Genomic DNA, 57,671 nt, shown 5'->3' with positions numbered 1-57,671 from the left:
TGACGAAAGAAATACAAATGAAACTGCAGCTCCAAGAAAAGGTGATATTGCTTACTTTAATATGGAAGTAAAAGACATAAAAGGCAATGTCATTTATTCTGAATCTGATCTTGGTCATCAAACTTACTATGTAGACAAACAAGACATTATGATGGGGCTTCGCGACGGAATAAAAAGAATGCATAAAAACGAAACGGTTACGTTTTTATTTCCATCGCATATGGCTTACGGATATCACGGAGATAATAAAAAAATTGGAACAAACGAATCTCTAATCGTTACAGTAACGCTTAGAAATTTTGTTCCAGATCCTACGGCACCAATAGCAAAACCTGCTGCTCAGCCATCAGCCGTAACGCCAAAACCTGCAGTTGTAAAACCTTCTGCACCAGCTAAACAAGATACATTACACTAACTCAATAAAAACAACATCTTAAAATGAAAAAGAGTATTTTATTATTACTAATAGCCGTAGGCTCATTTTATTCTTGTAAAGATGACCACAGTAATCTTCCTGATGGTTTATATGCCGATATCGAAACAAACAAAGGTCACATCATTGTAGAGCTTGATTACAAAAAAGCCCCTATTACAGTGGCTAACTTTGTGACTTTGGCTGAAGGTAAAAACGAGTTTGTAACACACGAACAATTAAAAAAGAAACCTTTTTTTGACGGTTTAAAATTTCACCGAGTAATTGAAAGTTTCATGATTCAAAGCGGTGATCCATTAGGAACTGGTTCTGGAGATACTGGATATAAATTTAAAGACGAATTTTCAGATTTGAAATTTGACAAAGCTGGAGTTTTAGCAATGGCAAATAACGGAACTGGAACAAACAGCAGCCAATTTTTTATCACTCACGTAGAAACTCCTTGGTTAGATAACCTACACACTATTTTTGGTCATGTGGTAAGCGCAAAAGATCAAGAAGTCGTAAACAAAGTTGTTCAGGGAGACAATATCGTTGCTGTAACTATTATTAGAAATGGTGAAGCGGCGAAAAAATTTGATGCTGTAAAAGTATTCCACGACTATTTTGCTGACATCGCAAAAGAACAACAAAAATACGCGGGAGCTCAAAAAGAAAAAGTAGATTATTATGCTACTCTAAAACCAAAAGCAACTAAAACTACGAGCGGTTTAGAATATGTAATTACAGAAAAAGGAAGCGGTAAGAAACCTGCTATTGGAAGTCAAATTTACATTCACTATGCTGGTTTCCTTGAAAACGGAACTTTATTTGACACTAGCATTGAAGAAGTGGCAAAACAATTCGGAAAATTTGATCCTGCAAGAGCACAAGCACAAGCCTACAAACCAATTGAATTTAAAGCAGGTCGTAAAGACGGTTTAATTCCTGGTTTTATTGAAGGAGTTGAGCAATTGTCTTATGGAGACAAAGCAGTTCTTTTCATTCCATCTCACTTAGCTTATGGAGCAACTGGTGCTGGAGGTGTAATTCCGCCAAACGCTAATATCATTTTCGAAATCCAAATTTCAGACAAACAGTAATTCAATTAAAGACTTAAAATTTAAAAGCAATGAAATTTAAATTTCTATTTTTATTTTGCTTAGCAATAGTAAATATACAAGCTCAAACTAAAAAGCCTGCGGCGAAACCAGCAGCGAAACCTACAACTACAGCAGCTGCTGTGGCAAATCCTGGCGACGGGATTTTCGCTACAATTTCGACTACAAAAGGAGACATTGTTCTTTCTTTAGAGTATGTAAAAGCTCCTGTTACAGTAGCAAACTTTATTACTTTGGCAGAAGGTACAAATCCTAATGTTAAAGCATCTCTTAAAGGAAAACCGTTTTACAACGGATTAAAATTCCATAGAGTAATTAACGATTTCATGATTCAGGGTGGTGATCCAGAAGGAAATGGTTCTGGAGGCCCAGGATATTCTTTTAAAGATGAATTTGTAGACGATTTAAAGTTCGAAAAAGGCGGTGTTCTTGCTATGGCAAATTCTGGTCCTGCAACAAACGGAAGCCAGTTTTTCATTACACACAAAGATACTCCTTGGTTAAACGGAAAACACACTATTTTTGGCCACGTAGTGTCTGGAATGGATAATGTAAATAAAATTGTTCAAGACGATGTAATGACAAAAATTGTTATTACACGCAAAGGTGCTGCTGCAAAGAAATTTGATGCTCTAAAAGTTTTAAGTGACGATGTAAAAAAAGAAGCGGCTAAAAAAGAAGAAGCAAAAAAAGTAATAACTGCAAAAGCAGCTTATTTTAAAGACTTAAAAGCAAAAGCAACTGCAACAGCTTCTGGTTTAAAATATGTAATCACTCAAAAAGGTACTGGCGTTAAAGGTGCTGAAGGTTCTAACATCTATTTTCACTACGCTGGATACTTTGAAGATGGAAACTTATTTGACAGCAGCATGGCTCCAGTAGCAAAAGCATATGGAAAATATGATGCCAATAGAGATGCGCAAGGCGGATACAAAGCGTTTCCTTTCACAGTTGGTAAAAAAGAGGGAATGATTCCTGGTTTTCTTGAAGCTCTGGATATGATGACAGACGGAGAAAAAGCGACTTTCTTTTTACCTTCAAATTTAGCGTATGGCGAAAAAGGTGCTGGCGGAGTTATCCCTCCAAATGCAACTTTGATTTTTGAAATTGAAACGTATCAAAACCAGCCTAAGTAATTAGAAAAGAGGAGATTTATTCTTTATAGATATAAAAAGCCATCAGAATTATTCTTGATGGCTTTTCTATTTTTTGCTGTTTATCTTTTTAAAGAATTCTTATTTTAAGCCTTTAAAAATCAATTCTATTACAATTAAATCACTATTTTCAACATAGTACAAGAGAATCCTAAACAAAATAGCTTACCTTTGCCGGCTTAATTTTTTTAAAACAGATAATTTATGACGTCGCAAAATAATGTATTAAAGGGTGTTTTTCTTGTTGCTTTGGGAGCAACTACTTACGGAATGTTGGCTACTTTTGTAAAAATGGCCTATTCTGAAGGATACACAACTGCAGAAGTAACGACCTCACAGTTTATATACGGAATTCTAGGTATTCTTGCCATCAATCTTTTTCAGCGTATTAAAAACAAAAACAAACCTGCCGTAAAAGCATCTCGTAAAAATGTTTTCAATTTAATGTTAGCTGGAACTTCTTTAGGAATGACAAGCTTATTTTATTATTTGGCGGTAAAATATATTCCTGTTTCTATCGGAATCGTTTTATTGATGCAAACCGTTTGGATGGGTGTTTTGCTTGAAATGATTTTAGAAAAAAAACTGCCTTCAAAACAAAAGGTCATTGCGGTATTAATAGTGCTTTTTGGAACTGTTTTAGCCACTAATATTATCAATAATGATATCGAATTAGACTGGAGAGGTTTAGTTTGGGGAATGCTTGCTGCTGCTTCTTTTACTACAACTATGTTTACTGCCAATAGTGTAGCAACCGAAATTTCATCTGCCCAAAGAAGTCTTTATATGCTTTTAGGAGGTGCTGTTATTGTATTTTCATTTGCTTTTGCGACACAGGTTACGGCCTTTAATATGGAAATCTTCCTAAAATGGGGAATTGTATTATCATTATTTGGTACCATAATTCCACCGCTTTTAATGACAGCAGGTTTTCCGTTAACTGGAATTGGACTAGGAAGTATTGTTTCTGCTCTTGAACTGCCCGTTTCTGTAATGATGGCGTATGTTTTATTAAACGAAAAAGTAATCTTTTCTCAATGGGTCGGCATTGTATTGATTATTCTGGCCATAATTATTATGAATGTAAATTTCAAGTCAAAAAAATAGCCCAAAATACATACTTTCAAAAAAAGAAGTCTTGTAATGCAATAATTGTTAATTTTTTTATAAATTCGTGATAAACAATTAAATATCATGATTTTACCTTGGCATTTATATTTAATGGCTTTCCTTTATATTCTTGCTGGTCTAAATCATTTTAGAAAACCTGGAATGTACATAAAAATCATTCCGCCCGCATTTAAAAACCCCAAATTAATAAATATTTTAAGTGGTGCTTCTGAGATTATTCTAGGCATCTTTCTAATCCTGCCTTTTACAACACAAATTGCCGCCTGGGGAATTATAATGCTATTAATTGCTATTTTTCCTGCCAATTTGTATATGTTTCAAAATAAAAAAGCAGGATTTGGTTTACCATTATGGATTTTATTTGTACGTTTACCCTTACAAATTGTTTTAATTTATTGGGCTTACCAATATACATTCTAATATTAACCATTTAAAATTATTTTATTATGAAAAAATTATTTGCAGAGTTCTTTGGAACTTATTGGCTTGTTTTTGGTGGATGCGGAAGCGCAATTTTTGCAGCGGGAATTCCAAATTTAGGAATCGGATTTGCTGGTGTTGCGCTTGCTTTTGGTTTAACGGTACTTACAATGGCCTATGCTGTTGGCCATATTTCGGGCGGCCATTTTAATCCCGCTGTTTCTTTTGGTTTGTGGGCTGGCGGAAGATTCTCGACAAAAGATCTTATTCCGTACATCATTGCACAATGTGTTGGAGCTGTTGCGGCAGCAGGAACTTTATATACAATAGCTTCTGGAAAAGCTGGTTTTGCAATTGACAGTACAAAAGCTGGAGCCTTTGCATCTAATGGTTTTGGAGCTTTTTCTCCTGATGGCTATTCCTTACAGTCTGCTTTCATTGCAGAATTTGTACTTACATTATTCTTTTTATTAGTGATTTTAGGAGCAACTGATAAATTTGCAAATGGCAGATTTGCAGGAATCGCAATCGGTTTGGCGTTAACTTTAATACACTTAATCAGTATTCCGATTACGAATACTTCTGTAAATCCAGCGAGATCTTTATCTCAAGCCATTTTTGTTGGCGGAGAGCCATTATCTCAGGTTTGGCTGTTTTGGGTTGCCCCTATTCTTGGTGCATTAGCCGCAGGTTTTCTTTATAAAACACTGCTTCAAAATCACGCAGAAGCATAATAACTGAAAAAAGAAATCAAAACATCATCAAAAAAATAAAAATATGGAATTTTTATATTTCTTACTTATAGGTGCCATTTCTGGATGGCTAGCGGGTCAAATCTGGAAAGGTGCCGGATTTGGTTTAATTGGCAATATTATTGTCGGAATCATAGGCGGATTCATCGGAGGATGGATTGCTGGAAAATTTGGCATTGGAGGTGGCGGCCTTCTATGGCAGATTCTGATTGCTGTAGGAGGTGCGTGGGTTTTATTATTTATAATCAGCCTCATCAAAAAATAATATCCTAAATAATAATTTCTAAAGAGAAAATCAGATATATTTATATTTGGTTTTCTCTTTTTTATTGGAGTAAAACCGAAAGAAATCTTTAATTAATTCAAATATTTATGCATCATGAATGACATTATTAATTATTTTTCTACGATTCCTTCTTCGCATAGAAGTTTAATTTTGGTTGGCGGTATTACTATTTTCTGGCTAATTGAAAACAGTTTTCCTTTGTTTAAAATGCAATATAAAAAATGGCCTCATGCAGGTATAAATTTCTTTTTTACCTTCACTACCATTGTTGTCAATTTTATTCTTGCGTTTATTTTAATACGAACTGCTGCTTGGACAATCGAACATAATTTTGGAATTCTGCAATGGCTTCCAGAAATACCTATCTGGCTATATACTATAATTGGCTTACTGCTTCTGGACTTAATTGGAGCTTATTTAGCCCATTTGGTAGAACACAAAGTAAAAATTCTTTGGCAGTTTCATCTGGTGCACCATACCGACACTTGGATCGATACCACAACTGCCAATAGACATCATCCTGGAGAAAGCGTAGTCCGTTTTATTTTTACCACTTTAGGCGTTTTAATTATCGGGACTCCCATGTGGATGGTTTTTCTTTATCAATCATTATCGGTTATTGCTTCACAATTTAACCACGCCAATATTTCGCTGCCAGAAAAATTGGATCTATTCTTAAGTTATTTTATTGTTTCGCCTAATATGCATAAGGTGCATCATCATTATGTGCTGCCATATACAGATAGCAATTATGGCAATATATTTTCTATTTGGGACAGGCTTTTTAAAACCTTTACCTACTTACCTAAAGATCAATTGATATATGGTGTAGACACTCATATGCAGTCTGAAGAAAACAATGAATTGAAGAATCTGTTAAAAATTCCATTTCAAAAATCACGATCCTTCAAAAACAGTTAAAATCATTAAAAAAATTGAACTTTACTGAACCAACTTATTATTTTTTTTTTAATATTGATACAGAAATTGAAAATCAATCTATTAATAATTAACACCCTATTTTGAATTAATTTTCACGAGATGAAAAAGAGTAGCCGCAAAGAATTAACTCCGGAACAAATTGAAAGACTTGTTTCGTTAGCTTTAGAAGAAAGAAATCCATTTGAAATTATAAAGAAAGAATTTGGATTGGCAGAAAAAGAAGTCCTGGACATCATGAAAAAGAAAATGCCTCTTGAAAAATTTGAGATGTGGAAAAAGAAGGCAATTGCAAATAAACCAAAACCAAAACCAGTTAAAATAGATGATTTTGATGAAGATTTGGACGGAAAATATTATATCAAGAATAAATTAGACTAAAATAAAGCTCCTGTTTTTCAGGAGTTTTTTTTTATCTGTAAATATAATGTGATTTTTTAGTAACTTTTCGGTACTTTTTGTGTCAAATACTATAACTAAACATATAAAAATGAAAAAAATACTTTACACCTTAGCTCTAGCGGTAACTTTTTGGAGCTGTAAAACAGGTAGCACTGGAGCCGCGAAAAGCAATATAGTTGAAGTTAATATCAATTTAACCGATGTTAAAGACGATAAGGTCTTGGTAACCGTTACGCCACCAGCCATTAAGACTGATGAAATTACCTACAGTATTCCTAAAACCGTTCCTGGTACTTATTCTACAGATAATTACGGAAAATATTCAGAAGATTTTAAAGCTTTTGATGCTAAAGGAAATGCTCTTACTGTAAAAAGATTAGGTGATAATTCTTGGTCTATCTCGAACGCAAAGACACTAAAAAGAATTACTTATCTGGTAAACGATACTTTCGATACAGAAAAAGGAACTGGATTTGGAAATGACGATATTTTTTCTCCAGCAGGAACAAACATCGATGCAGGAAAAAATTTCATGGTTAACACTCATGGTTTTGTAGGATATTTTCAAGATAAATTAGACGTTCCGTACAAAGTTACGATCACGCATCCTGAAACACTTTGGGGAGCTACTTCTATGACAGATCAAGATGCTAGCAATACTTCTGATGTGTTTACCACTTCTCGTTATGCTATTTTGGTAGAAAATCCAATTATGTATTCTAAACCTGATTACACTACTTTTAATGTAAACGGAATGGACATCTTAATTGCTGTGTACTCTCCTACCGGAAAATATACTGCAGAGAGCATTACTCCAGAGATGAAAACCATGATGACCGCACAGAAAAACTTTTTAGGAAAAGTAAATTCTACTAAAAAATATACTGTTTTGGTATACCTTTCAAGCATGGCTAAAGACGATGCTCACGGTTTTGGAGCTTTAGAACACCCAACTGCTACAACTGTGGTTTTACCAGAATCAATGCCAAAAGAAAAATTGGTAGAAACACTAAAAGATGTAGTTTCTCACGAATTCTTTCACATTGTGACTCCATTGACTATTCACTCAAAAGAAATTCAGTATTTTGATTACAATGCACCAAAAATGTCAGAACATTTATGGATGTACGAAGGGGTAACAGAATATTTTGCTAATCTATTTCAAATTAACCAAGGTTTAATTGATGAAGCTGAATTCTATACGCGTATTGCAGACAAGATTGCACAATCTAAACAGTTAGATGATACAATGTCGTTTACTGTAATGAGTAAAAATGTATTGGATCAGCCTTATAAAGATCAATATTTAAATGTTTACCAAAAAGGCGCTTTAATTGGTATGTGTATTGACATTATCATTAGAGAGAAAAGTAATGGAGAAAGAGGTATTTTGGATTTAATGCATAAATTATCTGATGAATATGGGGTTGAAAAACCTTTTAATGACGATGAATTATTCGCAAAAATCACTTCTTTGACTTATCCTGAAGTTGGTGACTTTTTAAATAAATATGTAGCTGGAACTACTCCAATTCCTTACGATTTTTATCTAGCAAAAGTGGGTGTTACAAAAGCAAGCGAGAAAAAGGCTGGAAATCCGTTCATTAAAGGACAAACTCCTTACATTACTATTGATAAGGCAACAAAAGAAATCGCGGTTCGTCCTGAATCAGAGTCAACTGCATTCTTTAAAAACCTAAACTTAAAAGGTGGCGATAAAATTTTAGCTGTAAACAATAAATCATACAACCTAGATAACATTTATGATTTAATTACAGAAAGTGAAAACTGGAAAGAAAATGATCCTATCACACTTAAAGTAAAACGTGGAACTAAAGAAGAAACCATAAAAGGAACTGTAAAACTGCCATTTGAAGAAACAGAAACTTTTAAAGCTACAGATGCTTCAAAAGAGAAACTTAAAAATGCATGGTTAAAAGGATAATTTCTTTTTAAAGACATAAAAAAACCGACAAGTGATTGTCGGTTTTTTTATGTCTTCTAGGTTTGTCAAACTGAGAGAAGTCGAAGTCACACACTGTGATTCGGCTTGTGTGGCTTCGACTTCGCTCAGCCTGACAAAAATAAGTTTATTTTTTCACTGGAAATTTCCAATCAAACTCATCTTTACTATTGATGATTGCTCCAATTTCAAACTTCACTACCTCATCAAATTCTGTTTGAAGTATAAACCAGTTGTCTTCGTTGAAGTAATTTTCAAAAGTATCAAATGTTTCTTGATTGAATTTTGTGATTCCTTTTGCAGCAAAATCTTTCTTTACGTCAGCAATTTTTCTTCCGATTAATTTGAATCCGAAAACTTCTAGATCATTGCTTGATGCTACTAAATAACCTAATTTCAAGTCTTCTTCCTGATAAAATGTCAATCTGATTTTGTGTGCATTATAAACAAAAATCACATTGTCGTCTTCGTCTTTATAGTTTTTATCAGGTTTTCCTAAAGCTGCTGTTACATCATTCTGCTTCATTCCGAAAAGCAGTTTCTCTATTCCTGATTTTAAATTGATCTTCATATCGATTGTCTTTATTTGAAGTGCAAATTTCGTGAAGTTTTTTGTTGTTTTGCCACGAATTGCACAAATTTTCACGAATTAAATAGTATCATTTGTCAGGCTGAGCGGAGTCGAAGCCCTTTTAAGCTAAAAAGCCCTTCGACTCCGCTCAGAGTGACAGACGTAAAACTAATTTTGATATTGCTTTTTATTTGGCTTGTTACTCATATAAAACGTAATCTTTCCTCCATTCATCACATCGGCATGTTTTAAAAATGGTTTTTCCAATTGTTTTCCGTTAAGGAGAACTTTATTCACAAATACATTTTTATCAGATTGATTTACGGTTTCGACTTCAAAAGTTTTTCCGTTTTCTAAATTTAAAATAGCATTTTTCATCAACGGACTTCCTAGTGCATATTCGTCAGAACCTGGAGCAACTGGATAAAATCCTAAACTGCTAAAAATATACCACGCACTCATTTGTCCAAAATCGTCATTTCCTCCTAAACCGTCAGCGCCATTTCTGTACATTTTTTTCAAGATCATTCTAATTTTATCTTGCGCTTTCCATGGAGAATCTGTCCAATTGTACAAATAAACCACGTGATGAGAAGGCTCGTTACCGTGAACATAATTTCCGATTATTCCGTCTCTTGTAATATCTTCAGTATTTTCAAAATATTTGTCTGGAAGATGCATATTGAACAGAGAATCTAAACGAACTTTAAATTTCTCATTTCCACCCATCAATTTAATCATATCAGCAGGATCTTGCGGAACGTATAAACTGTAATTCCAAGAATTTCCTTCAATAAAACCTTGCCCATGCGTATCTAGCGGATCAAACTCTTTTTTGAATGTTCCGTCATTCAATTTCGGACGCATGAAACCCGTTTTCTCGTCATAAACATTTTTATAGTTTTTCGATCTAGTAATGAATTCATTATAAATATCTGTTTTTCCTAATTTCTTAGCTGCCTGTGCAATTGCCCAATCGTCATAAGCATATTCTAAAGTTTTAGAAACCGAAGCACCGTTTTTATCTTCTGGAACATACCCTTTATTCATGTAAAATTCCAAACCATCGTAATACGGCACTTTTGCAGTATTTACACAAGCTTGAAGCGCTTTTTCGGAATCAAAACTAATATTGCCTTTTACAATAGCATCTGCCACAACCGAAACCGAATGATATCCAATCATACACCAGTTTTCATTGGCATAATGCGACCAAATTGGAAGCATTTTATGAACACTTTGATCTGAATGTGCCAACATAGAACTTACCATATCGGCGTTTCTTTTTGGCTGCACAATATTAAATAACGGATGCAAAGCACGATACGTATCCCAAAGTGAATAACTGGTATAATTGGTAAAATTCTCCGCTTTATGCACATTCATATCTAGCCCCTTATAATTTTTATCTAAATCCATGTATTCTGTTGGTTCCAAAAATGCATGATACATTGCGGTATAAAAATTAACCAAATCTTCTTTTTGAATGGTTTCTACTTGAACTTTATTCAATTCGTTATTCCAAACCTCTTGACTTTGTTTTTTCACTTTTTCGAAATCCCAATCTGGAACTTCTTTTTTCATATTTTCTAATGCACCGGCAGAACTTACAGGAGATAGTGCCATTTTGATTTTAATTTTCTCGCCTTCATTCGTATCAAAATCAAAAAATAATTTTAGGTTCTGACCTGCCATTTCTGGAAAGTTTTTCGTTTGATCGAATCTTCCCCAAAAACCTCTATAAACGCTTTTTTCATGAGCAGCTTGTCCGTAACTTTTAATTGGTTTACTGAAAGACATTGCAAAATAAACCGTTCTAGTTCTCGCCCATCCGTTTGTTTGGCGATATCCCGTTATTAAAGTGTCATTTTCTACACGAACAAATGTCCAAACATTCTTTTTATCGTAGTTGTAAATTCCTGAAGTCAGATCTAAAATGATATGTGCTTCATTAGATTTTGGAAAAGTGTATTGATGCATTCCAACGCGCGTTGTCGCTGTCAATTCTGCTTTTATTTTATGATCTTCCAGAAAAACACTGTAATATGCCGGTTCTGCTTTTTCTGTCGAATGTGAAAATGCAGATCTATAACCAGACAACGGTTTTGATGCTACACCAGGATTCAATTGCAGTTTGCCAGTTGTTGGCATAATTAAGAAATCGCCTAAATCGGAATGTCCCGTTCCGCTGAAATGGGTATGGCTGAAACCTACAATCGTCTTATCTTCATACTGATAGCCAGCGCAGTATTTATAAACTTCTCCGTTGTATTTTCCGTTTAAACTGTAAGCAATAGTATCGGTTTCTGGGCTTAATTGCACGCTCCCAAAAGGAACTGTTGCACCTGGATAAGTATGTCCCATTTTTGCTGTTCCAATCATTGGATCAACATATTGAATTAAATTTCGTTTTTCGGTTGCTTTCTTTTGCCCTGTTATATTATTCGAAAAAGAGAATATTAAAACCGATATTCCTAGAAGAATTTTTTTGGAGTTTCTTATAATCATTTAGAATTGTCTTTTATTGCTTTTTGAATGTAGAAAAATACAACAAAATGTAGTTTTAAAAAAATATATACTTACACTAAAAAAATATTAAAAAAAACAAGATTTTTCTTTCGTTTAATTTCTAAATATCTTTGCATAAAAAAAATGAAATTTAAAGTAAATCTAAACCCTGAAATGTTTGACTTTCAAAATTTGCAAAATGAAAGACAAATAATAGAAAAACGCCTTTTTGAAATAACAAAAAGCTGTAATTTCATCAAAGAATTACCTGATTGGACAATTGAAATTAATATACAATTAGGAAAAGGAATTTGGGCTGGAATTTATAAAAAAGGAATTACAACATCATCAATGTTACTTAGAAGTCATACATTGTTTTTACCTATACCATCTAATAAAGAAACTGAATGGGGCGTTAATGAAAAGAAATATGTAAAACAGCCATCAAGGGATTCTAGTAAATTTAAAACTTCGGATGCCAGTTTTTCTAAATACAATAATGCCAGCGACTATATTATAGAAGAATCTTTTTTATTAATTAATGAGCTTTTAAAAATAGGTATAAAATTGCAAAATATAGATATTAAAATTTAGGCTAATAATTAAAACTAAGTTCTATTAAATATCTTTGATATACTAAAAGTATACCACTAAATATGAAAAAATATATTTTAATTCTTCTTTCCTTTTATTCGACATTTGTTTTTTCTCAAAAAGTAGAAAGCTATAAATTGACCAAACAAGAAATCTCAGAAAGAGAGCTTGAAAACGTCACTGATTTCCCTATTTATAAAGCATTTGAATTTAGTGATAAAGGAGGTGTTTACGAATTGGTTTTAGGCGAAAATCAGAAAATAGTTTCTAAAAAAGACACTTTAAATACCAAAATACAAGCCATTTGCGTAGTTAATGATCACGGCGGATTTCTAGAAAAATGGCGAATTAATGATTTGCTTGAAAATACTATTCCGAAAGAAACAAACATTTGGTTCTGGACAAAATATTGCAGCACAAAAGATATTGATGGCGACGGTTACATTGAACCTATTATTGTTTATGGAACTCGTAATGAAGATGGCTATATAAGACGCGTAAAAATTATTACGGTTTATAAAAATAAAAAATATGTGATTCGCGCGGTTGAATGCGATTTAGATGATTGCAGAAGTTTTGAAAAAGATCAAAATTGGAATACGCTTCCGCAGAAAATAAAAACGTACATCAATCAGTTGACAGAAAAAATCAGAAAAGAACAGGATTTGCTTTTGAAAAATGGATAGGGTTAAGAAATTCCAATTTTTTAAATTCCAAATTCCAAAACTTTGTGGAAAAACTTGAAACCTTAAACTTGAAACTTTAAACAAAAAACTACTCATTCATTTCATCGTAACGTTCTGGAACTTGTGGGTCGTAAAGTGGGCATTTGAATTCTTCCATGATATCTACCAATTTATTCATGGTTTTTCCTTCCGTTCCGTAGCAGTCAATCTTTATGCTTTGGGGTGTAGTAACAACTTGAAACGCACCTTTTCCTTTTGGGTTTTTCCAGCTGTTTTCATCCACTCTTTCCCATTCAGAAAAGACTGAATTTATTCTATTTACGATTACTTCAACTTGAAGTTCAGCCAGACCTTCCACTTCTTGTTTTTCAACAAGAGCTTCATAAACTTCCTGATTGTTCAGGTATATTTCGTCTAGATATTTCCAAAAAAGTAATTCGTACATAGTTAAATATTTTTAAACCATATAAGTGATATAAGAAATTATAAATTCTTTCTGAGTGAAATCGAAAGCTGTCAAATCAATATAGGGCTTCGACTTCGCTCAGCCTGACAATCAAATCTGCCAGTTTAAAATGAACTTATATCACTTATATGGTTAATTTATTTTAATAATTGAATGTTCCGTATTCGCTTGTAATAGTAAGCTTTTTAGCATCTGAAGCTTCTACTCTACCTACAATTTGCGCATCAACATTGAATGATTTCGAAATTTCGATAATATCTTGTGCAATACTTTCTGGAACGTAAAGCTCCATTCTGTGACCGCAGTTAAAAACCTGATACATTTCTTTCCAATCTGTTTTTGATTGTTCTTGAATTAATTTGAACAATGGTGGCACTGGAAATAAATTGTCTTTTATAACGTGTAAATCTTTTACGAAATGTAAAATTTTAGTTTGCGCTCCTCCACTGCAATGCACCATTCCGTGAATATCATTTGGAGTATATTTATCTAAAATTTTCTTGATAATTGGCGCGTATGTTCTAGTTGGAGAAAGCACTAACTGACCCGCATTGATTGGGCTGTTTTCAACTTCATCTGTTAAATTAACCTGTCCAGAATAAATCAATTCTTCTGGAACTGCTGCATCGTAGCTTTCTGGATATTTTTTAGCCAAATATTTTCCAAAAACGTCATGACGTGCAGAAGTTAATCCGTTACTTCCCATTCCGCCATTATAGCTTTTCTCATAAGTTGCTTGTCCAAAAGAAGCCAAACCAACAATTACGTCTCCTGCTTTAATATTTGCGTTGTCTACAACATCGCTGCGTTTCATACGAGCTGTTACGGTAGAGTCTACAATAATAGTACGAACTACATCTCCAACATCGGCTGTTTCTCCTCCTGTTGAATGAATGGTAACTCCGAATGATTTTAACTCGTTGATTAATTCTTCTGTTCCGTTAATGATTGCAGAAATTACCTCAGCTGGAATCAGGTTTTTATTTCTTCCAATAGTTGAAGAAAGTAAAATGTTATCTGTTGCACCAACACACAATAAATCATCAATATTCATGATTAGGGCATCTTGAGCGATTCCTTTCCAAACCGAAAGATCTCCAGTTTCTTTCCAGTACATGTATGCCAAAGATGACTTTGTACCTGCTCCGTCAGCATGCATAATAAGGCAATGCTCATCGTCCTGAGTTAAATAATCAGGAACAATTTTACAGAATGCTTGCGGAAATAAACCTTTGTCAATATTTTTTATAGCGTTATGTACGTCTTCTTTTGATGCCGAAACACCTCTTTGTGCATATCTTTTGCTAGAATCTGAACTCATGAAAATTAGTTTGTGTTGATGTGCAGCAAAGATAATCCCTTTTTTTAATTCTTTGCCTTATTCGATTATTTGATTGATAAAAAAATCGGCAGAATTATATATTCTGCCGATCTCCCGAAATAAAATTGGTTATTAAAGCTTGGTTTATTATTTTTTATTCCCAATCGGGCATGGATGATCCTGTGAATAAGGTAGTTCTTGAATTCGCAACTCCAATGCCGCATTTCACGACATTTTTTACAGAGATGCCATCATTTGAAGTATTTAGAAAAATTAATTCTGCTTCATTCGGAGAGTATCGAACATCTAAATCATTTGTTCCTGCTATTTTTTCTGTAGCCAATTGATATGAATTTCCAAGAATAAAACTGTATTCGAAAATTTTAGAATCCAACTGACGATAATTTGAACTCTCAAATCCTGAAACATCTTTTGTGTAAACTAATTTTAGACCTGAAACAGAAAAATTCAAACCACTAACGGCACCTGGCTCTCCTGCCAACACAGGTGTAACAATTACGCCCGACGGATTTATAACGTAAATTTCCACATTATATCCATTTATATCATTCACTTTTAAGGCTATTTTGCTTCCATCTGCACTCCAGTCGCATTCTGAAATAAATTTACCATTTGGAGTCTGAAAGATTTTTGTTAATCCGCTGCCGTCGCTTTTTATTCGGTATAATTTATCAAAATTTGGATAGATAAATTCGCTTCCTGATGCATTCCAAGAATAACCTAAATAATCGGCATTAAATCCTGCAATAGAAACCGAACTTGTCACCTTTTTAATATCGGTTCCGTCAAAATTCATAGTATAAATATCATTTTGCGAACCGCTTGTTCCTATAAAAGCAATTTTTTGAGCCTGATTATTTCGTCTAGGACGCCAGCTATTTTTTTCTAAACTTGTCAATTGGTATTGTTTGCCAGCATCATCTGCAGTAAAAATTACATTATTACCACTGATACTTTTCACAAATAAATGCCTTGTTGCAGGAAATGCTATTGTAGAAAAGGTGCTGATAGTACTTAATACAGGCGTATTTACTCCATCATTTACTGTAACTTGCCAATAATATTTAGTTCCATAAATCAGATCTGTGACTGTCAACTTTTTATCTTTTATGTCATTAAAAACAGCCTCATCGCTATTTTTATCATTTCTAAGCGTTATAGTATAGGTCATTGCATCATTATCTGGATCTGTAACAGTCCAGGTTAAATCTAAATTTACGAGTTGGTTTATACTATTATCTGCAGGAACTGTTAAGACAGGAACTGTTGGCGGTTTATTATTTGCCGTAGATTTATTTAATTCAAAAACAATTTCTGAGGTATTATTTGCTGTCACGTTGACTGATTCAAATTTTGCTGTAAAGCCATCTTTTTGAGCCTGAAAAGAATATTCACCAACTTTTACATTCGAAACAGTAAACTTTCCTTCGGCATCTGTAAATACTGTACTAGTTGTTGGGCTAGACATTATTTTTACATTTTCCATCGGCACAAAAGTTTCGCTGTTAACGACTTTTCCGGTAACGGTTCCATAATCAGATGATCCAATTTTTTCTTCACTACAGGAAATAAAAACCACTAAAAAAATTGCACTTATTATTTTGTATAAATTCTTCATGATTCGCTTGCTTTAAGATTTAAACGTGTGTATTCTATTTTCGAAATTTCTAACCTATTACTTCTTCTTTTTGCCGAAATAAAACGTTAGTCCTAACCCGAATTTATAATAGTAATCATCACGTGTTCCTGCTACGATATAATCAAGATTGTCACTGAAATTGATATTCTGCTCAGCAAATAATTTTATTCCTATGCGATCTGATGCCATATATTCTAAACCTGCACCGTATTGAAATTTTCCGTACGTATTTTCAAATTTCCTATTCATACCATATCCTCCTCCAGCATATAAATATGGAGTAAAACGATCTTTTGGAAGAATGATCCATTCCATATTCAAATCATAGGTAATGTAGCCGACATCCAATAAATTTTTGTTAGCGAGGTTTACAACATTGGTAGAAGCACTTACTGTAAAACTTGGAGTAAGCATCCATTTTAAAGCTCCACGTCCAAAAGGTCTTAATAGCGGATCTCGATAATCTCCATCCATTAAAGTAGTACCGCCAGAAAGTTCTATGGCAAATTTACTTCTTCTATTTTCAAGCACTCTGTCATATAAACCCGTTACATCGGCAGTTTTAGTTTCTTCTGCGTATGCTTTCAGTAAATTATCGACTTCCCATTTTGGAGCGTCAGCTTCCCACACATTATCCTTTATTCCTTCTAATACTAAAGATTCAACAGCTTTTTCTATAGCTTCTGTAACGGCCATATGCACCGGTTCGTTGGTAGTATATCCCGTTTCTACTTCTAGAAGTCTTTTAAAATTGACATATCTAAAAAGGCTCTCATCGATTGCTTGCGACAAGATCGTTTTTGAAATATAAACAGATTTTAAAATTTTTCCGTTTGAAGTCGAAATCATTCTAAGATAAATCGTTACACGATCTTGACGGTATTTTACAGATGCTCCTGCACCAAAATATCTCGCACCAAATCCGCCCGTAATAATATTAGAATCATAGGAAACAATTCCTCCTTCCAATAAAACTCCCGCATACAATAAAGGAGTTAGTTGCGGTTCATTCGGATCAGCATTTTTTATATATTCTTGACGAGTAGCACGAATAAGATTTCGCTCCTGCAATAGATTTCCAATATTTTCACGCTCAATTGGTATAAACCATTTTGAGTCCTCCAGCGCTTTTATCAAAATAGAAGTGGCTCCCTGGGTCACAGCTGTACTAAAACTGCTTCCATTTTCCTGAGGCTTGTATTGTCCTGTTTGGTCTCTAAATTTATAGACCCCAACAACAACTTGTTCCTTAGGTTTTGGCAAATCTTTTAGTAATGATGTCGCAGGCGTTCCTTCTCCCAAAACAGCTTTTTGAACTCCAGTGGGTTGATTGTAGTAAGCGCCGCAGCCATTAAAAAGAAATCCAAATAATATAAATAGGTAGTGATGTAATCGCATGTTATTGATTTGGGATGATTACTTGTGTTTGCTCTCCTGTATTGGTATCCAAAATATTAAGTGTTAATCCATCTGATGACGGAAAAACATCTACCGAATAACTCCCAAAAGTATAAGAGCCTTCTTTGATACCATCTGTACCAAATTGCTGTTTGTAAAGCTGGCTAGAGATCTGACTTAACAATTGCGAATTTAAATTGGTTTTAAATCGCTCTAAATCAGTTTGTGTTGCAGGAACTGCTGTTTTATCTTTTTGCTTATTCTGTGCTTCTGCACTGCTTAAAAGCCATTGATAATTAAAGGTGTCTCCTCCAAAAGCCGGATTGACTGGTTTATAAACTAGTGCCTGAGCGTTTATAAACGGAGAAATGCAGAGTACTGCTGCGAAGGTTAAAATAAATTTCATAGCGCTAATAATAAAATTAATACTGAGTGAAATATTTGCGTTCTTTTTCTTTTTCTTTCAAATAAGTAAAGGTTGCGTTTACAGCTTCTTCTGCAACCGCATCTAAAAATTCGTCGTCTGGCCTAATTAGAAAATTATAAATAACTTCATTATCTATTACTATAGATATTGCAGTATTTCTGGCAAAACTATATTCTTCACCTATTGTTACTATTTTTTCGGCGTTTATCCCTATTTCATTGTATTTGTAATAATACCTATCGTAAAAATCTTTTCCTGCTTTTGTTTTAGTATCATCGGTGATAATACCTCTTAAAACAAACCCATCAGTAGGAAGGACTATTACATTATCTTTTTTTTTCACCTAATACCACACGATCTTTTGCGACAATTTGTTTGTCTTCATCATAAAACAATAGCAATACAATTACTTCGTCATCTGTGGCCAAATTAATTTGAGAGGTGGATAGTTTCTGAATCTCGTTGGGCTGTAAGGTAAAAACACCAACTTGCTCATTATTAGATTGATTATTACTTTTATCATTATTTTTTATAACAGACAATCGATAAGCGGCACTTCGAATAACATCTGTTAAGTTCTCTGCAGTACCTGTAATTTTTACGCTGTTCTCTACTTTCTCTATTTCAATTTTTGCTTTTATCTTATCCTGCGGAACTTGTCCGTAGGCTAAAACTGCAAAAAGCATTAAAAAGATTGTAATATGTCTGTTTATAAAATGCATATTATTTTAATTATTTATAAGAATAATTGAGGCCCCATTTCCTGTCTGAGTAATTTTCATGTTTTTGGACAGTGAATTGGTTCCAATGTTTTGAATGCTTTGATTATCTCCTTTTTGGATCATTTCCATATTTACATTGTAATTAGTGTGCAATGTAAAATCAGTAATCTTATTATTGTCTCCTTGCTGAACAACACTTTGAGTAATTGTTTTAGCATTTTTATTTAACAATAATGCGTTGCTATCGCCATTTTGATCTATAGCAACTTTTGTATCGTTCGATTTTAAGAACGCATAAACTGTATTAAAATCTCCTATCTGCTGAATTTGCACGCCAGATGGAATTCTAGAATTCAATTCGTTTTTTTCTTTTTTATTCAAATTAGAAACAATACTAAATGCTTTCTCTTTTGAATTAAAAAGCGATGAACTATAATTTTTAAATTCTGAATTATCTGCTTTTTCCTGAGCATAAAACACAGGGCAATAAAAGATCAAAAGTATTATGTATAAAATGAAAGCTTTCATCATTTAATAATTTAGATTAAAAAATGTGATAACCGTTTTACGGCTATCACATTTTGTTTTTACTCTTACATTCCTGATTGAGTAACAGTAATTGTATTCAAGTTACCTTGTGAAAATGCAACACTGCTATGAGCAGCACCAGTTTGAGTTACAGTTGCAGTATTGTTGTTACCAATTTGCAAAGTGCTTTCTTTCAATTTAGTACCATCTTGAGATGTAGTAGCTTTGTTTTCATTACCATATTGATAGTGGTATGATTTGTTACCATCTGCTACAGAAGTTCCAGCTGGAGCTTTTTGTGTCTGCCATGATTTGTTTTTAACCCCTCCTTGAGTAGCATAAGCGTAGTTACCATCTCCGTTTTGAGTTTGAGTAGCTTCGTTAGTGTTATGAGGAGCAAATGGCACACTCACAGCATTAACAGCTGCCAATTGAGCTGCATTGAAAGGAGCTCCAGTTGGTTTTTCGTTTCCTGTTGTACCTTGATCAATAATAGCTTCGTTGTTTTTTCCTGTTTGTGTTTGAGTTGCTTTATCAAATCCACCTAATGCTGATGCTGGAGGAGCGATTTGATCTTGCCAAATTGTTGCTTTATTCCAGTCTCCTGTTTGAGTTTGGTAAGCTTTGTTGTCATGGTTACTTTGAGAAGCAAATGCAGTATTATTATTTCCTTTTTGTTTTACATCAGCTGCATTATTTTTAGCATTATAAACACCTGGCTGAATTCCTTGATAAACTTCAGATTTGTTCGAATCTCCTAATTGGTCGATCTTAGAATCATTCGTTTGACCATTTTGATTTACAATACCTGTGTCAGAATTTCCAACCTGGTTTACTGATGAAGTGTTTCCCTGAGCAATTGCTGCTACACCTACAAACAGCATCGCGGAGATGCTTAAAATTACTTTTTTCATAATAAATATATTTAATTGGTTATTAATACAAATTATTATGTAGGTACTTGCAGGTTTACAATTTGGGGGCAAATTGAAGGGGGCTTCAGAACATCATTTGAAATAGATTTTTAATCTTATTTTCTCAACTTCACGACCAAAATTAGAAAACTTTCTGTAAAATTGGTTCACGTACAAATACCTATTTTACAACATATTAACCTCTTTTCGATGAACTGTAATACTATCTCGATGAACTGCCCAAATGCTTAAAAATTTTCATAGGAAAAAAGATACTTATTACAATTTCTTTACATTTAAGGGGGTATAAGTGGCAAAAAAGTTCTTGGCAAACCATTTTTTTATTATAATCTCAAAAAAAAGCCTGTCTTTTTGAGACAGGCTTTAACAAATTGTTACTATATAATTACTTGGTAAACAATAATTCTCTGTATTTGGTCAATGTCCAGCTTTCGTCATCTACCAATAATTCTAATTTATCACAGTGATTACGAATTTCATCAAAGTAAGGTTTTACGTTATTGCAATACGCTTCTGCCATTTTTTGAGCATCGGTCAATTGATTTGCTTTCTTTCTTTCATTAGTCATCGCCAATACTTTAGAATTGATTCCTTCAATATGACCTGAAATTTCTTTAATTAAAACAATCTGTTCTTTGGCTAAAGCCTCAAACTCTTTTGCAAAAATTTCTTTCAATCCTTTTACATTATCAATTAAAGTATTTTGATAACGAATTGCTGTTGGAATTACATGATTTCTCGCAATATCCCCCAAAACTCTTCCTTCAATTTGGATTTTTTTAGTGTATTCTTCCAATTCGATTTCATAACGAGCTTCAGCTTCTACGTGATTAAAGATTCCTAATTGTTCAAATAATTCTAAAGCTTGTTTAGAAACTTTAGCTTTAATAGCTTCTGGAGTAGTTTTAAAATTGCTCAAGCCTCTTTTAGCCGCTTCTTTTTCCCAAGCTTCACTATAACCGTCTCCTTCAAAAAGGATTTTTTTAGATTGTTTGATGTATTCTCTTAAGACATTAAAGATCGCATCGTCTTTTTTCATGTCTTTATTTTCAATCAAATTCTCTACTTCATTTTTAAAATCAATTAACTGTTTTGCTACAATCGCATTCAGAGTTGTCATGGCATTCGAACAGTTTGAATTGGATCCAACAGCTCTAAACTCAAACTTATTCCCTGTAAAAGCAAAAGGAGAAGTTCTATTTCTGTCTGTATTGTCTAATAATACGTCTGGAATTTTACCAACAACATTCAATTTCAAATCTGTTTTTTCTTCTGGCGAAAGTTTTCCTGTTGTTACGCTTTCTAATTCAGATAAAACCTTAGTTAATTGAGCTCCAATAAATACCGACATAATTGCAGGCGGCGCTTCGTTTGCTCCTAACCTATGGTCGTTACTTGCTGTTGCGATAGACGCTCTTAATAAAGTTTCGTTGTCGTTTACTGCTTTTATCGTATTAATAAAGAAAGTCAAAAACTGTAAATTGCTCATTGGAGTTTTACTCGGACTCAACAAGTTAACTCCGGTATCTGTTGCCAACGACCAGTTATTGTGTTTTCCAGAACCGTTTACTCCTTTAAATGGCTTTTCGTGAAACAATACTTTAAAATCATGACGCTCTGCAACTCTCTGCATCACATCCATTAATAAAGAGTTGTGGTCAACGGCTAAATTCGTTTCTTCAAAAATCGGCGCTAACTCAAACTGATTTGGTGCAACCTCATTATGACGTGTTTTTACCGGAATACCCAATAACATACATTCTTGCTCTAAATCTCTCATATAAGTAAGCGCGCGAGTTGGAATAGATCCGAAATAGTGATCGTCTAACTGCTGGCCTTTTGCAGAAGTATGCCCTAATAAAGTTCTTCCCGTCATCATTAAGTCAGGGCGAGAATTTGCCAGCGCTTTATCAATCAAGAAATATTCCTGCTCCCATCCTAATGTTGCAGTTACCTTTTTTACGTTTTTGTCAAAATATTTACAAACCTCTGTTGCAGCTTCGTCAATTGCAGACAATGCTCTTAATAAAGGTATTTTATTATCTAAAGCTTCACCTGTGTAAGCAATAAATACGGTTGGAATACATAAAGTTGTACCATATATAAAAGCTGGAGAAGTCGGATCCCAAGCAGTATATCCTCTTGCTTCAAAAGTATTTCTAATTCCACCATTCGGGAAACTAGATGCATCTGGCTCTTGCTGCACTAATTGTGCTCCTCCAAATTTTTCTACAGGGTCGCTTCCGTCATAAGAAGTTTCAAAAAAAGCATCGTGTTTTTCTGCTGTTGTTCCAGTAAGAGGCTGAAACCAATGCGTATAATGAGTCACTCCTTTAGAAAGAGCCCATTCTTTCATTCCCATAGCAATATAATCTGCTAGTTTTCTGTCGATTTTAGTTCCGTGCTGGATGGCATCTCTTACTCCTTTAAATGCATCTGAAGTTAAAAATTGCTTCATTGCCTTTTCATTAAACACATTTGCACCAAAAAGATTTGATTTTCGGCCAATTTCTTCAAAATGTACCGGCTTTCTGTTAGAAGCTTGTTGTAAAGCTTGGAAACGTAATGTTGACATGGTTATGTATATTTTAAATTCGTACTAATTTTCATTAAAAAAAGAAGCAACAAATATAAACAATAAATAAGCCTGTTTAGAATATAAATTATAGATTTTTAGTCAATGATTTTTCAACATAAAATGCTTTTTTCAAAGAATAATGAATTCAAATCGTAGAAATATAACAAAACTGTACGGTATTATTGATTAAATAAACATTTTTTCATAATTTCTTAACTCATAAATTCAAAAATGAGCCGTAATTATTACGAATTTATTTTTTTAAGCTTACTAAAATTGCTTTTTTTAAAATATACCCCTCACAAAATTGCGCTTATCCAAAAAATTATACTTCGCAAAACAAAATAGCCCCCTAATTTTTAGGACTAAAAAAATAAATCTATATTTGACCCAACGAAAAAAAACAAAAAAATTAATTTATATTATTATGGCTAAAATTAAGTTAGAGTACATTTGGTTAGATGGATATGAACCAACTCAAAATCTTAGAAGTAAAACTAAAGTTGAAGAACACGAAAACTTCAAAGGAACATTAGAAGAACTTGGAAACTGGTCATTTGATGGTTCGTCAACTAAACAAGCTGAAGGTGGTTCTTCTGACTGTCTTTTAGTTCCTGTTGCAATTTATCCAAATCCAACTCGTATCAATGGATGGTTAGTTATGTCTGAAGTTATGTACGCAGACGGAACTCCACACCCTTCTAACGGTAGAGCTACAATTGATGATGATAATGATGATTTTTGGTTTGGTTTCGAACAAGAGTATTTCATTATGGATACTAAAACCCAACTTCCACTTGGTTTCCCAGTTGGAGGATACCCTGCTCCACAAGGGATGTACTACTGTTCAGTAGGTGGAAAAAACACACACGGAAGAAAATTAGTTGAAGAGCATGCTGATTTATGTATCGCTGCTGGAATCAACTTTGAAGGAATCAACCAAGAGGTTGCTTGCGGACAATGGGAATTCCAATTATTTGCTAAAGGTGCTAAAAAAGCTGGAGATGAAATCTGGGTTGCTCGTTACCTATTAGACCGTTTGACTGAGAAATATGGTTACTATATTGAATATCACCCAAAACCTCTAGGAGATACAGACTGGAATGGTTCTGGAATGCACGCTAACTTCTCTAACGAAGTTTTAAGAACATGTGGAGACCAAGCAACTTACGAAAGAATCTGCGAAGCTTTCCGTCCTGTTACTGCTGAGCACATCGCAGTTTACGGAGCTTACAACGACCAACGTTTAACTGGTAAACACGAAACTGCTTCTATTCACGATTTCTCTTATGGAGTTTCAGACAGAGGATGTTCTATCAGAATTCCTTTAATGACTGTTCAAAAAGGATGGAAAGGTTGGTTGGAAGACAGAAGACCAGCTTCAAACGGAGACCCTTACAAAATTGCTGCTAGAATTATCAAAACTGTTAAATCAGCGCTATAATTTTAAGCTTAAATTATATTCTAAAAATGCCAGCATTATTTGCTGGCATTTTTTTTATACTAAACCCGAGAGCTTTAAATCATAAGTTATCTGCCAACTTTGTCAAAGTTTTAAACTTTGACAAAGTTTCAACATCACCTATTTTCACTCTTAAACCTCATAACTTTATAACACTTAACATTTTACAAATAACAAATATTACTTAATTTTAGGGTTAATTTAATTTTTAAATTAATTAAGTTAAACATCAAAACTTATCTTTGTAAATCATTAAAAAAAATTATTATGATAGTCTGGTCACTCTTTTTACTTGCTGTAGTTTTTATTCTTGCTTTAGATTTAGGTGTCTTCAACAAAACACCCCATATTATTAGCACAAAAGAAGCCAGCAAATCGAACCTTGGTTTGGGTTACTTTATCATTCCTGTTTTCGGGAGTAATTTATTGGCTATACACCACAGACTATATTGATAATCCGGATAATTTGAAGCCAGCCGTTGCTTCAATGAAGTTTATTACGGGTTATTTAATCGAGCTCTCTTTGAGTGTTGACAATATTTTTGTTATTGCTATTATTTTTGCTTCTTTTAAAATTCCACAAAAATATCAGCACCGTGTTTTATTCTGGGGAATCTTAGGCGCTATTGTTTTCCGCGGATTAATGATTTTCTTTGGTGTAATGCTGATCAATAAATTTACTTGGACAACTTATGTCTTTGGAGTTTTCTTAATATTTACCGCGATAAAAATGCTTTTTTCTGGAGAAGAAGAAGATTTTCATCCAAAAGATTCTTTTATCTATAAAGCTTTAGGTAAAGTTATGCCGATTACAGCAGAAACAGATGGTGAGAAGTTTTTCATTTCGACCAAAACGGCAAAAAAAGCAGCCACTCCACTATTTGTAGCTTTAATTGTTATTGAAGTAATGGACGTTTTATTTGCCGTAGACAGTGTCCCTGCAATTCTGGCTATTACCAAAGATCCGTTTTTAGTATTCAGTTCAAACATTTTTGCCATTCTTGGATTACGTTCTATGTACTTCTTCTTAGCAAATATGTTAGCAAAATTCAGTTATTTAGAATACAGCTTAGTAGCAATTTTAGCTTTTGTTGGATTAAAAATGCTTTTACACGATTTCTTCCACGTTCCAGAATGGGCTTCTTTAGGATTTATCGCCTTATCTCTTCTAGTAGGAATTTTAGTTTCTCTTAAATTCTGGACCAGAAAAGGTTTTAAATGATTCGTCAAGCGAAGAATAATTAGTTTTAAAACATATATTCATAAAAAAAAGGAAATCTTAGGATTTCCTTTTTTGTTTCTAAATCAATTTTAAAATTAATTTACTTGTTTAACATTACTATCATCAATGTTATATTTTTTAATTACAGCATAATAATCTGAATAATCTGGCTTATTAACAGATTTATTAGTGTTTACAGGATCATTACCTGGTACAACTACTATACGGAATTTTTGTCCAGTTCTTAAATCAGCAGGCACTTCATTTAATTCAAAACCTTGAAGATAAAGTTCATAATCAACTAGAGTAAAATTAAATTTGTAAGTAAAAAATAAAGTTCCATCATTGTAATAATGTGATTCTGGAATCTGTACCCAAACAGTACGTCCTGCACTTACTCCATCTGCTCTGTAAGCCAAAACTACATCACCTGGAAAAAGTGTAAAACCAAAAGATCTAACACCACCATTTCCATTGGCATCAAATGAGACATTATTTACATCAATAACTTCAGCAGCTACTGATTCTCCTGGAACTCCTGGAACTCCCGGAAGCCTTCCTGCCCTTCACAGCTAGAAAATGCAATTAAACCGATAACTGCAAATAAGGTAAGTATCTTTTTCATAATTATTTTTTTTTAAGGATTATATATAAAGGTATTCCAAAAATTAAACCAAAAAAAGTGATTTGGCTTATTTTACCATAAAAATGTCCTTATTTTTTCACAGTCACCTGATTTCTAGCTAGTATTTTATTAAAAAATAATACGTGATACGGAAGTGAGTTTTCCCAATAATCCCAAGTATGAGCTCCTGGACGTTCTGTGTAATCGTGGTCAACTTTATTATAAACCAATCTTCTGTGCAATTCTCTATTTGGCTCAATTAAAAAATCGTCTACACCGCAATCTATTATTAACGGAAGCTTATTCGATTTTAATTTATCGGCCATTCTTAAAACAGAATTTTGTTCGTACAATTCCGTATTACCGCTTTTGTCTCCAAATACGGGCTGCATCAATTTTACAACCTGCGCTGAGGAATCTCTGTTAAGCATCGTACTCATATCTACTGCTCCGCTCATGCTTCCTGCTGCGCAAAATAAATCTGGGTGTCTGGCAGACAGATACAATGCCCCATGTCCGCCCATGGATAAACCTGTAATAACTCTACCACTTTTGTTGGCAATTGTTTTATAGGTTTTGTCTACTTTCTGAATTACTTCCTGTGCAATAAAAGTCTCAAACTGACTTTCTTTATTTACAGGACTATCAATATAAAAACTAAACGTTTCCCCCTCTGGCATTACAATAATCATATTGTATTGATCAGCCAGATTGTGAACCAGTTTTTTGTTTGGAGTATTTTTAAGCCAGTCGCTAAAATGTCCGTATGCACCATGCAAAAGGTACATTACAGGAAAAGCCGTTTTACTTTTAGCATAAGAATTTGGTAAAACTACCGCTGCTTTATAGGTTTTTCCCATTGCGGTACTGGCAACTTGTAGTGTGTCTACTTTTGCAGCATATGTCATGGTGGTAAGACAAAGCAAAAATGCAGACAATAGCATTTTAAATTTCTTCATTTTGATATTTTTTTTCTGATTAGGGTTTGTAAATATAACTTTTTTCAGAATAAAATATATGAAAAATCCCACTTGCTTTGGAGTAAAAAAAGATAGCCATGAATTCACGAATTAATATTAAATAAAATTCGTGAATTCGTGGCTAAAAAAACTCAAGCTAAAAACTAGCTGATTATAATCTTATGCTCATGACGGTATTGCGAAGCGCTTTTACCGGTGTATTGTTTAAACGATTTACTAAAGTGGCTGAAATTATTAAATCCGCTTTCGTAGCAAACTTCATTAATACTCATTGGCTGTTCTGCCAAAAGTTTTGAAGCGTGCACGAGACGATATTCATTTACAAACTCAGTAAATGTTTTATTGGATATCTTCTTGAAATAACGGCAGAAAGAAGGCGTAGTCATACTTACCAGACTCGAAACCTCATCTATAGAAATAGATTCCTGAAAATGGTCTTTTACAAAATTGAAAACCACATTCATACGGTCATTATCTTGAGTTTGCAATTCCATCGAAAATCCGTCGGCATTTAAAATGGTATATTCCTCAGCCGATTCCAGTTCGTCTAAAACACTCAAAAGCGTTATAAGTCTTTGAAATGGCGGTTCATTCTCCATCATTTCAATTTTCTTTCCGATACGTTTTTTCGTTTCACCTCCAAAAGCGATCCCGCCTTTAGCTTGTTTCAAAATATTCTGCACCTTTTTCATTTCGGGCGCAACAAAAAAGTCGCTTCCTAAAAATTCAGGTTTAATATGGATAACGGTTTCCGTTGTATTTCCTGTTTGCTCATTTGTAAAACCGCAATGCGGCAAATTAGCTCCTATTAAAAGTAAACTACCATTGGTATAATAAGAAACATGGCTTCCTATTTGTCTTTTTCCTGCCCCACCGTTTATATAGACCAACTCAATTTCTGGATGATAGTGCCATAAATGAGCTTTGCTATTGGTCTTTTCGGCGTGTTTAGCGTAGGTAAAAGAACTTCCGTATGAGTTAGTTATCACTTCAAGAGCTGGGGCAATAGTCTTCATGATAATTTCTTTAAAAAATAATAGCAAATTTAACAAAATCACCTAAAATAATTTAAATTTTAACCTATAACGGTTTCGTAAATGCGAATTTTACATTAAAATAACGTTCTTAACGCTGAAGATTTTATATCAAATTCGCCTTTTTTTTAGGGTCTTATTTTTTTTCCTTACTTTTTTTCTATTTATCTTATTTAAAACACGATTTTATACCAATATGTTAAAATTTGTAAGAAAAATAGAAATTTTAAGAAGTATTCAGTTTTTGAAAAACTTTGAATAAAAACAATCAAATTAACAAAAACACAACATTAAAGTCAAATTTTAACATATAACGGTTTCGTAAATGAGAATATAGCATATAAATTGGAAAATATAGATGTTAAAATACCACACATGCTGCTATAACTTTGCATCAGAGAAATGAACGAAAAAAATTTAATACTATAGAATATGAAAAAGGTTATGAAATTAAGTTTAGTATTTGCAGTACTTCTAACAGGAATGAGTACATATGCAATTGATGGAAATGAAGCGTTAAATCTTCATGTATTAAAAGGAAATGGCAAGGTAATTGCTTTTGGAATTAATCAATTACAAAAAGCAGTTATTAGTATATATGATACAAATGGTACTTTAATCTATACTGAGAATGCTTCTGGTAAAGACGGAATCTTAAGAACTTTCAGTTTAGAAGAATTTCCTCAAGGAAAATATATTTTAGAGGTTGCCGACAGCTTCAAAAAAGTAAAATACGATATCACTGTTGACGCTAATAGTTCTGTTTTGTCTTCAAAAGGTACAGTTTCTGTTAACTAAGAAAATATTAAGGTTAAGTGCAATTCTTCACGGCACTTAAAACTTTATACTCTAATACAGTATAAAAAGTGAGGTTAGATAGTTAGTAAGTTAAAAACTTTCAAAAGTTTTAAAAACAGCTCTTTGTGGTTACTGAGCTGTTTTTTTTTGCTCTTTACTTTTTGAGTTTTCAACCGCAAAGATTTTTAACCGCAAAGACACAAAGATTTACGCAAAGTTCGCAAACTTTATTTTTGACAAAGCTTTGCAGTCAAATTCACGTAAACTTTTTTTTAACGCAAAAGGCCGCAGAGGTCACACAAAATTCACAAAGTTTTTTCATCAAAGATCATGAATATAAATGCAAAGTTCGCAAAGCTATATTAGGATAAAGCATTGCGAATTTTTTTATTCTATAAAATTTACTCCAAAAATCTTTGTGAACTTTGCGTTTTTTATAACCCCTCATACTAAAAATCCTAGCGCACTTTGCGGTTAAATTCACGCAGTTTTTTTACCGCAAAGGCACAATCCAAATAAAAACTTAGAATCTCAGTATCTTAGAACCTTAGCATCTTTATAATTCCTACATTTTTTAAAGAAATCGTTATCTCAATGTAAATTAAAAATCATTAAAAACGTTGAAAAATAATAGCCAAATCAAGAAAAACAGTATAAAATAACTCAAATTTTAACATATAACGGTTTCGTAAATGAGAATATAGCATATAAATTGGAGAATATAGTATTGATTTTTTACTTACAACTGAAGTAATTTAGCATCAGAGAATTAGAACTATTAATTTAAAACTAAATACCATGAAAAAGATTGTTAGATTGAGTTTAGTAGCAGCATTGCTTTTCACAGGAATAAGCACATATGCAATTGATGGAACAGCAGATTTTAACCTGCATGTAATTAAAGCTAATGGTAAACAAATCACTTTTGGTCTTAACCAAACGCAAAAAGCCAACTTAGCAATTTACGATAAAGATGGATCTTTAATTTATTCTGAAAGTGCTTCAGGTAAAGACGGGATTTTAAGAACTTTCAGCCTAGAAGAGTTTCCAGAAGGAACTTACTTCCTGGAAGTAGAAGACAATACAAAAAAAGCAAAATACGAAATCACTATAACGGATGAAGTTTCTGTTTTATCTAAAAACGCAGTTTCTTCTGTTTACAAAGAAGGTTTCGCTAAAAATACAAGCGTGGCAGCACGCTAAAAAGTTTATGCTTTCATAAAGTATAAAAGTGAGGTTAGATAGTTAGTAAGTTAAAAACTTTCAAAAGTTTTAAAAACAGCTCTTTGTGGTTATAGAGCTGTTTTTTTTTACCACAAAGTTTTTAACCGCAAAGCTCGCAAAGATTTACGCAAAGTTCGCAAAGTTTTTTCCACAAAGCTTTGCGAACTTTTTCGTTTTATAAACCTTGTATAATAATTCTTAGCGTACTTTGCGTAAATCTTTGCGCACTTTGCGGTTAAAAAACTCACTTCGTTTTTGTAAATAAATCCTTAACCCACTGTAAACTTAAAATCAAGCAAAACATTGAAAAATAATAACTGAATTAACAAAAACATTAAAAATAATTCACGTTTTAACCTATAACGGTTTCGTAAATGAGAATATAGCATAGAAATAGGAAAATACAGTTGCGCTTTTTCATGCAATACATAAGTAATTTAGCATCAGAGAATTAGAACTATTAATTTAAAACTAAGTACCATGAAAAAGATTGCAAAATTGAGTTTAGTAGCAGCGTTGCTTTTCACAGGAATAAGCACTTACGCAATTGATGGAAATGGAGATTTTAATCTTCATGTATTAAAAGCTAATGGAAAACTGATCACTTTCGCACTTAACAAAGTACAGAAAGCCAATTTAGCTATTTATGACAAGGACGGAACTTTAATCTATTCTGAAAGCGCATCTGGAAAAGATGGAATTTTAAGAACTTTCAGTCTAGAAGAATTTCCTGAGGGGACTTACTATTTAGAAGTAGAAGACAGTGTAAAAAGAGTAAAATATGAAATCACAATAGGAGATAATGCATCTTTATCGAGAAATGCAGTTTCTTCTGTTTACAAATCTGGTTTTGCTAAAAACACTAGTGTTGCTACACGCTAAAATTTTATACTTCAAAAAGGTATAAATTGAGGTTAGAAAATTTAAAAATTTCGCTTATAAGAAACAGCTCGTGGTGGTTACAGAGCTGTTTTTTTTTTGTTTAAAGATTAAAACAGATGATGAAACAGAAAATTTCTGAAAATTATTCTTATTAATTCAACTCTTTGATTTTTAAGTGTTAAAAAATGTTTTCTGAAAATAAATCCAAAAGCCCAGTATTTACGTACATAGTTCAAACAAAATACCGAAATAATTACAATTCAATAACTTAAGCGTTTAAAAATGCTAATTTATTGCTAAAAATTAAATTTGTATTTGTAGTTTTACGCGTTCCACATTTAGTAATTAACAATTTAAAAAAAACATGACAAAATTTACCAAAGCTGGTTTAGTTGCTGCCTTTTTTTTAGCGACTGTGTTTACCTACGCCATTGATGGAAAAGGTGATTACATTTTAAATATCAAAACAGGAAATGGAAAAGTAGTTAGCTTTACTTTAGGCACTGTAGAAAATGCATCTTTCTCTATCTACGACGAAAATCACAATTTACTTTATGCGGGAGAATCTGCAGCAGACAAATTAGAAGTTTCTAAAACAATTAGTTTAGAAAGTTTTCCTGCTGGAACGTATGTTCTTGAAGTGAAAGCAAACGACAAAGTTGCGAAACACGAAATTAAAGTCGCTGCTAAAAAAGTGAAGACTGTAAAGTTAGACCAATCTGTTAACCAGAGTCCATCTTTTCGTCGTTAATTTTTTGCCCCCAAAAGAATTAGAAAAGCAGCCCGTACCAGGAGCTGCTTTTTTATATATTCTTTTTTATTGTTTTAAATTATCAGGAAGAGAATCAAAAGATGATTGAAACGCAAAATCTCCTATTATAATTCCTTGAGCCAACAATAAATGGCCATTAGGACTAGTAAAATTAAAATCACCAACAGCAATATTATTAATCATTCCTTGATAAGTTCCCATTGAAATAATATTAACAACAACAGGATTCCCTTGCCCATCAACAAGCTCTGTTCCTGGCCTCAATTGTGAACCTCTAGCATATTTGCCATTTCTAAGTAAAAAGGGTTGGTCGAGAGTGCAAATAATTTCTTTATAATCTCCAAAAGTGATATAAAGTGCTTTACTTTGCCCTTGCATACCATCGCTAAAAATAACTTTTGCTTCTGATGAAGATAATTCAAGTTTGCCTGAATCTAATTTTACAGAAAATGCCAGAACTGAGTCTCCTTTATGCAAATCACTGATAGCTTTTTCTCCTGAAGAAGTAGCAATTCTAGTGCCCCCTGCCGTACATTTAAGGGTTAAATCGTTTAATAATTGATTAGAACCTGATTCCATAGTTTTATGTTTTTAAGTGCCAACCAAAAATACACTGTAAAAAAATCACTAGTTAAAGTATAAATACCTGTTTTTAAGCAACAAGTAATTATTTTAAGTTATTTATTTAAAGCCTTAGCGGATTGTTCTTTCTCTTAAACTTGAACCTATTTTTGCCAATTTCCAAAAAAGATCTGTTTCTGATATGATTATTATTTTTTGAGATTCTTCAAAAGCAGTAGAATGTCCAAAAGCATAAATATAATCTAGCACATCTATTAATTTGAAACTCTGTTTATATTCTGATCTTACCTCATCACTATTAGCAAAACATACATTTCCAGATTCTTGTTCGTCTAAAAAAAACAAACCTAAATGATTTGAAAACCTTTTTAATACATCCTTATTTATAATTGTCATTTTAGAATTTGACTTTTGAAATATTTCAGTAAGAGTAAAAGACAGTTCTGTCGTTTCGTTTTTTATTTTTTGAATGTATAGCTCCAAATCAGCATTATCAGAATATACAATCTTATTTTTTTCGTTTTGTAAAACCTCTATTTTATCTAAATATTCCTGTATTGTCATCTTGAAAACCTTAAGTGATATAAAGTTAAATGATATTTTTTCTGTAAAGGAAAAACTATGTTTTAAAAATCGTTTTTCATTCAAAAAAATATATAAATCATATAAAATCAATTATTTACAAAAATGGCATATAATCGACAAAACTGAACAAACATCGTTAAAATGCAGTTCACATCCTTGATTTCCATATATTTGTACATCAAAAAGCGCATTAAATATATAATAAATACAGAATTTTAAAGTTTATAATTGTTTAAAGCTGTTTTTGCGGCGAAAAAAGATTTTCAAAAACAATTAAGAATACGATTAAATACCACAACCAAAACTAAACCTATGCAAAAACAACTAGCTATTTTAGTATTGTTTATCGTATTTTCATTTCGTGCTTCTGCACAAAACGAAACCTTTTATAAAACCGATAAAGTCGGCGAAAAATATGCCTATGTCGATGTTATAAGAACCTACGAAAAGGTTGCTGCAAAAGGCTACAAATCTGTAGACTTGTTTCAAAAACTAGGAAATTCATCGTATTCTAATTGCGAACTAGAAAAAGCAGCCGAATGGTACAGCGAACTCTTCGCTCTAACCACAGATTTGGATCCTGTTTATTATTACCGCTACGCAGAATCGTTACGCTCTATTTCTGAAAACGAAAAAGCCGATGCTCTTATCGAAAAATTAAAGCGTAAATCGAAAACTTCTATAAAAAGTAAAGTTTAATAAAACTTGAATGGATATAAAAAACCTCTCATTTCTGAGAGGTTTTTTTGTTTTATAACCCTTTTCCATAATTAGTGATGAAAACTCTAGAAATCTATTTTTTAATTATTTTCTTAGAAATAAAAGTTCCATTAACTTTTGCTTTCAATAAATAGGCTCCTTGGCTTAATTTAGATATATCAATTTTATCATTTAAACCCAATTCCTCACTAATTATCAATCTTCCATTTAAATCAAAAATTTGGAAATTTTCAATCTTAACATCATTTTCAGCTTTTACATTTATAAAATCACTTGATGAATTTGGATAAAAAACTAAAGGCGATTTATTTTCTATTAATTGAATACTTAAATTATTAGCATATTTCCATAATGTATTATCTTTTGCATAATATAAATAATCATTGTAAGAAACGAAACTTAGCACCTTATCCAATGCGCTAATTTGCTTTAGAGTATTTAGTTTTAAATCAAAAATATATCCTTTAGTAGATCGATTTTGATCTACTGATGCTATGTAATATTGATTATCGTTAATTTTGAAAAAAATAGAAGAATCTAAAAAATCAATGAACATAGAAGATTTAGGTATACCCTTCGATAATTCTCCTAAATTTGTTTCTGTGTAATCAGTAAGGCTTAAAGACACTAAAGATGTGCCTCCCATTTGGTCTGGTGAAGCAAAAAGTAGCGAGTTGTCCGTTTTTGTAAAATTTGACGGAGGAAAATAATAACTACTAATTTTTCTGTAAATTTCAGTTACATTTTTATTCACCGAATCAAATTTCCATATTGAAAGTTTATTTAACTCGTCAGAAAAAAACATAAAATACAAGTTATTATTTGCCTCGATAACACTACTATGGTCAACCCAATATTGTTGGGCGTTCCAAACTTCTCCTATTGTTTTTGTATTTTCAAGCGTTCCATCTGTTTCATGCAGATATAATCTACTAACAAAGTACAATTTACTATTGTGTTCTATATATTGTGATAGACCCGATGAACCTACACTATCAGATCCATTTCCTTCTATTAAACCTGTTATCGGAAATGTCCCAACTGAAGTGCCGTCACTTCTCCATACTTTAGAATTACTTGTACCTGGAGGCTGAAACGTAAATATAAAAGTACTATTGCATTTACCTTGAAACGTCGGAGTATTCCAAATAGGTAAATTATCTTTTACCAATACTGTACCCATTGACGTTCCGTCGGTTTTCCAGACTTGCAGCTTATCATCTTCCTTAATTAAAAAATAAATTAAGTTGCCAACAGCTGTAAGCTTTGAAGTTCTTCCATTAATAAAACTTGTAACTTTTACAGTACCAGCTTCCGTTCCGTCGGTTTTCCATATCTCTCCAGAAGAACTTTCATCTTTAGCAATAAAATAGAAATTATTATTTAGTACTGTACCTTTTCCAGGTGTCCCTACGATAGAAAATTCTGGACCAGAATATATATCTTTTATTAGTTTTGTACCAAAAGTAGTTCCATCACTTTGCCATATTTCGCGACCAGTATCAGCTTCACTTGCTTCGAATATCAGCTTATCGTTAATTTTTTGAAAACCTAATGGATAACTCGTAAAATCATATATTTTTTGCTGAGCATTGGTTTCGGTAAAAATACAAAGTATAAAAAATAAAAGTAGTTTTGTTTTCATTCGGTTTGTTTAGTAAGTTTTCTTCATAAAAGTCAAAATCAATAAACAAAAAAACTCTCTATTCAGAAAGATCTTTTATTTAAATCACAACCTTATCATTTCAATTAATCCGATATTTTATAATCGGTAAACTTATAAGTATTGTCCTTTTTTCCCATTAATTCAATAGACTGGAAATTAACGCCTTGATCTGTAACTTGATAATCATAAACATCTATTACGCCATCATAGTTATGTAGTTCATAATACTTTCCGTTTTCAACCCACCATTTACCATTTTCAGTAATTTGATCGACTTTACCGTTTTCGTACATCGCAACAAAAAGTAAAACACTTGTTCCGTTTTCAAAACGACATGACACCCAATATTTATTTACTCCTTCTTGCTGTTGTCCCATTTCAGAGCCTTTCCAGCATCCAAAAAGTTTCGGGTCATAAGTTTTGTTTTCCGCCTTATTAATTGCTTTTATATCTTGCTTAACCTTTGTCTGGCTAAAACTCAAGCTTGTAATAAATAGCAATCCTAAAATAAAAATGCTTTTTTTCATTTAAAATTAATTTCTGAAGTTAGATATAGTTTTTGGTTTTTATAATTTATTTGCCTTTCGGCGAAAGCTTTTCATCTCTACTTTCTGATTGCTAATATATACAAACAAATATCTTCTAAATTGAGGAAAGCCGTAAAACGATATTTTTTTTGTAAAATAAAAAACCTCTCATTTCTGAGAGGTTTTCTTTTATATAAAATTTACTATTTCTGATTTAGCAATTTTTCTAAATATTCGATCTTATCTTTTTCTGCTTGAAGCAAACGTTCGTAAAGCTTTTTATTTTCTTCTACCGTTTCCATTAATTTATCTAACGGATTGAAAGTGCAATGATTATTATTTCCAAAATGACTATTATGAACAGCTTCATTAAAACTATTGAAATAATTAATTGCAGCTTCGTCCGAAAAATTCTTGATAGCTTCAACCGATACACCAAGTGCTTTTGCCACCTCAACAAGTTTTTCGTCATCAATGGTTTCGCTATTTTCCATAGCCGAAATCGCTTGTTGATTTGTTCCTAAAGCTTGCGCCAAAGCTTCCTGCTTCATATCTCGAAGTTCACGAATACGGCTTATTTTTCGCCCTATATGATTTGGTTTTGTTAGTGTGCTCATAATTCAAAGATAATAATAAAGTGTCAAAATCGGTAAAATGTAAAAAACAGATTTTTTTGCCGTGCGATACAGTAAAAAATGATTTCGTACAGCAAAATCTATTTCTTCCTTCGCCGAATCAAACAAAAGTACAATTTTTCTTATAATAATTTTATAAAAGTCAAATTGTAAATCATTTAAAATATACGCCTTATGGAAACGAACCAAACAGAAAAGCTACAAAAACTGCAAAAATTAACTGCCCAGTATTTTACAACGCTACAACCAACCGATGAAGCCAATTCTTATACCGCACAATTTAAAGTGGTCAATTATTTAGAACTCGGCTGTCTCATTACCGATTTACTGAAGTTATGCATTCTGGCGCTTGATAACGACATGCATAATTTTTCTAAGGAAGATAATAGTTCTGCTATTAATGTTTCTCTAGTTTTAGAAACGGTTCTGCATTTGTTTCCTATGGATGAAATGGAGTTTTTGGGGTTTGTTGGGGAGGTTGTTGAATAATTTTCTCCTTGCTATTCCTAAGCGGTATAAACATAGCCCGTGGTTTCAACCACGGGAACGCAATATTTGTTTTGCTCGCATTGTGTACCCGTGGTTGAAACCACGGGCTATATTTGACAATTGGATTTTTGTTATTTGCTGGCGCGAGCGTCTCGCTCGTGCATTACTTATCATTTTATGACTACCTTATTTACAACTTGTATTAAAATTATTCTCTTAAACTATTGAATATCTCATCAATAATTTTCTTATCAATTTTACTTTTTTCATCTTTATAATTACTACCCGATCCTGTATTAACCCTACTATCTGGATCATTTTCTAATTCTTCAGCTTTTAAATCTAGCTCATCAAGTATATCTCTAAAATCAATAGAATATCTGTCTTGTAATTCTTTTACTCTTTCTTTTAATGTCACGAGGCTCTCAAATTCAACATTTTCATTTTCATAATCGATTATCTCTGTAATTTTAGCCACAAATTCTTTGGTATTAATAGTATCATTAAATGTTCTTGGAAAAATACTTTCAAATCTTTCAAAATTATCAATATCATCAGTCCAAAACAAAGTCTCCAAGTATGTATCAATCAACCTTTCTTCATTTATTTCTAATTTTTCCAAACTTAAATTTTCCAATAATTCGAGATAATTGTGATTCTCAGAATAAGATAGTGATTTAATCTTATAAATATTTTCTTGAAAATTTTCATAAATATAATCTTCCGCTAATAAACTATATTCTAAAAATTCTTCTCTAATATCATTTAAAAATTTAAAAATAAATTTATCAATGATGCCGTACTGTATTTTATCATGAATTACATATCTAGAAAGATTTGATGTTTTAAGATTTTGTCCTACCTCGCAAATTCGTAACATTGAAGAATTAACTAATCTTTTATTAAGTTTAATTTTCTCCTTTTTATAATTATTTGTTGAAAAGATTGTAAAAAACTGTTCAATAAAAAGCGAAGATTTTAAAATACTTTCAATTATATCTGTTTTTCCCTTCAAATAATGAATGATGAAATCATAAATTGAAGGATTTTGATATTCAACTGCTATAATACCAAATGAATCTGCATTTGTTTTTATAAATGTATTTTCTAATTCTTTTATAGATCTATTAAACTTTATAGAATCAAAACTAATTAAGTATGTGCTATTTACAAGAGAAAATTCCTTCATTGCTTTTTCAAGATCTGTAAGAAGTACTGGTGTACCGAGACTTGCTAATACTATGAGAGTAAATTGAGAAAATTTATCTAATGAATTTTCAAAAGCATATAACCAAACACTTTGCGGATTATCAAAAAAATCTTTAATAGTTTCAAAAAAATGTTCATGCGAACAATTTTCCCATAGCTTTCTATTAATAATCGTTTCAATAATACGAGGACTATAATTTTTATGATTTATTAATATATGATGATTTCCATTTTTTAATAAATTTTCAATATACAAATTTGGAATCTTACCATAATACAAATGATTATATAGTATTTTAGCCTTAATTATTGAAGTGTAAGTCGATAAATCTAAAATGCTTTTAGCGATTTCAATATTACTAATTTCAAAAGACTCATAAAATAATTTTGCTTGATTTAAAATATATTCTCTCGTAGCAAAAATCAAAACCTTATCTGAAGAGTGCTTAATTTTCTGAATGAATTTAACAATTTTTTCATCATTTTTCGGCAAGTCCTTTGCGTCAAAAAAATTTTTACCGAGAAAATCATCAAAAAAGAAAATTTGTTTTGCATCTTCTTTATAAAATTTATAGCCATCATCAATATTATCGCTTAAATAGACAAATTCTTCAAATTCATTTGCCAATAAATAAACAATTAAAATTCTGGAGAGAGTAGTTTTTCCTATTCCTGGAATTCCTGAAATGATTATATAACGATGCTTATTTAAAGTTTCTAATGCTTTATTGAAACTATCATTCTGTACATACAGCTTTATTTTACTTTTTATATCATCAAGTTCAAATTCTGTCTGATTATAAATTTTACTGTGTAAAACTTTATTTAGAATATTTGTACTTGAAATCCATAACTTATAATATTTATTTTCAATTTCTTTATAAATAGAAATAAGATTATTTAAATCTTTTTTACCTAAAATATCTTCTGTTCTTTTTATATAAGGTTTAAATATTTCTATAATTTCTTCTTTATTATTTGGAGTTAAATCCACTGTCGTGGTTAGTATGTATTTATCTGGATTTAATTTTATTACTTTTGAAAATTCTTTCTTAAGATTACTTAACAAATTTGAATATGAAGAATATCTTTTAGCCTGAATTATTATATTTTTTGATTCCTCAGTAGTATATCTTAAATCAATACCTCCATCACGTCCAGTTCTGAATGATTCAATAAAACAATTATTTTTCTTTTGTAAAATATCTCTAGAAAAATCCTCAAATTCACTAGGAGAAAGCACTAATAAATCATAATCCGTCATAATTTTTTTTAAGCTTTTAGATTATTTATTTAACGAAAATACTAAAATAATGGAATGTAAATGCTTTTAATCCATGAATACAATTTAAGTAAGTTTTGTAATCCCCAAAAAAAAACAGTTCAAAATGAACTGTTTTTTTTATGTTTTACATATTCCTTCTATACTGCCCACCAACTTCAAACAACGCCGAAGTAATCTGACCTAAAGAACAAACTTTTGTAGCTTCCATTAAATGGTCGAATAAGTTTTCGTTTTTAATAGCGGCTTGCTGTAACGTATTTAAATGCTCGTTTACTTTTGCTTCGTGGAAACTATGCAAGTTATCCAACATTGTAATCTGGTATTGTTTTTCTTCTTCGGTTGCACGAATAACCTCAGCCGGAATTACTGTTGGCGAACCTTTTGAACTCAGGAACGTATTTACACCCACAATTGGGAAATCTCCATTGTGTTTTAAAGTTTCGTAATACAAACTTTCTTCCTGAATTTTAGATCTTTGGTACATTGTTTCCATTGCGCCAAGAACTCCACCTCTTTCTGTAATTCTGTCGAATTCTTGAAGAACTGCAGCTTCAACTAAATCGGTTAATTCTTCGATGATGAACGAACCTTGAATTGGGTTTTCGTTTTTCGCTAAACCTAATTCTTTATTGATAATCAGCTGAATCGCCATAGCACGACGCACAGATTCTTCTGTTGGCGTTGTAATTGCTTCGTCGTAAGCATTGGTGTGAAGCGAATTACAGTTATCATAAATCGCATACAAAGCCTGTAAAGTTGTTCTAATATCGTTGAAATCAATTTCCTGCGCGTGTAACGAACGTCCAGAAGTCTGAATATGATATTTCAGCATTTGCGCTCTTTCGTTGGCTCCGTATTTGTTTTTCATGGCTTTTGCCCAAATTTTACGCGCCACACGACCAATTACTGAATATTCTGGATCAACTCCGTTTGAGAAAAAGAACGATAAATTTGGTCCAAAATCGTTGATGTTCATTCCGCGGCTCAAATAATATTCCACGTAAGTGAAACCATTAGAAAGCGTAAAAGCCAATTGCGTAATTGGGTTTGCTCCCGCCTCAGCAATATGATATCCTGAGATCGAAACCGAATAGAAATTACGAACGTTTTTAGTAATAAAATATTCCTGAACGTCACCCATTAAACGCAAAGCAAATTCGGTTGAGAAAATACACGTATTCTGCGCCTGATCTTCTTTTAAAATATCGGCCTGAACCGTTCCACGAACTTGAGCTAACGTTTTTACTTTTATTTCGTTATAAACTTCCAAAGGCAAAACCTGATCTCCCGTAACACCCAAAAGCATTAATCCTAAACCGTTGTTTCCAGCAGGAAGTTCGCCTTGGTATTTCGGTCTTTCGATTCCTTTGTCTTTATATAATTTGTTGATTTTTGCCTCAACTTCTTTTTCTAAATCATTTGCTTTGATGTAAATCTCACATTGCTGATCGATTGCCGCATTCATAAAGAAACCTAACAACATTGGCGCAGGCCGATTAATCGTCATACTTACCGAAGTCAATGCATGAACCAAATCGAAACCTGAATATAGTTTTTTGGCATCATCTAAACAGCAGATTGAAACTCCAGCATTTCCGATTTTCCCGTAAATATCCGGACGCAAATCTGGATCATTTCCGTATAAAGTTACACTGTCAAAAGCTGTCGAAAGACGTTTTGCAGGCATTCCCGCGCTTACATAATGAAAACGTTTATTGGTTCTTTCTGGCTCGCCCTCGCCCGCAAACATTCTTGACGGATCTTCGCCTTCACGTTTAAACGGATATAATCCCGAAGCAAACGGAAATTCTCCAGGAACATTTTCCTGTAAATTCCAACGCAAGATATCGCCCCAACCTTCGTATTTAGGCAAAGCAATTTTCGGAATCTGCAAATGTGATAAACTTTCAGAATGCGTTGCAATCTTGATTTCTTTATCGCGAACTTTAAACGAGTAAACTGGATTTTTATATTTAGCTACTTTTTCATCCCAATTCAGGATAATTTCCCAATTGTACGGATCTAAATCCATTTTTACTTTATCGAACTGATTGAGTAAAAGATTTAAAAAGATTCTGTTTTCGTCGTGTTCAGCAATTCCGCTTGGCAAAACTGTAGAATCGTCAATTCCAGCTTTATTGATTTGAGGAACTTTTCCAGAAACCGATTCGATGGTTTTGAAGATTCCGTATAATTTCTGCGCTACTTTTTGTTGCGAAAGTGCTGTTTCATCATAACTGCGGTTATTTTCTGCAATTTCAGATAAATAACGTGTTCTGTGTGGCGGAATCACAAAGATTTTCTCGCTCATTTCTTTTGTGATTGTAAAAGTCGATTTCAAATCTGAAGCCGTTTTTTCAACCACTTTATCCATAATCGCTTTATAAAGCGTGTTCATTCCCGGATCGTTAAACTGCGAAGCAATTGTTCCGAAGACTGGCATTTCATCAGGATTTTTATCCCAAAGATTATGGTTTCTTTGATATTGTTTTTTTACATCGCGTAACGCATCAAGCGCTCCACGTTTATCGAATTTATTTAAAGCTACTAAATCGGCAAAATCAAGCATGTCGATTTTTTCCAATTGCGTTGCAGCTCCAAACTCTGGTGTCATTACATATAAGGATACATCGGAATGATCCATAATTTCGGTATCAGACTGACCGATTCCTGAAGTTTCTAAAATAATCAAATCGTATTTTGCCGCTTTTAAAACCTGAATCGCTTCAGCTACATATTTAGACAAAGCCAAATTCGACTGACGTGTCGCCAACGAACGCATATATACACGAGGATTATTAATTGCATTCATACGGATTCTGTCTCCTAAAAGTGCTCCTCCGGTTTTTCTCTTAGAAGGATCTACAGAAATCAATCCGATTGTCTTTTCTGGGAAATCAATTAAAAATCGGCGAACCAATTCATCTACCAAAGAAGATTTTCCTGCACCACCCGTTCCTGTAATTCCTAAAACTGGAATTTTAGAAGTTTCATTATTTTGGTGAATTTTATCAAAAACAGGTTTTGCAATTTCTGGGAAATTTTCTGCAGCAGAAATCAAACGTGCAATTGCCGTAGGAACTTTATTCTCGATATGATCAATTTCCCCGTTCAATTTATCTCCGATAGGAAAATCAGCACGCTGTACCAAATCATTAATCATTCCTTGAAGTCCTAACGAACGTCCATCGTCTGGAGAATAAATTCTAGTGATACCATATTCATGCAATTCTGATATTTCACTTGGAAGGATTACTCCACCTCCACCTCCGAAGATTTTAATATGCCCGGCTCCTTTTTCGCGAAGCAAATCATACATATATTTAAAGTATTCGTTGTGTCCGCCTTGATACGAAGTCATTGCAATGGCGTTGGCATCTTCTTGAATGGCGGTATTTACCACTTCTTCGACGCTTCTGTCATGACCAAGATGAATTACTTCAACTCCAGTTGACTGAATAATACGGCGCATAATATTGATGGCGGCATCATGCCCGTCAAAAAGTGAAGCAGCGGTAACAATTCTTACTTTATTTTTAGGAATATATGGTATTTGTTGTTCCATTTTATGAATATGATAATTTTAAGCGACCAATGTACAAATTATTTTAATATTTGATCGTTCAAATAACATTATGTTAATAAAAAAGAAAATATTTTTTCTTCAATATAAAGGTAGTAATTCTTGACACTAATGGATATAAGTTAAAGAAAGCTTAAAGACATGGCAATTTCGCAACATTTAAACAAAATCAGGAAACACGTTTTGAGTACTCCCATAGTAATTTAGCATTGTAGAAAAGCCCCAAATTTTTACCAATGACTTACGTAGAAAAGTAATAACGTAAAAATTAAAAAAAAATGAAAACATTTTATTCATTCACCGTAATTTTAAGTTTGAGTTTTTTTGTATTTTCTTTTAACAAAATTGAAAACAACAGTTTTAAATATAAAAAAGCTTCAAATCATTTAACCGTTTACCATAATCAAAATGATGTAAACGAAATTTCGAACGATTTCTTTAAAAGATATTCAGATTTGAAAAAATATAAATCTGATGTCATGTCATTATACAAAACCAGAACTCTTGGATTTATCTGGTTTGATGAAAACGAAATCAACGAATTTGGCTCTGCTTTGTATGAAAAAGCAAAAAAAACAAATGATTTGATTATTCCTTACCAAAAAGAAATAGACCAATTGTTTAGCACTTCATCAGATAAAAGCACACTTTCTCAAACTGATGCAGATATGCTTTTGAGCTCATTATATATAGTGTATGCTAAAAAAAGTAATGCCGACAAGAAAAAACTAGCTTATGATACTATGCTAAAAGATTTCTTAAACTACAGTACATTAGAAGAGGCAGAAACGACAGCAGTTGCAAGTAATGAAAAAGTAGAATTTGACCAATATTACAAATTGCAAGATGCTCTAAAAAAATACAAAAGATTAGAAAAATCTAGTAAATACAAACCTATTGTTCCGGCAGAGTCTCCTTATAAAGAGTTGCGCCCTGATGCGGTTTCAAGCACTATCTCGCAAGTTAGAACGCGTTTGTATTTATTAGGAGATTTAAAAACAGATTCTAAAAGCGATGTTTATGATCGTGAATTGATGGATGCTGTTATGAAATACAAAGTTCGTAACGGATTTAAGCCCAATTATATTCTAGCAGAAGAGCATATTAACGAAATGAATATTCCGCTTGAAAATAAAGTGGCTACTTTAAAACTTAACATGGAAAGATGCCGTGAGATTTCGGCTCAAATTGCTGCCAGCGATGAGTATGTTTTGGTAAATGTTCCTTCTTATGAATTGTTTTATGTTAAAAACGGAAAAGTAGTATTGAAATCGAGTGTTTTTGTTGGAGCTCCTCTTACCAAAACAACCATTTTTAATGGAGAAATTGACCGAATCGTTTTTAGCCCTTATTGGACAGTTCCTCAAAGTATTGTGCAAAATGAGTTGAAATCTAAAATTGCTGCAGACCCAAATTATCTTGCAGAAAAAAATATGGAAATGGTTAATGGTCAAGTACGACAAAAACCAGGTCCAGACAATTCTTTAGGATTGGTAAAATTTATGTTCCCAAATTCAGATGATATTTATATGCACGATACCCCATCTAAAACTTTATTCGATTTTGAAAAAAGAACTTTTAGCCACGGATGTATTAATGTAAAAATGGCAAAAGAATTGGCTGTTGCTATGCTGAAAGATTATCCCGAATGGAATCAGGCAAAAATTGACAAAGCAATGGATGGTAAAGCAGAAAACAGTTTTAAACTGTCTAAAAAAGTACCAATTTTCATTACCTATTTTACTTCATTGGTGAATGAAAACGGAGAAATTGGTTTCTTTCAAGATGTTTATGAAAAAGATGCAGAATTGAATAATCAATTGTCTCTTAGTGTAAATTAATGCAAAACGACATATATAAAAAAATAATCGGGAATTCATTCAGTTGAGTTTCCGATTTTTTTTATTCAAAAATGTCTTAAGTTATTAGTTTTAAAACTTTTAAGGCCTTTTATATTTTTATTTCTGTCGCAACTTTGCATCGTAATACTACCACTAGCATTAAATTAAAAAACAATAGATCATGAAAACAGAAAATATTGAAGGTTTATCATTGTTTGAAATAAATTTATTGATACAACAAGGCGGAAGATTTGTAATGTTTCCAAACCTGATGACAAAACTTAGAGGCTATACTATTTATTTTATTCGTCCTGACGAAAAAACAATTAAATACGCATTAAAACATTTTTTTAAAAATATAACGCTTGGCTGGCGCGCAGTTCTGTTAAGACCATCTTACATTTCAAAATCTTTATTCTACTTGACATTTGGCGGTAAAGATTGCACGCAACATATTTTAGCCAATTTAAAGCAGATTAACCCAATCAATAACCCCAATTTATATTGTTTACAGTACGTTTAAACACCTTTTTTGTCCCATAAATTTTTAATTGTACAATTTGAAAATAAAAAAGTATTAGAGTAAAGGAAAAACCTACATCCTGAAAGCAAAATGATTCTAATACTTATAAGTACAAATTTAAAATCATCTTATATTTTTGTAAGGTGATTTTTTTTTGTCCTATTCTATTATTTTTAAAACCTTTTGAGACTAGTTTGATTATATGTTAAAGAGAGATTTGCAAATTCTTTTTTTAATAGAAAATCAACAATGAAAAAATACATTTTAATTTCTAGTCTTATTGTTTCAATTCTACTTTTTTCATGTAATAATTTCAAATCAGAAAGCTCAATTACTTCCAACGTTATCAGCAAACCAAAACCACCAAAAGCCGTAGGCCCTCCACGTATATTATTTATTGGAAATAGTCATATCGAATATTTTGTAAGCAGCCCCACTCTATTTCAGGAATTATGCAATGCCAATAATCAAAATATAAATGTGCAGCAGCTGATAACAATAGGTGTTCCGCTCAATAAAGTTTATTTCACTAATAAAACAGAGGCCGAACAAAATTTTTCCAATATAGATAAAGATGGAAACTATTATGATTATGTCATAATTCAGGAATCGACACCAATAGCATTAACAAATCTTTCTAAGTATAGAGACAATTTGAAATTATTTGCAGAAAAAATACATAAAAACAGCCCAGATGCCGCAATTTATGTTTATCAAAATATGTCTCCTTTATCTTATGCAAACTCAGAATACAATAATTATTATACAGAATTACGTAAAAATACCATTCTAGCTGCCGCTTTTATTAAAAATGCAGGCGTATTAAGAGTGGGTGATGCTGTTAAAGATGCATATGAAGGAAAAAGCGGTTATAAGTATCTAACAGGTAATAAAGACAATCTTCGTGATGGCAAAAACACCCTTCATTTTATAAACGATGGAGGTTTTTTACAAGCTGTTTTAATATATTCTACAATATTTGATAAAATACCTATTATCCCTAAAAAACTTCTTTTAAGTACGGGAACTGGCGATAATGACAATATGAGAAAGCAAGAAGTAGCAAAAGCAGTGACCAATCCTAAGGCTCTGGAGGAAATTGCTTTTAGTAATAGATAAATTATCTGGAATCTGTTTATTGGATTTCACATCAAATTCTAAATGCACAAATTAATGTCCTAAACTAACACTTTTAAAACTTATCAAGACTCTAATTGTTGTTGATAAAAAAGAGATTTGCCGAAATTTTATAATCTATTTTCAATTAATTCCCATGAAAAAACACTTTTTACTTTTTGGTATTGCAGCAGTTCTATTTTCTGCTTGTAACAACAAATCAACTTCTACTGAAAATTCAACTGCAAGTACAGAAACTACAGCTCATCCTAAAGCTCCAAAAGCAGAAGGAAGCCCAAGAATATTGTTCATCGGAAACAGCCATACCGAATTTTTTGTAAGCGCTCCTGTATTGTTTGGTGAAATTTGTAAAGCTAACAACCAGCCAATGAATGTTGATCAATTGGTTACTATGGGTGTTTCTATTGATAAAATTTATGACGATCATAAAACAGAGGCAGAACAAAATTTTGCAAAAGCAGACAAAGATGGTAACTATTATGATTATGTAGTTATTCAGGAATCTACTCCCGTAGCTTTGGCTGAACTAGATAAATATCAGGCGAATGTAAAAATGATTGCAGATAAAATACGCAAAAACAGCCCTGATGCAGCATTTTATATCTATGAAGGAATGTCTCCACTACCTATTACCGATTCAGAATATAAAGATTATTTCGACGAAATTCGTAAAAATGCAATTGCTGTTGTGGAAACTACAAAAAACTCAGGTTTGCTAAGAGTTGGCGATGCAGTCAATGATGCATATAATGGCAAAAATGGTTATAAATATTTAGTAGCCAACAAAGATAACCTTCGTTATGGAGAAAACACATTACATCTTTTAAATGATGGCGGTTATTTGCAAGGAGCATTGCTTTTTGCAACAATATTCGATAAGAAACCGATAATGCCAAAAGAACTTACTTTATGCACTGGAACTGGAGATAATGACGATATGAAAAAACAAGATGTCAGCAAAGCAATTAGTAATCCTAAAGCTTTAGAAGAAATTGCTTTTAGTAACAGATAAGTTTTTAAATAATAGTAATATAAAAAAAATCACCTTGTAAAATTTATAAGGTGATTTTTTATTTAATATAAAACTCTGAAAATCAATTAAATTTATTCTTATTTTAGCTTTATCAATTTCACCTAAAACTAAATTTATGGAAGATTCAAACGAGTTAGTACAAAGACAGAGCTGGCTAAACAGAAACTGGAAATGGTTTATTCCCAGCGGATGTTTAACGCTTTTAGTATTAGCGGCTTTATTTATTGGAGGAATTTTCTATGAAGTAACTTCGGTTCTTAAAGATTCTGAAGCTTATAAAGAATCTATGATAGCGGTAGAGAATAATAAACTCGTAGTGGAAAAACTCGGTTCTCCTGTTGAAACAGACGGAATGGTTTCTGGAACTGTAACTTCACATAATGAGGTTCGAACTTGCGATGTACAGGTTCCGTTGAAAGGCCCAAAAGGCAAAGGAACTTTATTTATCGTAGGCGAAAAAAGAGGTACGTGGAAATATTCTGAAATGTCGGTTTATATTAAAAATACAGATGAGAAAATAGATTTATTGGAGAAATAAAAATAGATTTGAGTAATTAAAATTTATAAAATGAAATCTTTTTTTAGTCTATTCATAGTCTTTTTAGTTTGTATCTCTTCTTTTGCACAATCTGCCAAAAATTACCAAGTTTACGCCAATAAAATCAAACAATTTTCAAAACCTGCGAGAATATTAAACAAGAATGTTGACGCTCAAGGAAATGGTTATATAGAATTTACAAATGCTAAAAACCAAATACTTCGTTTCCGATTGCATAATAATGAACTTCAACAAGGATCTTGCAGTATCGCTTTTGAAATATACTATTATGAAAACAATTTTCTAAAAAGAATTGAATCGTTTGACAAAAATGGAAATTTAATTGGGTGTCTTTTAAAACTGAACGGTGAAGCCATCATAGAATATACAATTGAAAAACCAGATTTGTATCTAAAAAAGAAAAAACTCATTGATGATGCCGAAGGAAACATTAGCATGAAAGATGACTCTAGCGAAAAAATTATTCGTGTTCGTTACTTTAATGCCAATAATGCACCAATAGAACAGCCTAAACCTACTTACATTTCGAGTAAAACTTATTGGGAATTTAATATTCGAATGTCTTGGCCGTAATTTTGAGACCCTAATTTCGCTTATGTTAAGTTTGCAACAAAATGTTACTTTGCTTTAAATAAAATTGTGGCGTTGTTTTTGAATAAGTAGTATTTTTGAAACTTAAACAAAAACCCCAAATGAAAAAGATTTTACTATTAGCCGTTACGTTTTCGCTTACTTCTTGTGCACAAGTACAACAGACCCTAAATCAACTGCCTCAAATCGCATCTCAGCTTCCAAGTTCAGGAACTGTTGATATTGCTTCAGGTTTAAAAGAAGCGCTAAATAAAGGAATTACGCAACAAGTGAGTAAATTAACCGCAGTAGATGGTTTTTATAAAAATGAAGCTGTAAAAATTTTAATGCCAGAAGAATTACAAAAAGTAGATGCAACCCTGCGTAAAGTAGGTTTAAGCTCTCTTGCAGATGAAGGAATCAAAATGCTGAACCGCGCTGCAGAAGATGCCGTAAAAGAAGCTACTCCAATTTTTGTTACAGCAGTAAAAAATATGAGTTTTACAGATGCTAAAAACATTCTTCTAGGAAGTGACAACGCAGCAACAAATTATTTACAAGGAAGTACAACAACTTCATTATATGCCAAATTTAATCCTGTAATTAAGAGCTCTTTCGAAAAAGTGGGTGCAGATGCTGTCTGGACAAAAATTATAAACAAATACAACACAATTCCATTAGTAAAAAAAGTAAATCCAGATTTGACTGATTACACAACCAATCAAGCTCTTACTGGCGTTTTTAAAATGATTGCTGTAGAAGAAAAAGAAATTAGAAACAATATTTCTGCCAGAACAACACCTTTATTACAAAAGGTTTTTGCTCTGCAAGATGGAAAATAGTTTTCATAAAGATACAAAGAGACAGAGTTACAAAGTACAAAGCTAAATTTACAACTTTGTCACTAACCAAAAAAAAAGACCAAAATGCAAAAAATTACCATACTCATTCATTGTAAAGATCAGAAGAATATTATTGCTTCAGTTACTACTTTTATTGCTAAGGTTGGAGGAAATATTACTTATATCGACCAGCATGTAGACGTAGAACAAAATGTGTTTTTTATGCGTCTGGAATGTGAATTCGAAAATTCGACTATCACAGTTGAAAGTTTTAAAGAAGACTTTAATAAAACTCTTGCTGTCAAATTTGACATGTCTTGGGATTTGTACAATCAGGAGCAAAAACCTAAAATGGCTTTATTTGTTTCTAGATACGATCATTGCTTGTTTGACATTTTGGGTCGTTATAGCGCCGATGAATTAGGTGTCGAAATCCCTATGATTATTAGCAATCATAACGATTTACGTTCAATTGCAGAGCGTTTTGATATTCCTTTTCACTATGTTCCGTTCACAAAGGATAACAAAGAAGAAGGAGAAGCAAGACAAATAGAACTTTTGAAAAGATATCAAATCAATTTTATCGTTTTGGCGCGTTACATGCAGATCGTGACTCCAAAATTGATTTCGCTTTACGAAAATAAAATCATCAATATTCACCACTCCTTTTTACCTGCTTTTCCAGGTGCGAAACCGTATCATTCGGCTTTTAAACGCGGTGTAAAAATTATTGGTGCAACAAGTCATTACGTAACAGAAGAATTAGACGAAGGTCCGATCATTGAACAAGATATTGCAAGGGTTTCTCATATTCACTCTGTAGAAGATTTTATCATGAAAGGACGTGATTTGGAACGCATCGTTTTAGCTAGAGCAATTAAACTGCATGCAGAAAGAAAAACAATGGTTTATAGCAATAAGACGGTGGTTTTTTCTTAGATTCTAAGATGCTAAGCTACTAAGGTTCTAAGTTTATAATCTTTGTGTGAAATAACAAACCCGACAGGTTTTTTACCTGTCGGGTTTTCTTTTATATTAAGCTCAAAAGTTGGCAACTTAGAGACTTAGCATCTTAGTAACTCAGAAACTTACCTAGCTTTAATCGCCAATCTAGGATCATCAAAAGCATTTACCTCATCCATTGTCATTCCTAAAGCGTTTGCTACACCCGCACCATAAGCTGGATCGGCTTGGTAACAATTTCTAATATGACGGACTTGAATAAATTTCTGCGCTCCTCCTACTTGACCTGCTGTATTTTTAAACAAAAGCTGTTTTTTCTCTTCTGTCAGCAAGTTGAATAAAAGTCCTGGCTGAGTAAAATAATCGTTATCGTCTTCTCTAAAATTATGTGCATAAGCATCACCATAAATTGCCAATGGCGGTTCTTTTACTTCTGGCTGATCCTGCCATTCGCCAAAACTATTTGGCTCGTAGTGTTTTCTTCCGCCATAATTTCCATCAACACGCATTGCTCCGTCTCTGTGGAAACTGTTATACGGACATCTAGAAGCGTTTACCGGAATCTGGTAATTGTTTACTCCTAAACGGTAACGGTGCGCATCTCCGTAAGAGAATAAACGTCCTTGAAGCATTTTGTCTGGAGAAAAACCAATTCCAGGAACTACGTGAGCTGGATTAAATGCTGCCTGTTCTACTTCTGCAAAATAATTTTCTGGATTTTTATTCAATTCAAATTCTCCAACTGGAATTAACGGAAAATCTCCTTTTAACCAAACTTTAGTCAAATCGAATGGATGAAAACGATACGTTCTCGCCTGTTCTTCTGACATAATCTGAACAAACATTTTCCATTTCGGGAAATTACCTTCTTCAATTGCATTAAACAAATCCCTTTGGTGGCTTTCTCTGTCTCCACCCACCAATTTAGCAGCTTCTTCATCAGAGAGATTTTCGATTCCCTGTTGTGAAACCAAATGGAATTTTACCCAATGTCTTTCGTTTTGTGCATTGATGAAACTAAAAGTATGGCTTCCAAAACCATGCATTTCTCTATACGATCTCGGAATTCCACGGTCACTCATTACAATCGTAACTTGGTGGAGAGCCTCTGGCAATAAAGTCCAAAAATCCCAATTGTTATCAGCACTTCTTAAATTGGTTTTTGGATCACGTTTTACAGCATGGTTCAAGTCAGGAAATTTCATTGGATCACGAAAAAAGAAAACTGGCGTATTATTTCCTACCAAATCCCAATTTCCTTCGTTGGTGTAAAATTTCATGGCAAAACCACGAATGTCTCTTTCGGCGTCAGCAGCGCCTCTTTCTCCTGCAACAGTTGAAAACCGCACAAACATTTCTGTCTTTTTACCAATTTCAGAAAACAAGTCTGCTTTTGAGTACTTAGTAATATCGTGCGTAACAGTAAAAGTTCCGTAAGCCCCAGATCCTTTGGCATGCATTCTTCTTTCGGGAATCACTTCTCGATCAAAATGAGCCATTTTTTCTAAGAACCAAAAATCTTGTAATAAAACGGTGCCGCGAGGCCAGCTGTTTGAATGTTTTGATTGTCTGGAACGGGTGTTCCTGTTGCAGTTGTTAATTTTTTGTTTGATTCCATATTGCTGATTTTTAATATTTTATCAAATATACAAACTTATCTTTACCATATTAATAAGCAAAATTGATTGTTATTATATTTTAATAATCAAATTTTATTTAACAGTGCAGAAAGCTCAAAACAGCGGTTTGACAAATCTTAACGTATGGTCAACAAAGTAATAACAAAACCTTAACAGCATAAGATTGATATATGTCGGACATTTGTAATGTAATAAACTGGTTATTTATTATTTTGGTTTTGGTTAGTTAAATGATGCCGGCGTCTTCGAGATGCCGGCATTCTTTTTTTATATAAATTTTAGTTTCAGGTTTAAGGTTTCAAGTTGTTTACTTTGAACATAATTTTACCGCAAAGAGCGCAAAGTTTTTTTGCTTTAGAGTTTTTTTGTAAAATGCAAAGTTCGCAAAGCTTTGCCTTAAAAAACTTTGCGAACTTTGCGTAATTCTTTGCGCTCTTTGCGGTAAAAAAACATTAACTTATCTATTTTGAACATAATTTTAACGCAAAGAACGCAAAGGTTTTTACTCAAGAGGTTTTGTATAAAACGCAAAGTTCGCAAAGCTTTCTATAAAAAAACTTTGCGAACTTTGCGTAATTCTTTGCGCGCTTTGCGGTTAAACTATCAACAATATGAACATTAACTTATATCCAACAAAGTAATAACAAGATCTTAACAGCATAAGATTGATATATGTCGGACATTTGTAATGTAATAAACTGGTTATTTATTATTTTGGTTTTGGTTAGTTAAATAATGCCGGCGTCTTCTAGATGTCGGCATTCTTTTTTTATATAAGTTTAGTTTCAGGTTTCAGGTTTTCTTTTGTTTCAGGTTACTTTACTTTGAGCATATTTTAACGCAAAGAGCGCAAAGCTTTTTTACTCAAGAGGTTTAGTATAAAACGCAAAGTTCGCAAAGCTTTGCCTTAAAAACTTTGCGAACTTTGCGTAATTCTTTGTGTGCTTTGCGGTAAAAAACACAATCTTTTAAACATTGACTCATTTTGGATACAACTACACGAGATTTAGATACTTTATAAAAGCAATACTGATGGATCTTTGCTAAATCAATTTTGATTTAAAATTAAAACAGTAATTATGAGTACTATCAAAAAAGTTAATTTAGGAAATCAGGGACTTGTTGTTCCTAATATTGGTTTAGGCTGCATGGGAATGAGTCAGATTGCAGGAAATGATATTTATGGTAAAGCAGACGAAACTGAATCTATACAAACAATACATCGCTCACTTGAATTAGGCGGTAATTTTTTAGATACGGCCGATTTATATGGTCACGTTGAAAAATGAAAGATTGATTTCAAAAGCTATAAAAGGTAATCGTGACGCTTACATCATTGCTACAAAATTTGGTTTTGAGATTAATGACAACGAAGAACTTACCTGGCAGTTTAATGGCAAAAAAGAATATGTGAAAAAAGCCGTAGAACGTTCTCTAAAAAATCTTGGAACAGATTATATCGATTTATATTACCTGCACCGTGTTGATCCTAATACTCCAATAGAGGAAACAATTCTGGCAATGTCTGATTTGGTAAAAGAAGGAAAGGTTGGTTATATTGGTCTTTCTGAAGTTTCTTCTGAAACTATTAGAAAAGCGCATAACATTCACCCCCTGACCGCAGTTCAAAGTGAATATTCCCTTTTTGAAAGAAGCATTGAAGAAGACGGAATTATAAAAACATTAGAAGAACTTCAAATTGGTGTAGTAGCTTATTCACCTCTAGGAAGAGGCTTTATTTCGGGAGAAATACAACATCCGCAAGACTTAGCCGAAAATGATTTTAGACGAACAATTCCTCGTTTTCAAGGAGAACAATTTTATAAAAACATTGAACTTTTAAATGAAATAAAACTTATCGCCGACGAAAGAAAAATTACTGCTTCGCAATTGGCTTTGGCATGGATTGCATCTAAAGGTTTTTTAGCCATTCCGGGTACAAAACGAGTAAAATATGTGGAGCAAAATATCGAGGCTGCTCAGCTTATCCTGACTACTGAGGAATTGAACAGATTAGAAAACATTATTCCTTTAGGAACAATTACCGGAAATCGTTATGATGAATCTGGAATGAAATCTGTGAATCTATAAGAAATCAGAAAAAAAATCTACAGGAAAAGTTATCTTTATGACAGCTTTTCCTGTATTAAACCTAAAGCCATGAAGAAAGAAGATCATATCCCGTATAACATTACCTCTATTTCAGAATTACATCAATTATTACGAATTCCAAAACCAGATCATCCTTTGGTAAGTTTTGTAAATCTGAAAGATATAAGTTGTCATTTTGATAATAATCTAAAGAGTGTCATTTATAATTTCTACACGATTTCAATTAAAAGAGGATTTAAGGGAAAAATGAGATATGGCCAAAACTATTATGATTTTGATGAAGGTGTCATGACATTTATGGGCCAGGACAAATTATTTCGACAGAAGTTCCAATGGATTCTTCTGTATATGGCTCGATGTTAGTCATTCATCCTGATTTTATTCAGAATTATGCTTTGTCAAAAAAAATAAAAGAGTACGGATATTTCTCTTATGCTGTTAATGAAGCTTTGCATCTTTCAGAAAAAGAAGAAACAATGATTACTGGAATTATGCAGAATATCGAACAAGAATATCTGTCTTCTATTGATGCTTTCAGCCAAGATGTAATGGTTTCGCATATTGAACTGCTTCTTAATTATTGCAATCGTTTTTATAACCGACAGTTTATTACCCGAAAAAATGCAAACAATACGCTTTTAACTAAGCTGGAAATTCTTCTTTCTGAATATTTTGAAAGTGACAAAGTTGAAAAATTAGGATTACCAACTGTCGCTTACATTTCGGAACAACTAAATGTTACGCCAAATTATTTAAGTGATATGTTACGTTCGTTGACAGGACAAAGCACACAGCATCATATTCACAATAAAATTATTGAAAAAGCCAAAGAACTTCTTACCACAACTACCTTGAGTGTAAGTGAAACTGCTTATAAATTAGGTTTCGAATATCCTCAATCTTTTAATAAGCTTTTCAAAAGTAAAACTACAGTTTCACCTTTAGAGTTTAGAAATTCATTTAACTAATTTTTTAATCTTTCGTGTAGCAATTTAAAATAAGGGAAAGCTTTTAACAATCGGCTTCCGTGCCAAGAAAACATTTCGCCGTCAACGAAAATGGTTTTGGCGTGATGTGTAAATCTTCCTATTTCGAAAGCATCTTCTTCCTTAAAAGGGTACGGTTCTGACGAAAGAAAAACAATATCGGGATCGCCTTCTAAGCGCATTTTCTTTAATTCGATTTCAGGATAACGGCCTTTGTCTTCGTAGATGTTTTTAAAATGATTTAGTTTTAGCAACTCATTGATATACGTATCTTTTCCTGCAACCATGTATGGATTTTTCCAAATAAAATAGGCCGCTTTTTTTTCTTTTATATCCTGAATATAATTTTTAAAATCGCTTAAAGCGAAAGCCAATTTGTCGTTCCATTTCTGCGCTTCGGTTCTGCAATTGAACAACTGCCCAAAATCTGAAATCATCTGGAAATTATCTTCGACAGTAACAATATTGGTAACCCAAACTGGACAAATTGTACTTAACTGCTCTACAATCTCCAGTGTGTTTTCTTCTTTATTGCAGATAATAATATCTGGCTCTAAAAGTTTTATTTTTTCGAAGTGAATTTTCTTGGTACCACCAACAATCTTTTTAGTCGATTTAAAATGAAACGGATGAACACAAAATTTCGTTATTCCGATGATTTTCTCTTCTAAACCTAAATCATATAATAATTCAGTTTGCGATGGAACTAGCGAAATGATACGCTTTGGAGCAGTTTCAAAAGTATGAACTTTGCCAAGCTGGTCTTTTATTTGTTTCATGTTTGAGGTTTGTTGGAGTGTGGAATTTAACGCAAAGCTCGCGAAGTTTTTTCGCAAAGTTCGCAGAGGTTTATGCTTAAACGTTGAGTTTAAGTTTTTTTAAGTTCTCAAAGCTTAAAATAAATTTCCTCTTTGAGAACTTAAAAAAACTGTATATAATTTCTTTGTATACTTTGCGAAAAACCTTAGCGCACTTTGCGTTAAAATTATACTCAAAGTTAACTTTAACAAAAAGTAAAGCTTACACCCTACTTTGAGAACTTAAGAAACTTTTAAAACACTGTATATAATTTCTTTGTGCACTTTGCGAAAAAACTCAGCGAACTTTGCGTTAAAAAATTATGCTCAAAGTTAACTTGAAACTTTAAACCTGAAACTTTAAACCAATAATCTCAGCCATTTCTTGCTGTACTTTCAAAGCTTCTTCTCTAGCCTTTTCAGCAAAATCGGTTCCTTTTGAAGCGTAGATAATAGCTCTTGCAGAGTTTACTAAAAGACCAACTTTATTATTCATTCCATATTTGCATACTTCAGATAAGCTTCCACCTTGAGCGCCAATTCCTGGAACTAGTAGGAAACTATCAGGAACAATTTTTCTGATTTCAGTAAAATATTCTGCTTTTGTTGCACCGACAACATACATTAGGTTTTCGCTGTTTTTCCAAGTTTTAGAAGTTTCTAGAACTTGTTTGTACAATTCTTTTCCATTAGTATTTAAAGTCTGAAAATCGAAAGCACCTTCATTAGAAGTTAAAGCCAACATAATAGTATGTTTATTTTCGAATGCCAGAAAAGGCTCTACAGAATCTTTTCCCATATACGGGGCAACAGTTACACTATCAAAATTCAGATCTTCAAAAAAAGCTTTCGCATACATGCTAGAAGTGTTTCCTATGTCTCCACGTTTTGCATCTGCAATTGTAAAAATATCAGGATAATTTTCGTTGATATAATTGATTGTTTTCTGCAAAGACATCCATCCTTTTATTCCGTATGCTTCAAAAAAAGCGGTGTTTGGTTTGTATCCAACTGTCAGATCGTGCGTTGCATCGATTATCGCTTTATTAAATTCGAAAATAGGATCTTCGGTTTCTAATAAATGCTGCGGAATTTTAGTCAAATCAGGATCTAAACCAACGCATAAAAATGATTTTTTTTGAAGAATTTGTTCGTGTAGTTGTTGTGTTGTCATATTGTATTTTTAGTTCTTCTATTTCAAAGAATTAATTCTTTTTAAAAAGTATGCAAAAATAAAAAAAGCCACTCAATTAAGAATGGCTTTTTACTTTTATATTCAGAAGCGTTTACAAATTGCCTAAATAAACAATTTCTGTTCTTCTGTTTTCTGCTCTTCCTGCAGCTGTTTTATTTGATTTTACAGGTTTTGTCGAACCGTAACCTTTAGAAGTTAAATTCTCTGGATTTACACCTT

The 57,671-nt window shown here is 32.6% G+C and carries 54 protein-coding genes and 3 pseudogenes (2 of these 57 running past the window's edge); 31 read left to right on the top strand and 26 right to left on the bottom strand.

The features are described 5' to 3' along the window. The 10 genes from gldI to ACPWTF_RS20390 all read left to right on the top strand — a co-directional run. On the top strand, positions 1 to 415 hold the 3' portion of the coding sequence (gene gldI, locus ACPWTF_RS20435; protein ID WP_427872734.1) for a gliding motility-associated peptidyl-prolyl isomerase GldI. The gene continues 236 nt to the left of window position 1, outside the view; only the last 415 of its 651 coding nucleotides appear in the window; the start codon falls outside the window, past its left edge; the stop codon is at positions 413 to 415. Positions 416 to 438: 23 nt separating this feature from the next. Then, complete coding sequence (locus tag ACPWTF_RS20430) at positions 439 to 1,515, top strand: peptidylprolyl isomerase (RefSeq protein WP_427872733.1); 1,077 nt, start codon at positions 439 to 441, stop codon at positions 1,513 to 1,515. 29 nt (positions 1,516 to 1,544) lie between these two features. Continuing rightward, a complete protein-coding gene (locus ACPWTF_RS20425) occupies positions 1,545 to 2,669 on the top strand; it encodes a peptidylprolyl isomerase (RefSeq protein WP_427872732.1) in 1,125 nt (374 codons plus the stop codon). A gap of 222 nt (positions 2,670 to 2,891) precedes the next feature. Continuing rightward, positions 2,892 to 3,794, top strand: coding sequence for an EamA family transporter (locus ACPWTF_RS20420; RefSeq protein WP_427872731.1), 903 nt, complete (start codon positions 2,892 to 2,894; stop codon positions 3,792 to 3,794). Positions 3,795 to 3,881: 87 nt separating this feature from the next. Continuing rightward, positions 3,882 to 4,238, top strand: a complete 357-nt coding sequence (locus ACPWTF_RS20415) for a DoxX family protein (protein WP_095929898.1) — start codon at positions 3,882 to 3,884, stop codon at positions 4,236 to 4,238. A 26-nt stretch (positions 4,239 to 4,264) separates the two neighbouring features. Further along, positions 4,265 to 4,972 (top strand): aquaporin Z, encoded by a 708-nt coding sequence (gene aqpZ, locus ACPWTF_RS20410; RefSeq protein WP_427872729.1) that lies wholly within the window; start codon positions 4,265 to 4,267, stop codon positions 4,970 to 4,972. A 43-nt stretch (positions 4,973 to 5,015) separates the two neighbouring features. Continuing rightward, a complete protein-coding gene (locus ACPWTF_RS20405) occupies positions 5,016 to 5,255 on the top strand; it encodes a GlsB/YeaQ/YmgE family stress response membrane protein (RefSeq protein WP_427872728.1) in 240 nt (79 codons plus the stop codon). Positions 5,256 to 5,369: 114 nt separating this feature from the next. Then, on the top strand, positions 5,370 to 6,197 hold the full coding sequence (locus tag ACPWTF_RS20400) for a sterol desaturase family protein (RefSeq protein ID WP_427872726.1): 828 nt from the start codon (positions 5,370 to 5,372) through the stop codon (positions 6,195 to 6,197). A 120-nt stretch (positions 6,198 to 6,317) separates the two neighbouring features. Continuing rightward, the gene (locus tag ACPWTF_RS20395) at positions 6,318 to 6,596 is read left to right on the top strand and encodes a DUF2805 domain-containing protein (RefSeq protein WP_095929894.1); all 279 of its coding nucleotides are present in this window, start codon (positions 6,318 to 6,320) and stop codon (positions 6,594 to 6,596) included. A 109-nt stretch (positions 6,597 to 6,705) separates the two neighbouring features. Continuing rightward, the gene (locus ACPWTF_RS20390; RefSeq protein ID WP_427872724.1) at positions 6,706 to 8,562 is read left to right on the top strand and encodes a peptidase M61; all 1,857 of its coding nucleotides are present in this window, start codon (positions 6,706 to 6,708) and stop codon (positions 8,560 to 8,562) included. Positions 8,563 to 8,707: 145 nt separating this feature from the next. On the opposite strand, the gene ACPWTF_RS20385 is transcribed toward ACPWTF_RS20390, so the two are convergent. Next, positions 8,708 to 9,151 carry a hypothetical protein gene (locus ACPWTF_RS20385; RefSeq protein WP_095929892.1) on the bottom strand — a complete coding sequence of 148 codons (444 nt, stop codon included), beginning with the start codon at positions 9,149 to 9,151 and terminating at the stop codon, positions 8,708 to 8,710. 168 nt (positions 9,152 to 9,319) lie between these two features. Next, complete coding sequence (locus ACPWTF_RS20380) at positions 9,320 to 11,659, bottom strand: GH92 family glycosyl hydrolase (protein WP_427872722.1); 2,340 nt, start codon at positions 11,657 to 11,659, stop codon at positions 9,320 to 9,322. A 144-nt stretch (positions 11,660 to 11,803) separates the two neighbouring features. On the opposite strand from ACPWTF_RS20380, the gene imm9 reads away from it, so the two are divergent. Both imm9 and ACPWTF_RS20370 read left to right on the top strand, forming a co-directional pair. Continuing rightward, positions 11,804 to 12,253, top strand: coding sequence for an Imm9 family immunity protein (gene imm9 / locus ACPWTF_RS20375; RefSeq protein ID WP_379798017.1), 450 nt, complete (start codon positions 11,804 to 11,806; stop codon positions 12,251 to 12,253). A gap of 62 nt (positions 12,254 to 12,315) precedes the next feature. Continuing rightward, positions 12,316 to 12,939: a M949_RS01915 family surface polysaccharide biosynthesis protein gene (locus ACPWTF_RS20370; protein WP_427872721.1), complete on the top strand. Its 624-nt coding sequence runs from the start codon at positions 12,316 to 12,318 to the stop codon at positions 12,937 to 12,939. 88 nt (positions 12,940 to 13,027) lie between these two features. Here ACPWTF_RS20370 and ACPWTF_RS20365 read toward each other — a convergent pair whose 3' ends face one another. The 10 genes from ACPWTF_RS20365 to ACPWTF_RS20320 all read right to left on the bottom strand — a co-directional run bounded on the left by ACPWTF_RS20365 (position 13,028) and on the right by ACPWTF_RS20320 (position 22,971). Further along, positions 13,028 to 13,384, bottom strand: a complete 357-nt coding sequence (locus ACPWTF_RS20365) for a hypothetical protein (protein ID WP_427872719.1) — start codon at positions 13,382 to 13,384, stop codon at positions 13,028 to 13,030. Positions 13,385 to 13,547: 163 nt separating this feature from the next. Beyond that, on the bottom strand, positions 13,548 to 14,726 hold the full coding sequence (locus tag ACPWTF_RS20360) for an AIR synthase related protein (protein WP_427872717.1): 1,179 nt from the start codon (positions 14,724 to 14,726) through the stop codon (positions 13,548 to 13,550). 154 nt (positions 14,727 to 14,880) lie between these two features. Continuing rightward, positions 14,881 to 16,365, bottom strand: a complete 1,485-nt coding sequence (locus ACPWTF_RS20355) for a carboxypeptidase regulatory-like domain-containing protein (RefSeq protein WP_427872716.1) — start codon at positions 16,363 to 16,365, stop codon at positions 14,881 to 14,883. A gap of 57 nt (positions 16,366 to 16,422) precedes the next feature. Beyond that, a complete protein-coding gene (locus ACPWTF_RS20350) occupies positions 16,423 to 17,784 on the bottom strand; it encodes a CsgG/HfaB family protein (protein ID WP_250835342.1) in 1,362 nt (453 codons plus the stop codon). Position 17,785: 1 nt separating this feature from the next. Further along, the gene (locus ACPWTF_RS20345; protein WP_250835341.1) at positions 17,786 to 18,190 is read right to left on the bottom strand and encodes a curli production assembly/transport component CsgF; all 405 of its coding nucleotides are present in this window, start codon (positions 18,188 to 18,190) and stop codon (positions 17,786 to 17,788) included. A gap of 16 nt (positions 18,191 to 18,206) precedes the next feature. Further along, entirely contained in the window at positions 18,207 to 18,554 is a 348-nt protein-coding gene (locus ACPWTF_RS20340; RefSeq protein WP_427872715.1) for a CsgE family curli-type amyloid fiber assembly protein, read from the bottom strand. Beyond that, positions 18,538 to 18,933: a curli-like amyloid fiber formation chaperone CsgH gene (csgH, locus tag ACPWTF_RS20335; RefSeq protein WP_427872714.1), complete on the bottom strand. Its 396-nt coding sequence runs from the start codon at positions 18,931 to 18,933 to the stop codon at positions 18,538 to 18,540. The genes ACPWTF_RS20340 and csgH overlap by 17 nt, the downstream gene beginning before the upstream one ends. Positions 18,934 to 18,939: 6 nt before the next feature. Then, positions 18,940 to 19,464, bottom strand: coding sequence for a hypothetical protein (locus ACPWTF_RS20330; protein WP_427872713.1), 525 nt, complete (start codon positions 19,462 to 19,464; stop codon positions 18,940 to 18,942). A 62-nt stretch (positions 19,465 to 19,526) separates the two neighbouring features. Continuing rightward, entirely contained in the window at positions 19,527 to 20,375 is an 849-nt protein-coding gene (locus tag ACPWTF_RS20325; RefSeq protein WP_427872712.1) for a hypothetical protein, read from the bottom strand. Between the two features lie 406 nt (positions 20,376 to 20,781). Beyond that, the gene (locus ACPWTF_RS20320) at positions 20,782 to 22,971 is read right to left on the bottom strand and encodes a glutamine synthetase III (RefSeq protein WP_250835337.1); all 2,190 of its coding nucleotides are present in this window, start codon (positions 22,969 to 22,971) and stop codon (positions 20,782 to 20,784) included. Between the two features lie 430 nt (positions 22,972 to 23,401). On the opposite strand from ACPWTF_RS20320, the gene ACPWTF_RS20315 reads away from it, so the two are divergent. Both ACPWTF_RS20315 and ACPWTF_RS20310 read left to right on the top strand, forming a co-directional pair. After that, on the top strand, positions 23,402 to 24,418 hold the full coding sequence (locus ACPWTF_RS20315; RefSeq protein ID WP_427872711.1) for a glutamine synthetase beta-grasp domain-containing protein: 1,017 nt from the start codon (positions 23,402 to 23,404) through the stop codon (positions 24,416 to 24,418). 285 nt (positions 24,419 to 24,703) lie between these two features. Further along, a pseudogene (locus ACPWTF_RS20310) lies at positions 24,704 to 25,677 on the top strand (TerC family protein). A 76-nt stretch (positions 25,678 to 25,753) separates the two neighbouring features. Here ACPWTF_RS20310 and ACPWTF_RS20305 read toward each other — a convergent pair. The 3 genes from ACPWTF_RS20305 to ACPWTF_RS20295 all read right to left on the bottom strand — a co-directional run bounded on the left by ACPWTF_RS20305 (position 25,754) and on the right by ACPWTF_RS20295 (position 28,279). Next, the gene (locus ACPWTF_RS20305) at positions 25,754 to 26,077 is read right to left on the bottom strand and encodes a hypothetical protein (RefSeq protein ID WP_427872710.1); all 324 of its coding nucleotides are present in this window, start codon (positions 26,075 to 26,077) and stop codon (positions 25,754 to 25,756) included. Between the two features lie 295 nt (positions 26,078 to 26,372). Then, positions 26,373 to 27,242, bottom strand: coding sequence for an alpha/beta hydrolase (locus ACPWTF_RS20300; RefSeq protein WP_427872709.1), 870 nt, complete (start codon positions 27,240 to 27,242; stop codon positions 26,373 to 26,375). A gap of 164 nt (positions 27,243 to 27,406) precedes the next feature. Next, a complete protein-coding gene (locus ACPWTF_RS20295) occupies positions 27,407 to 28,279 on the bottom strand; it encodes an AraC family transcriptional regulator (protein ID WP_095929875.1) in 873 nt (290 codons plus the stop codon). Positions 28,280 to 28,729: 450 nt separating this feature from the next. On the opposite strand from ACPWTF_RS20295, the gene ACPWTF_RS20290 reads away from it, so the two are divergent. The 4 genes from ACPWTF_RS20290 (at position 28,730) to ACPWTF_RS20275 (ending at position 31,952) form a co-directional block, all read left to right on the top strand. Further along, positions 28,730 to 29,095, top strand: coding sequence for a T9SS type A sorting domain-containing protein (locus tag ACPWTF_RS20290; RefSeq protein WP_250835333.1), 366 nt, complete (start codon positions 28,730 to 28,732; stop codon positions 29,093 to 29,095). Positions 29,096 to 29,893: 798 nt separating this feature from the next. Beyond that, positions 29,894 to 30,298, top strand: a complete 405-nt coding sequence (locus ACPWTF_RS20285; protein ID WP_427872708.1) for a T9SS type A sorting domain-containing protein — start codon at positions 29,894 to 29,896, stop codon at positions 30,296 to 30,298. A 501-nt stretch (positions 30,299 to 30,799) separates the two neighbouring features. Continuing rightward, positions 30,800 to 31,201 carry a DUF3244 domain-containing protein gene (locus ACPWTF_RS20280; RefSeq protein WP_095929872.1) on the top strand — a complete coding sequence of 134 codons (402 nt, stop codon included), beginning with the start codon at positions 30,800 to 30,802 and terminating at the stop codon, positions 31,199 to 31,201. Between the two features lie 364 nt (positions 31,202 to 31,565). After that, positions 31,566 to 31,952 (top strand): secretion protein, encoded by a 387-nt coding sequence (locus ACPWTF_RS20275; RefSeq protein WP_427872707.1) that lies wholly within the window; start codon positions 31,566 to 31,568, stop codon positions 31,950 to 31,952. A gap of 66 nt (positions 31,953 to 32,018) precedes the next feature. On the opposite strand, the gene ACPWTF_RS20270 is transcribed toward ACPWTF_RS20275, so the two are convergent. Both ACPWTF_RS20270 and ACPWTF_RS20265 read right to left on the bottom strand, forming a co-directional pair. Continuing rightward, positions 32,019 to 32,552 (bottom strand): Hint domain-containing protein, encoded by a 534-nt coding sequence (locus ACPWTF_RS20270; RefSeq protein ID WP_427872706.1) that lies wholly within the window; start codon positions 32,550 to 32,552, stop codon positions 32,019 to 32,021. 114 nt (positions 32,553 to 32,666) lie between these two features. Continuing rightward, on the bottom strand, positions 32,667 to 33,203 hold the full coding sequence (locus ACPWTF_RS20265) for a hypothetical protein (protein WP_427872705.1): 537 nt from the start codon (positions 33,201 to 33,203) through the stop codon (positions 32,667 to 32,669). Between the two features lie 249 nt (positions 33,204 to 33,452). Here ACPWTF_RS20265 and ACPWTF_RS20260 point away from each other — a divergent pair, with 249 nt between their 5' ends. After that, positions 33,453 to 33,839, top strand: a complete 387-nt coding sequence (locus ACPWTF_RS20260) for a flagellar motor protein MotB (protein ID WP_427872704.1) — start codon at positions 33,453 to 33,455, stop codon at positions 33,837 to 33,839. Positions 33,840 to 33,933: 94 nt separating this feature from the next. On the opposite strand, the gene ACPWTF_RS20255 is transcribed toward ACPWTF_RS20260, so the two are convergent. The 3 genes from ACPWTF_RS20255 to ACPWTF_RS20245 all read right to left on the bottom strand — a co-directional run bounded on the left by ACPWTF_RS20255 (position 33,934) and on the right by ACPWTF_RS20245 (position 36,670). Then, complete coding sequence (locus ACPWTF_RS20255; protein ID WP_427872703.1) at positions 33,934 to 35,505, bottom strand: T9SS type A sorting domain-containing protein; 1,572 nt, start codon at positions 35,503 to 35,505, stop codon at positions 33,934 to 33,936. A gap of 104 nt (positions 35,506 to 35,609) precedes the next feature. After that, on the bottom strand, positions 35,610 to 36,053 hold the full coding sequence (locus ACPWTF_RS20250; RefSeq protein ID WP_427872702.1) for a hypothetical protein: 444 nt from the start codon (positions 36,051 to 36,053) through the stop codon (positions 35,610 to 35,612). 203 nt (positions 36,054 to 36,256) lie between these two features. Then, positions 36,257 to 36,670 (bottom strand): helix-turn-helix domain-containing protein, encoded by a 414-nt coding sequence (locus ACPWTF_RS20245; protein ID WP_427872701.1) that lies wholly within the window; start codon positions 36,668 to 36,670, stop codon positions 36,257 to 36,259. 192 nt (positions 36,671 to 36,862) lie between these two features. Between ACPWTF_RS20245 and ACPWTF_RS20240 the strand changes: the two genes are divergently transcribed. Beyond that, positions 36,863 to 37,177: a hypothetical protein gene (locus ACPWTF_RS20240; protein WP_427872700.1), complete on the top strand. Its 315-nt coding sequence runs from the start codon at positions 36,863 to 36,865 to the stop codon at positions 37,175 to 37,177. A gap of 208 nt (positions 37,178 to 37,385) precedes the next feature. Here ACPWTF_RS20240 and ACPWTF_RS20235 read toward each other — a convergent pair whose 3' ends face one another. Both ACPWTF_RS20235 and ACPWTF_RS20230 read right to left on the bottom strand, forming a co-directional pair. Continuing rightward, positions 37,386 to 39,650: a restriction endonuclease gene (locus ACPWTF_RS20235; RefSeq protein ID WP_427872699.1), complete on the bottom strand. Its 2,265-nt coding sequence runs from the start codon at positions 39,648 to 39,650 to the stop codon at positions 37,386 to 37,388. A 145-nt stretch (positions 39,651 to 39,795) separates the two neighbouring features. Then, positions 39,796 to 43,236, bottom strand: a complete 3,441-nt coding sequence (locus ACPWTF_RS20230; RefSeq protein ID WP_427872698.1) for a methylmalonyl-CoA mutase family protein — start codon at positions 43,234 to 43,236, stop codon at positions 39,796 to 39,798. 296 nt (positions 43,237 to 43,532) lie between these two features. On the opposite strand from ACPWTF_RS20230, the gene ACPWTF_RS20225 reads away from it, so the two are divergent. The 8 genes from ACPWTF_RS20225 to purU all read left to right on the top strand — a co-directional run bounded on the left by ACPWTF_RS20225 (position 43,533) and on the right by purU (position 50,698). Beyond that, on the top strand, positions 43,533 to 45,095 hold the full coding sequence (locus ACPWTF_RS20225) for a L,D-transpeptidase family protein (RefSeq protein ID WP_427872697.1): 1,563 nt from the start codon (positions 43,533 to 43,535) through the stop codon (positions 45,093 to 45,095). Positions 45,096 to 45,276: 181 nt separating this feature from the next. Continuing rightward, on the top strand, positions 45,277 to 45,618 hold the full coding sequence (locus ACPWTF_RS20220; protein ID WP_427872696.1) for a hypothetical protein: 342 nt from the start codon (positions 45,277 to 45,279) through the stop codon (positions 45,616 to 45,618). Positions 45,619 to 45,867: 249 nt separating this feature from the next. Further along, the gene (locus ACPWTF_RS20215; protein WP_427872695.1) at positions 45,868 to 46,737 is read left to right on the top strand and encodes a hypothetical protein; all 870 of its coding nucleotides are present in this window, start codon (positions 45,868 to 45,870) and stop codon (positions 46,735 to 46,737) included. Positions 46,738 to 46,891: 154 nt separating this feature from the next. Beyond that, positions 46,892 to 47,767 (top strand): hypothetical protein, encoded by an 876-nt coding sequence (locus ACPWTF_RS20210; protein ID WP_427872694.1) that lies wholly within the window; start codon positions 46,892 to 46,894, stop codon positions 47,765 to 47,767. 136 nt (positions 47,768 to 47,903) lie between these two features. Then, on the top strand, positions 47,904 to 48,326 hold the full coding sequence (locus tag ACPWTF_RS20205) for a cytochrome c oxidase assembly factor Coa1 family protein (protein WP_427872693.1): 423 nt from the start codon (positions 47,904 to 47,906) through the stop codon (positions 48,324 to 48,326). A gap of 30 nt (positions 48,327 to 48,356) precedes the next feature. Beyond that, a complete protein-coding gene (locus ACPWTF_RS20200; RefSeq protein WP_427872692.1) occupies positions 48,357 to 48,920 on the top strand; it encodes a hypothetical protein in 564 nt (187 codons plus the stop codon). 119 nt (positions 48,921 to 49,039) lie between these two features. Next, the gene (locus ACPWTF_RS20195) at positions 49,040 to 49,759 is read left to right on the top strand and encodes a DUF4197 domain-containing protein (RefSeq protein ID WP_250835316.1); all 720 of its coding nucleotides are present in this window, start codon (positions 49,040 to 49,042) and stop codon (positions 49,757 to 49,759) included. Positions 49,760 to 49,843: 84 nt separating this feature from the next. Next, positions 49,844 to 50,698, top strand: coding sequence for a formyltetrahydrofolate deformylase (gene purU, locus ACPWTF_RS20190; RefSeq protein ID WP_427872691.1), 855 nt, complete (start codon positions 49,844 to 49,846; stop codon positions 50,696 to 50,698). A 149-nt stretch (positions 50,699 to 50,847) separates the two neighbouring features. Here the strand turns inward: purU and ACPWTF_RS20185 are convergent. Beyond that, positions 50,848 to 52,340 (bottom strand): annotated as a pseudogene (locus ACPWTF_RS20185) (catalase). A gap of 1,101 nt (positions 52,341 to 53,441) precedes the next feature. On the opposite strand from ACPWTF_RS20185, the gene ACPWTF_RS20180 reads away from it, so the two are divergent. The 3 genes and pseudogenes from ACPWTF_RS20180 (at position 53,442) to ACPWTF_RS20170 (ending at position 55,442) form a co-directional block, all read left to right on the top strand. Then, complete coding sequence (locus ACPWTF_RS20180; protein WP_427872690.1) at positions 53,442 to 53,651, top strand: aldo/keto reductase; 210 nt, start codon at positions 53,442 to 53,444, stop codon at positions 53,649 to 53,651. A 4-nt stretch (positions 53,652 to 53,655) separates the two neighbouring features. Continuing rightward, positions 53,656 to 54,453, top strand: a complete 798-nt coding sequence (locus ACPWTF_RS20175) for an aldo/keto reductase (RefSeq protein WP_427872689.1) — start codon at positions 53,656 to 53,658, stop codon at positions 54,451 to 54,453. Positions 54,454 to 54,522: 69 nt separating this feature from the next. After that, positions 54,523 to 55,442 (top strand): annotated as a pseudogene (locus ACPWTF_RS20170) (helix-turn-helix domain-containing protein). On the opposite strand, the gene ACPWTF_RS20165 reads toward ACPWTF_RS20170, so the two are convergent. The 3 genes from ACPWTF_RS20165 to ACPWTF_RS20155 all read right to left on the bottom strand — a co-directional run. Then, positions 55,439 to 56,239, bottom strand: coding sequence for an ABC transporter substrate-binding protein (locus ACPWTF_RS20165; RefSeq protein ID WP_427872688.1), 801 nt, complete (start codon positions 56,237 to 56,239; stop codon positions 55,439 to 55,441). The pseudogene ACPWTF_RS20170 and the gene ACPWTF_RS20165 sit on opposite strands and share 4 nt — an antisense overlap. Before the next feature lie 364 nt (positions 56,240 to 56,603). Continuing rightward, positions 56,604 to 57,431 carry an orotidine-5'-phosphate decarboxylase gene (gene pyrF, locus ACPWTF_RS20160; RefSeq protein ID WP_427872687.1) on the bottom strand — a complete coding sequence of 276 codons (828 nt, stop codon included), beginning with the start codon at positions 57,429 to 57,431 and terminating at the stop codon, positions 56,604 to 56,606. Positions 57,432 to 57,543: 112 nt separating this feature from the next. Continuing rightward, positions 57,544 to 57,671: the 3' end of an OmpA family protein gene (locus ACPWTF_RS20155; protein ID WP_427872686.1), read on the bottom strand. It continues 253 nt past the right edge of the window; the window shows 128 of its 381 coding nt (coding positions 254–381); its start codon lies off the right edge, out of view; the stop codon is at positions 57,544 to 57,546.

Source organism: Flavobacterium sp. MMS24-S5 (assembly GCF_050320125.1).
GTDB lineage: Bacteria > Bacteroidota > Bacteroidia > Flavobacteriales > Flavobacteriaceae > Flavobacterium > Flavobacterium tyrosinilyticum.
Note: the sequence above shows the minus strand (reverse complement) of the source record. Positions and strands in the feature narration are given on the sequence as shown.

Bases quoted from the DNA above. Each gene is read 5' to 3' on its own strand.
- ACPWTF_RS20240 (WP_427872700.1), top strand. From the start codon at position 36,863: ATGGAAACGAACCAAACAGAAAAGCTACAAAAACTGCAAAAATTAACT.
- ACPWTF_RS20230 (WP_427872698.1), bottom strand. From the start codon at position 43,236: ATGGAACAACAAATACCATATATTCCTAAAAATAAAGTAAGAATTGTT.
- ACPWTF_RS20360 (WP_427872717.1), bottom strand. From the start codon at position 14,726: ATGAGTTCAGATTCTAGCAAAAGATATGCACAAAGAGGTGTTTCGGCA.
- ACPWTF_RS20320 (WP_250835337.1), bottom strand. From the start codon at position 22,971: ATGTCAACATTACGTTTCCAAGCTTTACAACAAGCTTCTAACAGAAAG.
- imm9 (WP_379798017.1), top strand. From the start codon at position 11,804: ATGAAATTTAAAGTAAATCTAAACCCTGAAATGTTTGACTTTCAAAAT.
- ACPWTF_RS20245 (WP_427872701.1), bottom strand. From the start codon at position 36,670: ATGAGCACACTAACAAAACCAAATCATATAGGGCGAAAAATAAGCCGT.
- ACPWTF_RS20300 (WP_427872709.1), bottom strand. From the start codon at position 27,242: ATGAAGAAATTTAAAATGCTATTGTCTGCATTTTTGCTTTGTCTTACC.
- ACPWTF_RS20425 (WP_427872732.1), top strand. From the start codon at position 1,545: ATGAAATTTAAATTTCTATTTTTATTTTGCTTAGCAATAGTAAATATA.
- csgH (WP_427872714.1), bottom strand. From the start codon at position 18,933: ATGCATTTTATAAACAGACATATTACAATCTTTTTAATGCTTTTTGCA.
- ACPWTF_RS20395 (WP_095929894.1), top strand. From the start codon at position 6,318: ATGAAAAAGAGTAGCCGCAAAGAATTAACTCCGGAACAAATTGAAAGA.
- ACPWTF_RS20165 (WP_427872688.1), bottom strand. From the start codon at position 56,239: ATGAAACAAATAAAAGACCAGCTTGGCAAAGTTCATACTTTTGAAACT.
- ACPWTF_RS20270 (WP_427872706.1), bottom strand. From the start codon at position 32,552: ATGGAATCAGGTTCTAATCAATTATTAAACGATTTAACCCTTAAATGT.
- ACPWTF_RS20285 (WP_427872708.1), top strand. From the start codon at position 29,894: ATGAAAAAGATTGTTAGATTGAGTTTAGTAGCAGCATTGCTTTTCACA.
- pyrF (WP_427872687.1), bottom strand. From the start codon at position 57,431: ATGACAACACAACAACTACACGAACAAATTCTTCAAAAAAAATCATTT.
- ACPWTF_RS20195 (WP_250835316.1), top strand. From the start codon at position 49,040: ATGAAAAAGATTTTACTATTAGCCGTTACGTTTTCGCTTACTTCTTGT.
- ACPWTF_RS20400 (WP_427872726.1), top strand. From the start codon at position 5,370: ATGAATGACATTATTAATTATTTTTCTACGATTCCTTCTTCGCATAGA.
- ACPWTF_RS20215 (WP_427872695.1), top strand. From the start codon at position 45,868: ATGAAAAAATACATTTTAATTTCTAGTCTTATTGTTTCAATTCTACTT.
- ACPWTF_RS20220 (WP_427872696.1), top strand. From the start codon at position 45,277: ATGAAAACAGAAAATATTGAAGGTTTATCATTGTTTGAAATAAATTTA.
- ACPWTF_RS20355 (WP_427872716.1), bottom strand. From the start codon at position 16,365: ATGAAGAATTTATACAAAATAATAAGTGCAATTTTTTTAGTGGTTTTT.
- ACPWTF_RS20290 (WP_250835333.1), top strand. From the start codon at position 28,730: ATGAAAAAGGTTATGAAATTAAGTTTAGTATTTGCAGTACTTCTAACA.
- ACPWTF_RS20275 (WP_427872707.1), top strand. From the start codon at position 31,566: ATGACAAAATTTACCAAAGCTGGTTTAGTTGCTGCCTTTTTTTTAGCG.
- ACPWTF_RS20280 (WP_095929872.1), top strand. From the start codon at position 30,800: ATGAAAAAGATTGCAAAATTGAGTTTAGTAGCAGCGTTGCTTTTCACA.
- ACPWTF_RS20430 (WP_427872733.1), top strand. From the start codon at position 439: ATGAAAAAGAGTATTTTATTATTACTAATAGCCGTAGGCTCATTTTAT.
- ACPWTF_RS20210 (WP_427872694.1), top strand. From the start codon at position 46,892: ATGAAAAAACACTTTTTACTTTTTGGTATTGCAGCAGTTCTATTTTCT.
- ACPWTF_RS20225 (WP_427872697.1), top strand. From the start codon at position 43,533: ATGAAAACATTTTATTCATTCACCGTAATTTTAAGTTTGAGTTTTTTT.
- ACPWTF_RS20415 (WP_095929898.1), top strand. From the start codon at position 3,882: ATGATTTTACCTTGGCATTTATATTTAATGGCTTTCCTTTATATTCTT.
- ACPWTF_RS20205 (WP_427872693.1), top strand. From the start codon at position 47,904: ATGGAAGATTCAAACGAGTTAGTACAAAGACAGAGCTGGCTAAACAGA.
- ACPWTF_RS20235 (WP_427872699.1), bottom strand. From the start codon at position 39,650: ATGACGGATTATGATTTATTAGTGCTTTCTCCTAGTGAATTTGAGGAT.
- aqpZ (WP_427872729.1), top strand. From the start codon at position 4,265: ATGAAAAAATTATTTGCAGAGTTCTTTGGAACTTATTGGCTTGTTTTT.
- ACPWTF_RS20295 (WP_095929875.1), bottom strand. From the start codon at position 28,279: ATGAAGACTATTGCCCCAGCTCTTGAAGTGATAACTAACTCATACGGA.
- ACPWTF_RS20180 (WP_427872690.1), top strand. From the start codon at position 53,442: ATGAGTACTATCAAAAAAGTTAATTTAGGAAATCAGGGACTTGTTGTT.
- ACPWTF_RS20405 (WP_427872728.1), top strand. From the start codon at position 5,016: ATGGAATTTTTATATTTCTTACTTATAGGTGCCATTTCTGGATGGCTA.
- ACPWTF_RS20315 (WP_427872711.1), top strand. From the start codon at position 23,402: ATGGCTAAAATTAAGTTAGAGTACATTTGGTTAGATGGATATGAACCA.
- ACPWTF_RS20330 (WP_427872713.1), bottom strand. From the start codon at position 19,464: ATGATGAAAGCTTTCATTTTATACATAATACTTTTGATCTTTTATTGC.
- ACPWTF_RS20370 (WP_427872721.1), top strand. From the start codon at position 12,316: ATGAAAAAATATATTTTAATTCTTCTTTCCTTTTATTCGACATTTGTT.
- ACPWTF_RS20420 (WP_427872731.1), top strand. From the start codon at position 2,892: ATGACGTCGCAAAATAATGTATTAAAGGGTGTTTTTCTTGTTGCTTTG.
- ACPWTF_RS20250 (WP_427872702.1), bottom strand. From the start codon at position 36,053: ATGAAAAAAAGCATTTTTATTTTAGGATTGCTATTTATTACAAGCTTG.
- ACPWTF_RS20260 (WP_427872704.1), top strand. From the start codon at position 33,453: ATGCAAAAACAACTAGCTATTTTAGTATTGTTTATCGTATTTTCATTT.
- ACPWTF_RS20390 (WP_427872724.1), top strand. From the start codon at position 6,706: ATGAAAAAAATACTTTACACCTTAGCTCTAGCGGTAACTTTTTGGAGC.
- ACPWTF_RS20325 (WP_427872712.1), bottom strand. From the start codon at position 20,375: ATGAAAAAAGTAATTTTAAGCATCTCCGCGATGCTGTTTGTAGGTGTA.
- ACPWTF_RS20200 (WP_427872692.1), top strand. From the start codon at position 48,357: ATGAAATCTTTTTTTAGTCTATTCATAGTCTTTTTAGTTTGTATCTCT.
- ACPWTF_RS20385 (WP_095929892.1), bottom strand. From the start codon at position 9,151: ATGAAGATCAATTTAAAATCAGGAATAGAGAAACTGCTTTTCGGAATG.
- purU (WP_427872691.1), top strand. From the start codon at position 49,844: ATGCAAAAAATTACCATACTCATTCATTGTAAAGATCAGAAGAATATT.
- ACPWTF_RS20380 (WP_427872722.1), bottom strand. From the start codon at position 11,659: ATGATTATAAGAAACTCCAAAAAAATTCTTCTAGGAATATCGGTTTTA.
- ACPWTF_RS20365 (WP_427872719.1), bottom strand. From the start codon at position 13,384: ATGTACGAATTACTTTTTTGGAAATATCTAGACGAAATATACCTGAAC.
- ACPWTF_RS20255 (WP_427872703.1), bottom strand. From the start codon at position 35,505: ATGAAAACAAAACTACTTTTATTTTTTATACTTTGTATTTTTACCGAA.
- ACPWTF_RS20345 (WP_250835341.1), bottom strand. From the start codon at position 18,190: ATGAAATTTATTTTAACCTTCGCAGCAGTACTCTGCATTTCTCCGTTT.
- ACPWTF_RS20350 (WP_250835342.1), bottom strand. From the start codon at position 17,784: ATGCGATTACATCACTACCTATTTATATTATTTGGATTTCTTTTTAAT.